At 65.0% G+C, this 48607-nt stretch carries 47 protein-coding genes, 1 tRNA gene and 1 pseudogene (1 of these 49 cut by a window edge); 24 read left to right on the top strand and 25 right to left on the bottom strand.

Annotation, left to right across the window (positions count from 1 at the left end; genetic code table 11):
- Window positions 1–277: 277 nt before the first annotated feature.
- From ACP7BL_RS09910 to ACP7BL_RS09900, 3 genes are all read right to left on the bottom strand, one after another.
- Window positions 278–3097, bottom strand: a complete 2820-nt coding sequence (locus ACP7BL_RS09910; RefSeq protein WP_341203525.1) for a TonB-dependent receptor — start codon at window positions 3095–3097, stop codon at window positions 278–280.
- A 220-nt stretch (window positions 3098–3317) separates the two neighbouring features.
- On the bottom strand, window positions 3318–4385 hold the full coding sequence (locus tag ACP7BL_RS09905) for an acyl-CoA dehydrogenase family protein (protein ID WP_426258234.1): 1068 nt from the start codon (window positions 4383–4385) through the stop codon (window positions 3318–3320).
- A 105-nt stretch (window positions 4386–4490) separates the two neighbouring features.
- Complete coding sequence (locus tag ACP7BL_RS09900; RefSeq protein ID WP_426258233.1) at window positions 4491–5708, bottom strand: acyl-CoA dehydrogenase family protein; 1218 nt, start codon at window positions 5706–5708, stop codon at window positions 4491–4493.
- A 229-nt stretch (window positions 5709–5937) separates the two neighbouring features.
- On the opposite strand from ACP7BL_RS09900, the gene ACP7BL_RS09895 reads away from it, so the two are divergent.
- The 6 genes from ACP7BL_RS09895 (at window position 5938) to ACP7BL_RS09870 (ending at window position 11911) form a co-directional block, all read left to right on the top strand.
- Entirely contained in the window at window positions 5938–6633 is a 696-nt protein-coding gene (locus tag ACP7BL_RS09895) for a glutathione binding-like protein (protein ID WP_426258232.1), read from the top strand.
- 223 nt (window positions 6634–6856) lie between these two features.
- Window positions 6857–8383 (top strand): class I adenylate-forming enzyme family protein, encoded by a 1527-nt coding sequence (locus ACP7BL_RS09890; RefSeq protein ID WP_426258248.1) that lies wholly within the window; start codon window positions 6857–6859, stop codon window positions 8381–8383.
- On the top strand, window positions 8380–9156 hold the full coding sequence (locus ACP7BL_RS09885) for a thioesterase family protein (RefSeq protein ID WP_033964264.1): 777 nt from the start codon (window positions 8380–8382) through the stop codon (window positions 9154–9156). The genes ACP7BL_RS09890 and ACP7BL_RS09885 overlap by 4 nt, the downstream gene beginning before the upstream one ends.
- A 137-nt stretch (window positions 9157–9293) precedes the next feature.
- Complete coding sequence (locus ACP7BL_RS09880) at window positions 9294–9743, top strand: EF-hand domain-containing protein (RefSeq protein ID WP_137902529.1); 450 nt, start codon at window positions 9294–9296, stop codon at window positions 9741–9743.
- An 88-nt stretch (window positions 9744–9831) separates the two neighbouring features.
- Window positions 9832–10551 (top strand): response regulator, encoded by a 720-nt coding sequence (locus ACP7BL_RS09875; protein WP_033964278.1) that lies wholly within the window; start codon window positions 9832–9834, stop codon window positions 10549–10551.
- 46 nt (window positions 10552–10597) lie between these two features.
- Window positions 10598–11911 (top strand): ATP-binding protein, encoded by a 1314-nt coding sequence (locus ACP7BL_RS09870; protein WP_426258247.1) that lies wholly within the window; start codon window positions 10598–10600, stop codon window positions 11909–11911.
- A 35-nt stretch (window positions 11912–11946) separates the two neighbouring features.
- Here ACP7BL_RS09870 and ACP7BL_RS09865 read toward each other — a convergent pair whose 3' ends face one another.
- Both ACP7BL_RS09865 and ACP7BL_RS09860 read right to left on the bottom strand, forming a co-directional pair.
- Entirely contained in the window at window positions 11947–12264 is a 318-nt protein-coding gene (locus ACP7BL_RS09865) for a hypothetical protein (protein ID WP_341203518.1), read from the bottom strand.
- A gap of 99 nt (window positions 12265–12363) precedes the next feature.
- Window positions 12364–12816, bottom strand: coding sequence for a GreA/GreB family elongation factor (locus ACP7BL_RS09860; RefSeq protein WP_426258231.1), 453 nt, complete (start codon window positions 12814–12816; stop codon window positions 12364–12366).
- A 78-nt stretch (window positions 12817–12894) separates the two neighbouring features.
- Between ACP7BL_RS09860 and ACP7BL_RS09855 the strand changes: the two genes are divergently transcribed.
- A complete protein-coding gene (locus tag ACP7BL_RS09855; protein ID WP_033964267.1) occupies window positions 12895–14754 on the top strand; it encodes an ABC-F family ATP-binding cassette domain-containing protein in 1860 nt (619 codons plus the stop codon).
- 6 nt (window positions 14755–14760) lie between these two features.
- Here ACP7BL_RS09855 and ACP7BL_RS09850 read toward each other — a convergent pair.
- Window positions 14761–14845: transfer RNA gene (locus ACP7BL_RS09850), tRNA-Leu, on the bottom strand.
- A 38-nt stretch (window positions 14846–14883) separates the two neighbouring features.
- Window positions 14884–15330, bottom strand: a complete 447-nt coding sequence (locus ACP7BL_RS09845; protein WP_052192253.1) for a helix-turn-helix domain-containing protein — start codon at window positions 15328–15330, stop codon at window positions 14884–14886.
- Window positions 15331–15520: 190 nt separating this feature from the next.
- On the opposite strand from ACP7BL_RS09845, the gene ACP7BL_RS09840 reads away from it, so the two are divergent.
- On the top strand, window positions 15521–16444 hold the full coding sequence (locus ACP7BL_RS09840; RefSeq protein WP_137902528.1) for a hypothetical protein: 924 nt from the start codon (window positions 15521–15523) through the stop codon (window positions 16442–16444).
- A 6-nt stretch (window positions 16445–16450) separates the two neighbouring features.
- Here ACP7BL_RS09840 and ACP7BL_RS09835 read toward each other — a convergent pair whose 3' ends face one another.
- A complete protein-coding gene (locus tag ACP7BL_RS09835) occupies window positions 16451–17956 on the bottom strand; it encodes a YifB family Mg chelatase-like AAA ATPase (protein ID WP_033964270.1) in 1506 nt (501 codons plus the stop codon).
- A 106-nt stretch (window positions 17957–18062) separates the two neighbouring features.
- Here ACP7BL_RS09835 and ACP7BL_RS09830 point away from each other — a divergent pair, with 106 nt between their 5' ends.
- From ACP7BL_RS09830 to ACP7BL_RS09800, 7 genes and pseudogenes are all read left to right on the top strand, one after another.
- Window positions 18063–18413: a hypothetical protein gene (locus tag ACP7BL_RS09830; protein WP_231564984.1), complete on the top strand. Its 351-nt coding sequence runs from the start codon at window positions 18063–18065 to the stop codon at window positions 18411–18413.
- 101 nt (window positions 18414–18514) lie between these two features.
- The gene (gene rpmH / locus ACP7BL_RS09825) at window positions 18515–18649 is read left to right on the top strand and encodes a 50S ribosomal protein L34 (protein WP_010162954.1); all 135 of its coding nucleotides are present in this window, start codon (window positions 18515–18517) and stop codon (window positions 18647–18649) included.
- 38 nt (window positions 18650–18687) lie between these two features.
- A pseudogene (rnpA, locus tag ACP7BL_RS09820) lies at window positions 18688–18999 on the top strand (ribonuclease P protein component); the annotation flags it as partial.
- A 121-nt stretch (window positions 19000–19120) separates the two neighbouring features.
- Window positions 19121–19333, top strand: a complete 213-nt coding sequence (gene yidD, locus ACP7BL_RS09815; RefSeq protein ID WP_081988645.1) for a membrane protein insertion efficiency factor YidD — start codon at window positions 19121–19123, stop codon at window positions 19331–19333.
- 19 nt (window positions 19334–19352) lie between these two features.
- Complete coding sequence (yidC, locus tag ACP7BL_RS09810; protein WP_426258230.1) at window positions 19353–21110, top strand: membrane protein insertase YidC; 1758 nt, start codon at window positions 19353–19355, stop codon at window positions 21108–21110.
- On the top strand, window positions 21107–21745 hold the full coding sequence (yihA, locus tag ACP7BL_RS09805) for a ribosome biogenesis GTP-binding protein YihA/YsxC (RefSeq protein ID WP_426258229.1): 639 nt from the start codon (window positions 21107–21109) through the stop codon (window positions 21743–21745). The genes yidC and yihA overlap by 4 nt, the downstream gene beginning before the upstream one ends.
- Before the next feature lie 66 nt (window positions 21746–21811).
- Entirely contained in the window at window positions 21812–22186 is a 375-nt protein-coding gene (locus ACP7BL_RS09800; RefSeq protein ID WP_426258228.1) for a hypothetical protein, read from the top strand.
- A 506-nt stretch (window positions 22187–22692) separates the two neighbouring features.
- Here the strand turns inward: ACP7BL_RS09800 and ACP7BL_RS09795 are convergent.
- The 5 genes from ACP7BL_RS09795 to ACP7BL_RS09775 all read right to left on the bottom strand — a co-directional run bounded on the left by ACP7BL_RS09795 (window position 22693) and on the right by ACP7BL_RS09775 (window position 28372).
- A complete protein-coding gene (locus ACP7BL_RS09795) occupies window positions 22693–23160 on the bottom strand; it encodes an OsmC family protein (RefSeq protein ID WP_426258227.1) in 468 nt (155 codons plus the stop codon).
- 1 nt (window position 23161) lies between these two features.
- Window positions 23162–24301 (bottom strand): glutathionylspermidine synthase family protein, encoded by a 1140-nt coding sequence (locus ACP7BL_RS09790; RefSeq protein ID WP_426258226.1) that lies wholly within the window; start codon window positions 24299–24301, stop codon window positions 23162–23164.
- Window positions 24301–24684, bottom strand: a complete 384-nt coding sequence (locus ACP7BL_RS09785; RefSeq protein WP_426258225.1) for a hypothetical protein — start codon at window positions 24682–24684, stop codon at window positions 24301–24303. The genes ACP7BL_RS09790 and ACP7BL_RS09785 overlap by 1 nt, the downstream gene beginning before the upstream one ends.
- 63 nt (window positions 24685–24747) lie before the next feature.
- Complete coding sequence (locus tag ACP7BL_RS09780) at window positions 24748–26094, bottom strand: chloride channel protein (RefSeq protein ID WP_426258224.1); 1347 nt, start codon at window positions 26092–26094, stop codon at window positions 24748–24750.
- A 94-nt stretch (window positions 26095–26188) separates the two neighbouring features.
- Complete coding sequence (locus ACP7BL_RS09775; protein WP_426258223.1) at window positions 26189–28372, bottom strand: methyl-accepting chemotaxis protein; 2184 nt, start codon at window positions 28370–28372, stop codon at window positions 26189–26191.
- A gap of 373 nt (window positions 28373–28745) precedes the next feature.
- On the opposite strand from ACP7BL_RS09775, the gene ACP7BL_RS09770 reads away from it, so the two are divergent.
- Window positions 28746–29414: a glutathione S-transferase family protein gene (locus tag ACP7BL_RS09770; RefSeq protein WP_426258222.1), complete on the top strand. Its 669-nt coding sequence runs from the start codon at window positions 28746–28748 to the stop codon at window positions 29412–29414.
- A gap of 16 nt (window positions 29415–29430) precedes the next feature.
- Here ACP7BL_RS09770 and ACP7BL_RS09765 read toward each other — a convergent pair whose 3' ends face one another.
- Window positions 29431–29895 carry a cupin domain-containing protein gene (locus tag ACP7BL_RS09765; protein WP_426258221.1) on the bottom strand — a complete coding sequence of 155 codons (465 nt, stop codon included), beginning with the start codon at window positions 29893–29895 and terminating at the stop codon, window positions 29431–29433.
- A gap of 11 nt (window positions 29896–29906) precedes the next feature.
- Between ACP7BL_RS09765 and dapE the strand changes: the two genes are divergently transcribed.
- Together dapE and ACP7BL_RS09755 are read left to right on the top strand one after the other, a co-directional pair.
- Window positions 29907–31040 (top strand): succinyl-diaminopimelate desuccinylase, encoded by a 1134-nt coding sequence (gene dapE, locus ACP7BL_RS09760; RefSeq protein WP_426258220.1) that lies wholly within the window; start codon window positions 29907–29909, stop codon window positions 31038–31040.
- A 110-nt stretch (window positions 31041–31150) separates the two neighbouring features.
- A complete protein-coding gene (locus tag ACP7BL_RS09755) occupies window positions 31151–32296 on the top strand; it encodes an SET domain-containing protein (RefSeq protein ID WP_341203502.1) in 1146 nt (381 codons plus the stop codon).
- On the opposite strand, the gene ACP7BL_RS09750 is transcribed toward ACP7BL_RS09755, so the two are convergent.
- On the bottom strand, window positions 32293–35199 hold the full coding sequence (locus ACP7BL_RS09750; protein WP_426258219.1) for a PAS domain-containing protein: 2907 nt from the start codon (window positions 35197–35199) through the stop codon (window positions 32293–32295). The two genes, ACP7BL_RS09755 and ACP7BL_RS09750, sit on opposite strands and share 4 nt — an antisense overlap.
- Window positions 35200–35419: 220 nt before the next feature.
- On the opposite strand from ACP7BL_RS09750, the gene ACP7BL_RS09745 reads away from it, so the two are divergent.
- Window positions 35420–36586, top strand: coding sequence for an indoleamine 2,3-dioxygenase (locus ACP7BL_RS09745; RefSeq protein ID WP_426258218.1), 1167 nt, complete (start codon window positions 35420–35422; stop codon window positions 36584–36586).
- A 20-nt stretch (window positions 36587–36606) separates the two neighbouring features.
- On the opposite strand, the gene ACP7BL_RS09740 is transcribed toward ACP7BL_RS09745, so the two are convergent.
- The 5 genes from ACP7BL_RS09740 to ACP7BL_RS09720 all read right to left on the bottom strand — a co-directional run bounded on the left by ACP7BL_RS09740 (window position 36607) and on the right by ACP7BL_RS09720 (window position 41237).
- A complete protein-coding gene (locus ACP7BL_RS09740) occupies window positions 36607–37839 on the bottom strand; it encodes a threonine synthase (RefSeq protein WP_426258217.1) in 1233 nt (410 codons plus the stop codon).
- Entirely contained in the window at window positions 37829–38479 is a 651-nt protein-coding gene (locus ACP7BL_RS09735; RefSeq protein ID WP_185867640.1) for a cobaltochelatase CobT-related protein, read from the bottom strand. The genes ACP7BL_RS09740 and ACP7BL_RS09735 overlap by 11 nt, the downstream gene beginning before the upstream one ends.
- Window positions 38480–38790: 311 nt before the next feature.
- Window positions 38791–39345, bottom strand: coding sequence for a nucleotide exchange factor GrpE (grpE, locus tag ACP7BL_RS09730; protein ID WP_033964290.1), 555 nt, complete (start codon window positions 39343–39345; stop codon window positions 38791–38793).
- Window positions 39346–39362: 17 nt separating this feature from the next.
- Window positions 39363–40406, bottom strand: coding sequence for a heat-inducible transcriptional repressor HrcA (hrcA, locus tag ACP7BL_RS09725; protein WP_033964289.1), 1044 nt, complete (start codon window positions 40404–40406; stop codon window positions 39363–39365).
- 81 nt (window positions 40407–40487) lie between these two features.
- The gene (locus ACP7BL_RS09720; RefSeq protein ID WP_033964288.1) at window positions 40488–41237 is read right to left on the bottom strand and encodes an energy transducer TonB; all 750 of its coding nucleotides are present in this window, start codon (window positions 41235–41237) and stop codon (window positions 40488–40490) included.
- Between the two features lie 96 nt (window positions 41238–41333).
- Here ACP7BL_RS09720 and rph point away from each other — a divergent pair, with 96 nt between their 5' ends.
- Both rph and rdgB read left to right on the top strand, forming a co-directional pair.
- On the top strand, window positions 41334–42050 hold the full coding sequence (gene rph / locus ACP7BL_RS09715) for a ribonuclease PH (protein WP_426258216.1): 717 nt from the start codon (window positions 41334–41336) through the stop codon (window positions 42048–42050).
- The gene (gene rdgB / locus ACP7BL_RS09710; protein WP_426258215.1) at window positions 42047–42679 is read left to right on the top strand and encodes an RdgB/HAM1 family non-canonical purine NTP pyrophosphatase; all 633 of its coding nucleotides are present in this window, start codon (window positions 42047–42049) and stop codon (window positions 42677–42679) included. Before rph ends, rdgB begins: the two co-directional genes overlap by 4 nt.
- 130 nt (window positions 42680–42809) lie before the next feature.
- Here rdgB and ACP7BL_RS09705 read toward each other — a convergent pair whose 3' ends face one another.
- On the bottom strand, window positions 42810–43379 hold the full coding sequence (locus tag ACP7BL_RS09705) for a CAP domain-containing protein (RefSeq protein ID WP_426258214.1): 570 nt from the start codon (window positions 43377–43379) through the stop codon (window positions 42810–42812).
- A 39-nt stretch (window positions 43380–43418) separates the two neighbouring features.
- Between ACP7BL_RS09705 and hemW the strand changes: the two genes are divergently transcribed.
- Window positions 43419–44585 (top strand): radical SAM family heme chaperone HemW, encoded by a 1167-nt coding sequence (hemW, locus tag ACP7BL_RS09700; RefSeq protein WP_426258213.1) that lies wholly within the window; start codon window positions 43419–43421, stop codon window positions 44583–44585.
- A gap of 117 nt (window positions 44586–44702) precedes the next feature.
- On the opposite strand, the gene ACP7BL_RS09695 is transcribed toward hemW, so the two are convergent.
- Window positions 44703–45872, bottom strand: coding sequence for a pyridoxal phosphate-dependent aminotransferase (locus tag ACP7BL_RS09695; protein ID WP_426258212.1), 1170 nt, complete (start codon window positions 45870–45872; stop codon window positions 44703–44705).
- A gap of 499 nt (window positions 45873–46371) precedes the next feature.
- On the opposite strand from ACP7BL_RS09695, the gene rplJ reads away from it, so the two are divergent.
- Together rplJ and rplL are read left to right on the top strand one after the other, a co-directional pair.
- Window positions 46372–46893 (top strand): 50S ribosomal protein L10, encoded by a 522-nt coding sequence (gene rplJ, locus ACP7BL_RS09690; protein ID WP_126847514.1) that lies wholly within the window; start codon window positions 46372–46374, stop codon window positions 46891–46893.
- A gap of 50 nt (window positions 46894–46943) precedes the next feature.
- Window positions 46944–47321, top strand: a complete 378-nt coding sequence (gene rplL / locus ACP7BL_RS09685) for a 50S ribosomal protein L7/L12 (RefSeq protein WP_010407636.1) — start codon at window positions 46944–46946, stop codon at window positions 47319–47321.
- 207 nt (window positions 47322–47528) lie between these two features.
- Here the strand turns inward: rplL and ACP7BL_RS09680 are convergent, their stop codons facing one another.
- The 3 genes in view from ACP7BL_RS09680 to ACP7BL_RS09670 are tightly spaced (each overlapping or abutting the next) and all read right to left on the bottom strand, a layout consistent with a single transcriptional unit that may run on beyond the window.
- Window positions 47529–48302: a hypothetical protein gene (locus tag ACP7BL_RS09680; RefSeq protein WP_426258211.1), complete on the bottom strand. Its 774-nt coding sequence runs from the start codon at window positions 48300–48302 to the stop codon at window positions 47529–47531.
- Complete coding sequence (locus ACP7BL_RS09675) at window positions 48299–48511, bottom strand: helix-turn-helix domain-containing protein (protein WP_426258210.1); 213 nt, start codon at window positions 48509–48511, stop codon at window positions 48299–48301. The genes ACP7BL_RS09680 and ACP7BL_RS09675 overlap by 4 nt, the downstream gene beginning before the upstream one ends.
- Window positions 48511–48607 carry the final stretch of a DUF2975 domain-containing protein gene (locus ACP7BL_RS09670; protein WP_426258209.1) on the bottom strand. The gene runs 428 nt beyond the window's last position, so the window shows 97 of its 525 coding nt (coding positions 429–525); the start codon falls outside the window, past its right edge; its stop codon occupies window positions 48511–48513. Before ACP7BL_RS09670 ends, ACP7BL_RS09675 begins: the two co-directional genes overlap by 1 nt.

Raw genomic sequence — 48607 nt, 5'->3', positions numbered from 1 at the left:
TCGACTTGTTGAGGTCGAGGGAACCGTAATTATCTGGAGTGAAATCATGGAAAACCGAAGGAAACCTGCGCCTCCTGCCGCCACGCTCGACATAAACTGCGACTGCAAAGAATATGTGTAATGTTGAGCTCAACATTAGATATACTCGCGGGTCGGCAGGCCGGGCGTGCGCTTTATCGGTTTGGGCATCGGTCTAGCGATACGCCACACGCGGCCAAACGGCAAAGGGCCCGCCACCCCGCAGGATGACGGGCCCTTGCCCCCCGACCGCTGTCGTTCAGAACTTGCCGCGCAGCGTCACGCCGTAGGTGCGCGGCTCGGCCAGAAATGCCGAAATTGTCTGGTTCGCCGTGCCGCCAAACGCCTGGACGTTGGCGACGCTGTTCGATCCCTGGAAGGGCGTGCTGAACGCGACCTGCTCATATTGCGTGTTGGTCAAATTCTGCGCCCACAGCTCGATCGCCCACTGCTCCTTGGGCCCACGGATGCCGACGCGGGCATTGACCGTGGTGAAGCCGTCCTGCTTCTTTTCCGGGAACAGGTCGGAGCCGGTATTGTAATCGCTGGTGGTACGCTGATCGACATAGATCAGGCCCGACAGGCCCGAATTGCCCAACCGCGGCGTCCAGGCAATGCTGCTGGTCACGACATTGCGTGGCGCGTTGGACAGCGCCTGTCCAGGCAACAGGAACAACGCTGGGTCCAAGGGTGCCCCGGTATTGCGCCCGACCAGATTGTTGCGGAACTTGGTATCGGCCAGCGTATAGCCGGCGGTGAACGCCACGTTGCGGGTCGGGTAGATCGCCGCCTCGACTTCCACACCGCGCGTCCGCACGCCGGGCCGGACATTGTTGGGATCGCACGCCCCGGTCGATGCCGACGCATCGCGGTCCGCGCCCGCCAGATCGGTCGAGCAGGAGTCGATATTCTGCACCAGGAACACCGAACCGTTGAAGGTGTTGAGCTGGAAGTCCTTAAAGTCCTGCTGGAACGCCGCGACGTTCAGGTTGAAACGGCGGCTGGTATATTTCACGCCGACTTCATAGGCGTTGACCTTCTCGGCATCGAACTGGAGGTTCGCCGTACCGAAGCCAGCGCCGCGCCCGCCGAACTGGCGCGGGTCGGTCGGCGAGAAGATCGGCTGGCCCAGCGCCGAACGGTCGAGGTTGAAGCCGCCCGCCTTATAGCCGCGCGAATAGCTGGCATAGGTCAGCACGCCCGTAGTCGGCTTCCACGACAGCACCGCCGTGCCCGTGAACTCGCCTTCCTTGCGCTTGTCGCTGAGCTTCAAGGCATTGAGCGCCGAGCTGGAATTGCCTTGGCACGTCAAATTGACAACGCCCGCTGCCAGCGATTGCAGCGAGGCCGGCAACGCTGCCGCACCTCCGGTCAGGAACGGGGCGAAGAACGCCTGCTGGGCCGGGCAGACGGTGTTGGTGTTGTTGAAATCGGCGCGGAACGTCTTCTCTTCATGCGTGTAGCGCAGGCCCAACGTCAGATCGAGCGTCGGGGTGATGTGCACGATATTGTGCGTAAAAAAGGCGAAGTTGCGGCTGCGCTGATAGTAATTGGCGTTGTTGTCGCCGACATTGTTGACCGTGCTGAGCGTGTTGAGCCCGTTGATGAAGATCGGTGCAGCCGCCCCGAACGCCCCGGTCAACGTGGCGATACCGGTCGGGCTGAGACACCCCGGTGCGCTGGGGTTACGCAGAACTGCAGCGGCGTTGATCGTCGCGACCAGACGGCACGCGGCAAACGCCCCATATTGCGAGCCGAATTTGAGGTTGTCGCGAACCGTTAGATCTTCATTGGAGAAATAGCCGCCAACGAGCCAGTCGAGCCGATCCTTGAACAGCGATCCCTGCAGTCGAAGCTCTTGCGAAAACGTCTTGAACTGGCGGAAGGAATTGCCGTCCGCAGCGCGATACAGCAAATCGATGTTGCTGTAATCGACGTCGCCGGGGGCCTCTGCCTTATACTCGCGATAGGCGGTGATCGACGTCAACGCGACATCACCGATCTTCCAGTTGATTTCGCCGGAGATGCCGCCATCGGTGGTCTTGCCACGGAAGCTGCGGCCCGGCGTATCGGAGGTCAGGCGGTTATAGGGCGTCATGTTCGCCGGATAAACGCCGCCCGGAAACACTGCGCCCATGCTGGTCATCACGTCGGTGATGCGGTTGGTCCGGCTGGCATAATCATGTTCGGGGTTGGTCCCCGCCGCACCCGGCGTCGGATCATAGGTTTCCACCGTCGAAACATAGACGGCGGCGCAGCAGGATTCGACGCGGTGCGTATAATCCCCGATCAAACGCACCGACAGGTCTGCGGTGGGTTGATACAGCAACTGCCCGCGTACGAAATAGCGATCGCGATTGTTGAGCCGCTGGCCCGTCACCGCATCGGTGTAGAAGCCGTCGCGCTTCGAATACACGCCATCGAGCCGCGCGGCGATCGTTTCGGTGATCGGGCCCGTAATGCTGCCCGAGGCGCGAACCGCATTGTAATTGCCATAGGTCAGCTCGCCATTGGCACCGAATGTGAAGCTCGGAGCCTTGGTGATGATGTTGAGCAAGCCCGCGCTGGCATTGCGCCCGAACAGCGTTCCCTGCGGACCGCGCAGCACTTCGATCCGGTCGATTTCACCGAGATCGTTGAGGCCAGCCCCGGTGCGGCTGCGATAGACGCCGTCGATGAAAGTCGCGACCGAGCTTTCCAGGCCGGGATTGTCGCCCACCGTGCCGATGCCGCGGATGCGCGCAGAACCGTTCGCTTCCGATCCGGTCGAAGACACGAGCAAGGATGGTGCGAGCTGGTTAAGCTGGCGGATGTCGTTCGCGCCTGAATTGGACAGCGACGCCGACGAAACCGCCGACACCGCCAGCGGCACGTCCGACAGCAGCGAATTGCGGCGCGTCGCCGTCACGATGATATCGCGGGTGGGTTCGTCCGCCGTATCGGCCGCCGCCGGAGCCTTGGCGGCTTCCGGCGACGACGACGGCACCCCGGTTGCAGGCGCGGTCTGCGCCGATGCTGGCATGGCAATCCCAAGCGCAAGCGCGGACATGGCACATGCAGACAACAAGGCGTTCGTCATATCTCTCTCCCCGAAGGACCAGAACACTAATCGGTTCCGTACCCTATCATCGAATTTACCCGAGAACGGGGCCGCGTCAAGCGCGGATACGTCGCAAATGACCGGCAACGTATAGGAGTTTTACGGACTTGCGACAAAAATGACACGACCGAAACGGCCAGAACGCAGCTTCGAAAATGGGTCGCTCATGGTGCAATTGCGAAAGGGGAGCGGATCCCGATCAGTATCCGTTCAACCGGGCAAAGCGCTCCCGGTGGAAAGCGGCATTGCCCCACATCGTCTCCAAGATACGCGCGCGCTTGATGTAGAAGCCTGCATCATGCTCATCGGTCATGCCGATGCCGCCGTGCAGTTGAATCATTTCCCGGCTGACGAGGTGGAGCGTATCGCCCGCCACCGCCTTGGCCAGGCTGACCGCCTGGTCGACATCCGACCGCCCCGCATCGATCGCCTCCAACGCCCCTTCGACTGCCGACCGCATCAATTCGAGCTCGGTAAACATCTTTGCCATGCGGTGCTGCAGCGCCTGGAAGGTCGAGAGCACCTGCCCGAATTGCACGCGCGTCTTCAAATAATCGTTGGTGGTGTTGAAGGCCTGCACCGCCAGGCCCAGCATTTCCGCGCACACCACCGCAGTCGCGCGATCGACCACGCGCGCGGTGAGCGCGGTATCGCCGAGCCGTTCGGCGGGCGCGTCGGTGAAGGTGATCTGCGCGTGGCTGCGCGAATCCGTCATATGGCGTGGGGAGCGGGTCACGCCGACATCGCCGGAGACCAGATACAGCCCATCATCGGCGGCAACGACAAAGACGCCCGCGCTATCGCCTTCGGCGACGAACGCCTTGGTCCCGCTCAGCCTTCCGTCGACCACCTTGGTCGCGACCTTGGCCGGATCATGCACCGGCCCCTCATCGACCGCGAGCGTGGCGACCACCGCGCCGCTGGCAATGCGCGGCAACCATTCGGCCTTCGCCGCCTCGGATTCGCCCAAGACGATTGCGCTCGCCGCCGCCGACGTCGCTGCCAGTGGCGACGCCGCCAGATTGCGACCAAGCTGTTCCAGCACGAGGCCAAGCGACAGATAGCCAAAGGCAGTCCCACCAAAAGCCTCGGGAATGACGATACCGGCCACTCCCATTTCGGACAGCGCTTGCCACGCCGCCGGATCATAACCCGCGCTCGGTGCGGCCGCGCGCATCTTGCGGAAGGCGGTCACGGGCGATTCATTGTCGGACCACTCGCGCACCATGTCGCGGAGCATCGTTTGTTCGTCGTTGAGTACGGCCATCTCGCGGTCCCCGTTTTGTGATGGGTGAAACGGGGGAGGATGGCTTCTGCCGTCCTTCACCCCGCCCCTCTCCGGCCCGCCGCAGTTGCGGCAGCCTATCTGGAATTACTGGTGATCGAGCATCCCGAGGATGCGCTTCGAAATCACGTTGTTCTGGATCTCGGTCGACCCGCCATAGATCGACACCGCCTTGCCCCACAGCCAGGTGCGCGTCTGGGTCAGTTCGTCCTCACTGAAGCCCTCGCCCTCCCAGCCCAGCCCGGCCATGCCCATGATCTCGATCGACAGCTCCGCGCGTTCCTGCGTGATGCGCGCGCCGACATTCTTCATGATCGAGGTCGCCGCCGACGGCCCCTGGTTCGACTTGGCTTCCAGCGCGGCACGGCGCAGCGTCAGCGCGAAGGCGCGGCTGTCCATCTCATGCCGCACGATGCGCATGCGCAAATCGCTGTCGGGCACGCGGCCCTGCTCATCCGCGCCGCGATATTCCTTGGCCAGCGCCCCCATCGCCTTGCCCGCGAACAGCCGCGAGGCACCGCCGCCGCCCGACAGGCTGTTACGCTCATGCTGGAGCAGCCGCGTGCCGATCTCCCAGCCCTGCCCCTCGCGCCCCACGAGATTTTCCTTGGGCACCTTCACATTGGTGAAGAAGGTTTCGCAAAACGGCGACTGGCCCGAAATCATGCGAATCGGCTTCACCTCGACGCCGGGCGAAGTCATGTCGAGCAGCAGGAAGCTGATGCCGCCGTGCTTTTGCGATTTGTCGGTGCGCACCAGCGCGAAGCATTTGTCGGCCCACTGCCCGCCGCTGGTCCAGGTCTTTTGCCCGTTGACGATATAATGGTCGCCCGCGTCCTCGGCGAAGGTCTGCACATTGGCGAGGTCCGACCCGGCATTGGGCTCGGAATAACCCTGGCACCAGCGCACCTCACCCTTGCCGATGGCCGGGATATGTTCGTGCTTCTGCGCGTCGCTGCCATATTCGAGCAGCGTCGGGCCGAACATCATCACGCCCATGCCGCCAATCGGGTTCCACGCGCCAATCCGCGCCATTTCCTCCTGCAGGACGCGGATTTCGGCCTTGTCGAGCCCACCGCCGCCATAAGCCTTGGGCCAGCCGGGAACACCCCAGCCCTTTTCGCCCATTGCGGCCTTCCAGGCGATTTCATCTGCGGACAGTTCGGTTGGGCCTTCGAGCGCGGACAGGGCATTGTCCTTGCCCTTGAGCGCAGGCGGGAAGTTGGCGGCAAGCCAGGCGCGGGCCGTCTGGCGGAACTCGTCAAGCGCGGTCGCTGGAGCGTCGAGTTCGGGCGCAGTCGCCATAAAACCTGTCCTTGCTGATAAAATCTGAAGATTGGGTATGGCGAAGCGATGCCACAGAATGGGCGTCGTGAAAAGCGTTATTGGGCGCGTTGCAGCGATCGCCCGTTCGGTAAGGGGGCACCGGGCCGCGACGCTTCAGGCCGCAATCGGCACCGGCATTGTTGCCCGGCGCAGTTGCGGACGCGTAGCGGCTCCCCATCTCCCGCGTGACGCAAGAGGAGCTTGGCGCATGATCGACCTGCATTACTGGCCCACGCCGAACGGCCACAAAATCACGCTATTTCTGGAGGAGGCCGGGGTCGAGTATCGCATCATTCCGGTCAACATCGGCGCAGGCGACCAATTCCAGCCGGATTTCCTGAAGATCGCGCCCAACAACCGTATGCCCGCAATCATCGATCACGACCCCGCCGATGGTGGCGAGCCGATCGCGATCTTCGAATCGGGGGCGATCCTGCTCTATCTGGCCGACAAATATGGCGCGTTCATCGGCGCGGACTTGCGCAGCCGCACCGAGACGATTCAGTGGCTGATGTGGCAGATGGGTGGATTGGGGCCGATGCTCGGGCAGAACCATCACTTCAGCGGCTATGCCCCTGAAAAAATCCCTTATGCGATCGATCGTTATGTCAAGGAAACCAATCGCTTATACGGCGTTCTCGATCGCCGCCTGGCCGACCGCGACTTCATTACCGGGGAATATTCGATCGCCGACATGGCCTGTTACCCCTGGATCGTCCCGCATGAGCGGCAGGGACAGAATCTCGATGACGTCCCGAACGTGAAGCGCTGGTTCGAGGCGATCGCCGCACGTCCGCACACGATCGCCGCTTATGCCAAGGGGGCCGCGATCAGCGACAACAAGCCGATGACCGAGGAGGCGAAGAAGATCCTGTTCGGGCAGACGGCAAAGGTACTGGGGTAACGACTCCTCCCCGCGTCGGGGAGAGGGGGACCATGAGCATTGAGCGAATGGTGGAGGGGGCGTGCCGCGGGCGGAACTCCCGTGCAGCCCCCTCCACCACCCGGCTGACGAAGCCGCCCCTTCCCCGTTCCGGGGAGGATCGATCGTTCGAACATCGCGTATGGTGTTTCCCTCTCTCTTGTTCTAGCGAATCGAAGATCGGGATTTGCTGAGAAGGGACATGATGACCGCTGCCGAAATGCTCGCGAGGGACTTCGCCACTCTCCCCGACCTGCTCCGCGCGCACGCTGCAGAACAGCCCGACAAGGTCGCCCTGGCCGAAGCCGACGGCGAGCTGGATTATGCCAGTCTCGACGCGCTGGTCGACCGCGTCGCCGCCGCGCTTCAGCGTGATGGCGTGCGGCAGGGCGACGCCGTCGCGATCGTCGCCGCCGCCAGCATCGATTATGTCGCGATCTTCCTCGGCGCGCTCCGGGCCGGGTGCGTGGCGACCCCGCTCGCGCCATCGGGGACGCCCGATAGCATCGTTGCGATGATCGCCGACTGTGCTGCCCCCATCACCTTCGTCGACGCCGAGGCGGCAAGCGCATTGGGCGGACACCATATTCCCGGCAAGCTCGTCCATCTGAAATCGCTGGGATCGTGGCTCGCCCCGGTCGGCGCGCGGCCGACACCGGTCACGATCGCGCCCGAGAATGGCTTCAACATCATCTACTCGTCGGGCACCACCGGCGTCCCCAAGGGGATCGTACAAAGCCACGCGATGCGCTGGGCGCATATCAACCGCAACGAGGCCGCCGGGTTCGCCGACGCGGTGACGATGATCGCGACGCCGCTATATTCCAACACCACTTTGGTCAGCGTGCTGCCCACGCTCGGCTGGGGCGGCACTGTGGTGTTGCTGAAGAAGTTCGATGCGCGCGGTTATCTGACGCTCGCCGAACGCCACCGCGCCACGCACACCATGCTGGTGCCGGTGCAATATCAGCGGATCATGGCGCTGCCCGATTTCGATCGCTTCGACTTGTCGAGCTTCCGCTTCAAGACCTGCACCTCCGCCCCGTTCCCGGCGGCGCTGAAGGCCGATGTCGTCGCGCGCTGGCCGGGGCTGCTGGTCGAATATTACGGCATGACCGAGGGCGGCGGCACCTGCCTGCTGATCGCCAACGCCTTTCCCGACAAGCTCCACACCGTCGGCCGCCCGGTCGAGGGCCACGACATCCGCCTGATCGACGATGACGGTCGCGAGGTGCCGCAGGGCGAAATGGGCGAAGTGGTCGGCCGCAGCCCGGCGATGATGACCGCCTATCACGGCCGCAAGGACGCCACCGCCGCCGCCGAATGGTTCGATGCCGTGGGCAACCGCTTCATCCGCCACGGCGATGTCGGGCGCTTCGATGCCGACGGGTTCCTGACGTTGCTCGACCGCAAGAAGGACCTGATCATCTCGGGCGGCTTCAACATCTATCCGACCGATCTCGAGGCCGTGCTGGCGCGTCATCCCGCCGTTGCGGACTGCAGCGTCATCGGCGTACCGAACGAGGCGTGGGGGGAAAGCCCGGTCGGCTTCTACGTGCCGCATACGGGGGTCGACGCCAACATCGCCGAGATCCTCGACTGGACCAATGCGCAGCTTGGCAAGACGCAGCGTCTGGCGGCACTCCACGCGATTGCCGAACTCCCGCGCAGCGCGATCGGCAAGGTGCTCAAACGCGAGTTGCGCGATCGCTTGGCGGAGCACGCGCTGTGACCCCGATCCACCAGATTCTCTCCACCGCGCAGCCGGTCGAGGGCGGCTTCCGCACCGAAATTCCCTCCGACTGGCTGCAAGGGCGCACCGCTTATGGCGGCTTGTCGAGCGCGCTGGCGCTGCACGCCGCGCAAGGTATCGAACCCGATCTGCCACCGCTGCGGTCGGCGCAAGTCTCCTTCATCGGGCCCCTGGCGGGCGCGGTCACGGTCATCGCGACCAAATTGCGCCGCGGCCGCACCGCCGCCTTCATCCAGGCCGATATCGTGTCCGAAGCGGGGCTCGGCTATCGCGCAATCTTCGTCTTCATGGCCGAACAGCCCTCGCGCATTGCGCTCAGCGGTGGATTGCAGCGTGCGGTCACCCCGCCTGCTCCAGACGCCACGCTCTACACGGGCCCCGACGGCTTTTTCACCGGCAATTTCAACTTCCTCGACCTGAAGGATCAGGCGCCGGGCGAAGCCGAATGGCTGCGCTGGGCGCGGTTGCGCGATGCGTCGGGCATCGATCCGATGGTCGAGGTGCTGGCGCTGGCCGACGCGCTACCGCCCGCCGCGTTCAAATTGCTCGGCAAGCAGCCCGCGCCGCTCAGTTCCCTGACGTGGATCGTCAACCTGCTGACGCCCGCCCCCGCCACCCGCGATGGCTGGTGGTTGCTCGCGGCCGAATCGGCCCACGCGGTCAATGGCGGATCGAGCCAAACGATGATGCTGTGGAATGCCGACGGCACCCCCATTGCCCAGGGGATGCAAAGCGTCGCCATCTTCGCGTGACCGGCGGGCGTGTTTGCCACGCCTTGCGACATTTTGCGACACTTTGCCCCCATCCCCGGGATAGTGGCGCGACAGATGCCACGGCATAACCGCGCAACCGACACGCCATCGCCAAGGCAGCATCAGGAGACCAGCCGATGAGGTTCACCCGCATTCTTACTGCAGCCGCAGTTGCCGCGCTTGCGACCGCTGCGGCCGTTGCACAGGGCGGTGGCATGACGCAGGCGGACACCAATGGCGATGGCATGATCTCCAAGGCCGAAGCCACGGCGCAAGCGAATGCGCGGTTCGACGCGATGGATACCAATAAGGACGGCTTCCTCTCGGCCGACGAGCAGACGGGTCCGGCGGCGCGATTGCTGGCGCGCGCCGATACCGATGGCGACGGCAAGATCTCGCGCGCCGAATATCTTGCGCAAGCCGACAAGCGTTTCGCGCGCATCGACGCCAATGGCGATGGCCAGATCACCAGGGACGAATTGGCCGCCTGGACCGACCGCGCGCGCAAGGCGGTGATGCAGCGCCGCAGCGACCCTGCGGATGCGATCGCGCCCGCGCCAACCCCTTCCCCCAATCCGGGCCAATAATCCCCAGGCCCGGCCGCCGGGCGAGCATGCCCCCCGCTCGCCCGGCACCTTTTTCCAAGTGGATCGCGTCATGCTAAACACCGACACCATGGGGGAAACGCCGCATCTGTTGCTGGTTGACGACGAACGCTCGATCCGCGAGCCGCTCGCGCAGTTCCTGACGCGGCAGGGCTTTCGCGTGACGCAAGCAGGCGACGCCGAGGGCGCGCGCGCGCGGATGACAGCCTACGCGATCGACCTCGTCATTCTCGATATCATGATGCCCGGTGAGGACGGTCTGTCGCTCACGCGCCATATTCGCGAGAGCGGCGAAATCCCCGTCATCCTCCTCACCGCCCGCACCGAGGAGACCGACCGCATCGTCGGGCTCGAAATGGGCGCGGACGATTATGTGGTGAAGCCGTTTTCGCCACGTGAACTGGCGGCGCGCGTCAAGGTTATCCTGCGCCGTGCCGCCGCGGGCGGCGTGCGCCAACACGCGCCCGAGACCGGATCCTTCGCCTTTGCCGGATGGGTGCTGAAATCGGGCGAGCGTACTCTGGTCGATCGCGACGGCGTGTCGGTGCCGTTGTCGACCGGCGAATATAATTTGCTCCACGCACTGGTCACGCGCCCGCGGCAGGTGCTGACGCGCGACCAGTTGCTCGATCTCACGCAAGGCCGCGAAGCCGCCGCGTTCGACCGCGCGATCGACAATCAGGTTAGTCGCCTGCGCCGCAAGATCGAGGCCGATCCCAAGGCTCCCGAACTGATCAAGACCGTATGGGGCGGTGGCTATACGCTGGCCGCCGAAGTGACCCGGCTGTGACGACGGCGCGCCCTTGAAGCTCCTCCCGCGCAATCTCTCCGGCCAGATGGCGCTGCTGATCGCGGTGGCGCTGTTCGTCGCGCAGGCGATCAATTTCGGCTTATTGCTGCAGGAACGGCGTCAGGCACGGCTCGATCAGGCAACCGGGCCCGCCGTCACCCGCATCGTCGATGCCGACGAACGCATTGCGGCGGGCAAGAAGATCGGCGGCGGCGGCTCGTGGAGCCGCACCCGCGTGCTGGCCACCTCCCCGATCCCGGCCGGAGCGGAGCGGCTGGGCGATATCGAACAGGCATTGCGTGCTGCGCTCACTGACGCTGGCGTCAAGGTAAACCGGATCGAGACGCAAGTGTTGCCGATCTCGCCGAACGATCCGCGTCTGCGCTATGTCAGCCAGTCCCGCATCGAACGCCTGCTCCGTGCGGGGGCGGAGCTCGTCGTCGCGGTCCAGCGGCCCGACGGGCAGTGGATTGCGCTCAACATCGGCTGGACGCGCAGCGATTCGACGATCCTGTGGCGGCTGTTCGCGCAGACGGCGATTCTCTACGGCGTAGTGCTGGTGCCGTTGCTTTGGGCGGGACGCCGCATATCGCGCCCGCTTCGCCGCCTGGCCACCGCCGCACGCGACTTCCACCCTAGTACCGCGACCGAACCGATCGTCGAGAGCGGTCCGCAGGACGTGCGCGACGTGATCGTGGCGTTCAACGCACTGCGGCTGCGCGTGACCGCCATGCTGGAGGAAAAAGATCGCATGCTCGGTGCGATCGGGCACGATCTGCGTACCCCGCTGGCGGCCCTGCGCGTGCGGATCGAATCGGTTGAGGACGACACCGATCGCGCGAAAATGGCCGATACCATCGCCGAAATGAACCGAACGCTCGACGACATTCTGTCGCTCGCTAGGCTGGGTCGCCCGAGCGAACCGCCGACCGAGGTCGATCTCGCGGCATTGGTCGATGCGGTCGTCGAGGATTTCCGCGATCTTGGCCACTCCGTCGGTTTCGAAGAAGCCGATCGCCTGAAGGTCCGGCTACGCCCCTCGCCGATGCGGCGCGCGCTGCGCAATCTGATCGAGAATGCGCTGAAATATGGCGGGTCGGCCGAAGTCACGCTCACCGCGACACCGCGCGAAGTGGTGATCGCCGTGTGCGATCGTGGCCCCGGCATCCCCGCCGATCGGCTGGGCGATGTGTTCGAGGCGTTCACCCGGCTGGAGACGTCGCGCAACAAGGAAACCGGCGGCATCGGGCTGGGGCTCGCGCTTGCCCGCGCGATCGTACGCGAGGCGGGCGGCGACATTACGCTGGAAAACCGCGACGGCGGCGGCCTGATCGCGCGGATTACATTGGCGCGACCCTAACGGCGGGTGCGCGAGCAAACCTCGCCAAGCCCGCGTTACCCCGCCAGCCGCTTCCGGTTGGCGCGCACCGTGCGAGAATAGTGCCGGATGATCTTCTTCGTCGCAGTTGCAGGCGTGGTACCCAGGCGACCCGTCAGCATCGCCATCTGCAACTGCAGCGCCGCAGTCATCTTCTCATCGATCATGCGATGCGCCTCGGCATCGCTGGCAGCGTTGCCATTGGGACCGGCCATCACGCGCTGCCACGTCCGCAACCCGATCACCGCCGACGCTTCGAGCCCGAGCGTCCACGCTTCGATACCGATTGTCGGCCATGGATTGGCGATCGCGCCGAGCTTGCTTTTGCGGGTCATGGTCGCGGTCCTTGATCGGGTTTGGCGGAGACAGTCTCCATCGCCAACGCTTGGGCCGAGGATTCGGTGCGCGTCAGGACGGTGCCGGGAAAGCCCGGTTCACGCCACCCCGATAATTTCGACCGCATCGACCTTACCCGCAAAATCCACGCGCTCGCCAACCTCCCCACCGATCAGCACGCGCGCCAGCGGTGCCTGGAAGCCGATACGGCCCTCCGCCGGATCGGCCTCGTCGCCGCCGACGATTTCGACCGTGCGGTCGGCACCAGCCAGGTGGTACGTCACGCGACTGCCAATACCGATCACGCCAGCAGGCGGCGCGGGTACGACTTCAGCGGTGGTCTGGCGCGTATGCCAATAGCGCAGCTCACGCAGCACCGCGTCGCGATCCACCGCCGCCGCGTCGGCCAATGCCGCTTCCAGTTCGATCACCTTGGCACCGATCAGCGCCAGCCCGCGCGGCGTGACCAGATTCGGCCCCGGCGCGATCGGCCGTTCGAACTTGGGTTCCAGATGTTCCTCGTCGCTTTCGCGACGGAAGGCGACGCTCATTCCGCTTCCTCTCGTGTTTGTTGTATAACGCGCTGCCGGACACTTGGGTGCAACGCAACAATCTGCTAGGCGCTGCCGATGCTGAATATCAATGGTATCACGGTGCGCCTCGGTGGGCGCGCGATCCTCGACGGCGCGAGCGCCGCACTGCCGCCCAAGAGCCGCGTCGGCCTGATCGGGCGCAACGGCGCGGGCAAGTCCACGCTGATGAAGGTGATGATCGGCCAGCTCGAACCCGATCTCGGCGAGATCGAGATGCCACGCGGCACCCGCATCGGCTATATCGCGCAGGAAGCGCCGAGCGGCACCACCACCCCGATCGAAGCCGTGCTCGCCGCCGATACCGAGCGCGCCGCGCTGCTGACCGAGGCCGAAACCTGCCAGGACCCGGATCGTCTCGGAGCCGTCTATGACCGGCTGACCGCGATCGACGCCTACACCGCCCCCGCGCGCGCCGCGCGCATTCTGGTCGGCCTTGGCTTTGACGAGGAAATGCAGGGCCGCCCGCTCGATTCCTATTCGGGCGGCTGGAAGATGCGCGTCGCGCTCGCTTCCCTGCTCTTTTCCGAACCCGATCTGCTGCTGCTCGACGAGCCCTCGAACCATCTCGATCTCGAAGCGACGCTGTGGCTCGAGAATTTCCTGAAAAGCTATCCGGCGATGATGGTCGTCATCAGCCACGAGCGCGATCTGCTCAACAATGTCGTCGACACGATCCTCCATCTCGAAGGCGGCAAGGTCCATCTTTACACCGGCGGCTATGACAGCTTCGAGCGCCAGCGTGCCGAGCGCGTCGCCCAGCTCGCCGCCGCCAAGGCCGCGCAGGATTCGCAGCGTGCCAAATTGAGCGAATATATCGCCAAGAACAGCGCCCGTGCCTCGACCGCCAAGCAGGCGCAGAGCCGCCAGAAGATGCTGGCGAAGATGCAGCCGATCGCGTCGATGGTCGAAGATCCGACGCTGTCGTTCGAATTCCCGAGCCCTGAAGAACTACGCCCGCCGCTGATCACGCTCGACATGGCAGCGGTCGGCTATGCCGACAAGCCGATCCTGCAGCGCCTCAATCTGCGGCTCGATCCCGATGATCGCGTCGCGCTGCTGGGCCGCAACGGCAACGGCAAGACTACGCTCGCCCGCCTGCTCGCCGCACAATTGCCGACGATGGACGGCGCGATGAACGCCAGCGGCAAGATGCGCGTCGGCTATTTCACCCAATATCAGGTCGAGGAACTCGACGGCGACGATACCCCGCTCGAACATATGACCCGCATGATGTCGGGCAAGACACCGGGTGCGGTGCGCGCGCAGCTCGGGCGCTTCGGCTTCTCGGGCGTCAAGGCGACGCAGAAGGTCGGCAAGCTTTCGGGCGGCGAACGCGCCCGCCTCGCGCTCGCACTGATCACGCGCGACGCGCCGCACATGCTGATCCTCGACGAGCCGACGAACCATTTGGACGTCGATGCGCGCGAAGCGCTGGTGCAGGCGCTCAATGCCTATGACGGCGCGGTCATCCTGGTCAGCCACGATCGCCACATGGTCGAACTCACCGCCGACCGGCTCGTGCTGGTCGATGGCGGCACCGCGAAGGAATATGCCGGCAGCATGGAGGATTATATCGCCTTCGTGCTGGCAGGCGATGGCGGTGGCGAAGGTGCCAAGGCCAAGGCCGCGAAGAAGGACGACAAGCCGCAACTGAGCGCCGCTGCGGTCGCCCTGCAAAAGCGCGCGCATGAGGCTGAGGCTTTGGTCGCCAAGCTCACCAAGCAGCTGGGTGCGATCGACCGCGCGATGCTCGATCCAAGCACCGCCGAGGCGTGGCTCGCGCGGCTAAGTCCGGCCGACTTGACCAAGCAGCACGCGCAGATTTCGAAAAAGCTGGAGGCCGCCGAGGCCGTGTGGTTCGAGATCAGCGAAACGCTGGAGCTGGCCGCAGCGTAACGTAGATGGTGCGGGTGGTCGGGGTCGAACCGACACTCCTTGCGGAACGGGATTTTGAGTCCCGCGCGTCTACCAATTTCACCACACCCGCAGCGTGGACGGTGCTGTTAGCCGCGACCGCGCCGGACATCAACCCCACATGCGCAGAAGCCAGCCCACCAAGATCAATACCGCGCAGATTGACAGCACCGCCGCCAGAATCGCCGGGACAGCGCTCTGTATTGCACGGCTCTCCAGACCGGGGGCCGCATCGCGTTCCGGCAATCGCTCAGCGAGATAGTGCGCGCGAACCGCCTCGGCGATCCAGGGCTCGGTCAAGCCGACGTGGCGTGCATAGGTGCGGGCAAAACCGACGGCGTAAAGGGCCGCGTGAAAAACGCGATAATCGGCGCGCTCGATCGCCTCGAGGTGGCGCTCGGGAATTCGCGTATGGCGGGACACATCGCGGAGCGACTCGCCCATCGCCTCGCGCGCGCTCTGCAACGCGGCACCTGGAAACGACTCGCGCCTGACAGGCGGCGCGACGTCGATTGAGACAAGGTCCGCTCCCCCGTACGCTTCGCCGTGTCCCGCCATACAATTCCCCCGCCCAATGGAATCGTTACGGCCCCATTTGAAATATTACACCCTATGGTTACCCAGTTTGATAAACATCACATGCGTCATTTGAGCAAATCGGGTAAGAGTCGTTCGCACAGGGCGGTGGGGAGCGATCGGATCGGTGCAACATTTGCAGTGGGAAGTTGCGGCGCGGCCGGGGAGCCGCATGATCGGTCGCATTGTCAGCCAGATGCAATTGGCGTCTGGACTGGATGTGGTCCGCGTTCTGGAAGAGCATCTCCAGCGAAAAATCCCGTTCGATCGAGCGATTTTCCTGCTAATGATCTTGCGCGGCAGTAGCGGCCTTCGCGCTTTCTGTAACGGTCTGGCGTCGACCGCGCCTTCGGTCGTGGACGGCATCAGTATCAATGCGGTCGCAATGTCGCTCAATCGACCGTTCGAGACGGTACGACGGCACGTCCACGCCTTGATCGACGACGGGATTTGCCAGCGCGTCGATCACGGCGTGAGCGTTCGGAGCGAGACGCTGGCCCTGCCCGCCTTTGCGACCTTGCTGCGTTCGCTGCACGACCACATGGTCAGTGTCATCGAAGATCTGTCACAGATGGGCGTTCCCCTGCCGCCAAATCATGTCGATCGTTTCTATGATCCGAACGCTACCATTGCAGCGGCGATCGACCTGGTGCTTGCGCCGTTCGATTACATTCGGGACGCGCATGCAAGCTGGCTCGAGCTTGTGGTCGTGCACACCGTGGCAACCGCCGGTGCGCGCAAGATCACGCGCGACCCGGAACTGAGCCGCCGCTATGGGGAAGCCGATACCGCTCCGCCCGAGGATTTGCGCGAGCCCATCGCCATCACCGTACTCGCCCGTACCTTACGCATGAGCTATTCGACGGTCCGGCGGGAGGTCGAAAGTGCGGTCGCATCGGGAAAGCTGACGCGTGCCGGACACGGCGTCCTGGCCACCGACGCATATCTGAGGTCGGCCGCGATCGTCCAGGCCGGAGCGCGTGCCACCGCGCACTGCGCACACGTCTTGCGGAGGCTGGGTCCAGGCGGATTTCGCTTCGATAATCCGACGCACTGCTATCTCGACGGCAAGCCGGCGTTCCTCACCTTCGACTGAGCCCGACTAATTGCGAGGTGCCTGACGGCGATAGCTTAGCGCCTCGGCAACATGAATGCGCCCGACCGTCTCGGCACCGGCCAAGTCGGCAATCGTCCGCGCAACCCGCAGGATGCGCGTATAGCCCCTTGCCGACAAACGCATCGCTTCCGACGCTTGCGCCAGCAGCGTGCATCCTGCCGCATCGGGAGTGGCGACGGCGTCGAGCAAAGCGCCGTCCGCATCGGCGTTGGTGCGCGCCGCATGGTCAGCATAGCGCGTTCGCTGCACCGCCCGCGCCGCCGCGACACGCCCCGCGACCTCGGCCGAGCCTTCGCTTGGCGGCGGCAACACCAGATCGGCGGCGCTCACGGCCTGCACCTCGATATGCAGATCGATGCGGTCGAGCAGCGGCCCCGAGACCTTCGCCTGATAGTCGGCTGCACAGCGCGGCGCGCGCGAACAGGCAAGCGCCGCGTCGCCCAGATGACCGCAACGACACGGGTTCATCGCCGCGATCAATTGCACCCGCGCCGGGAAAGTGACGTGGGCATTGGCACGTGCGACGCTGACGGTCCCGGCTTCCAGCGGCTGGCGCAGCGAATCGAGCACGGCGCGCTGAAATTCCGGTAGTTCGTCCAGAAACAGCACGCCCAGATGCGCGAGGCTGACCTCGCCCGGTTTGACCTTCAACCCGCCGCCGACCAGCGCCGCCATCGACGCGGAATGATGCGGCGCGCGGTACGGCCGCTGGCGAGTCAGCCGCCCACCGGTCAGCGTCCCCGCGACGCTCGCCACCATCGACACCTCGAGCGCCTCGCTCGCATCGAGCGGCGGCAGAATTCCCGGCAGGCACGATGCCATCAGCGATTTGCCCGCGCCCGGCGGCCCCACCATCAGCAGATTATGTCCGCCCGCCGCCGCGATTTCGAGCGCACGCTTGGCCGTCTCCTGCCCTTTAACCTGGCGCAGATCGGGCCCGTGGCCGACATCGTCCGCGTCGCCGGGCAACGGCTCGCTCAGCAGGCCATGCCCCTTGAAATGGTTGATCAGCGACAGGATGTCGGGTGCCGCCAGCACCCCCTGCCCCGCCCAGGCCGCTTCCGAGCCCTGCGCCGCCGGGCACACCAGCCCCATCCCGCGTTCCGACGCATGCAGCGCCGCCAGCAACACCCCCGGCGACGGCGCGATTCGCGCGTCGAGCCCGAGTTCGCCCACCACGACATAATCGCTCAGCGTCTCCGCATCGACCACGCCCATTGCGCCCAGCAGCGCCAGCGCGATCGGCAAATCGAAATGCGATCCTTCCTTGGGCAAATCCGCCGGGGACAGGTTGACCACGATCCGCTTGGGCGGCAGCGCCAGCCCCATCGCCGCAATCGCCCCGCGCACCCGCTCGCGGCTTTCCGCCACCGCTTTGTCGCCCAGTCCAACGACGTTGAAGGCGGGTAAGCCCGGGATCAACTGCACCTGCACCTCGACCGCGCGCGCCTCGAGGCCGAGATACGCCACCGTGGATACGCTTGCTGCCATCTGTGATCCCCCCGGACGCCGCTGGAGCATACCGGGTTTTCCGGCAGAGGGAACAGCGCCGGGCGGCGTCTTGCGCAAACAAGACACCGGCCCCACATGCCTGTCGATGATGACGTCCCGTAATCCGCTGGTCCGCACGGGCCTTGTTTCCGGTGGCGTGGTGCTGGTGATTCTCTCGCCGATCGTCGGCGCGATTCCGGGGCCAGGCGGCATCTTCGTGTTTGCCGCCGGCCTCGCGCTGGTGCTGCAAAACTCGCACCGCGCCAAAAAGCATTTCGTCACCGCCAAGCGCCGCTGGCCCAGGCTCGGCCATTATGCCGATATGGGATTGCGCCGCCAAAGCGCCGCACGCCGCCGCGCGCGCGACCGGGAAGCGCGGGAAGACGGCCCGCCCGCCAGCTTTCGCGCGCGGCTCGCCGAGATCCTCGCACCACCAACCAACGATCGCACACGTTGACTTTCCGGCACGTCCTCGGTAAGCGCGCACCTTCAAGGCCGTCCTCGTGGCGGCCATTTTCTATTTCGACGTGCCCCGTGCAGAATTTTAGGGAATGAACGATGAAGCGGACCTTTCAGCCGAGCAATCTGGTGCGCGCACGCCGCCACGGGTTCCGCTCGCGCATGGCGACCCCGGGCGGTCGCAACGTGATTCGCGCTCGCCGCAACCGCGGCCGCAAGAAGCTCTCGGCGTAACCGTACCCGTCGGCCCTGCCGACCTACGCACGCTCACCCGCCGCGCAGATTTTCTCGCGGCGAATGCGGGAAAGCGCGCACCCATGCCGGGATTCGTCCTGCAAGTGCGCCCCCGCGGTGATGGCGATCCCGCCATGCGGGTCGGCTACACCGTCACCAAGAAAATCGGCAACGCCGTGGTTCGCAATCGCATGAAACGGCGGTTGCGGGCCTTGGCGCGCGAGCTGCTGCCCGAAAAGGGCGTGCCCGGTGCCGACCATGTGCTGATCGGCCGCAACGGCGGAATCGAGCGCGATTTCGCCACATTGCGGGCCGAACTCACCAAAGCATTGGCGAAGGCGGCACGGTGAAGGATCACCCCACTCCGTTCGTGCTGAGCTTGTCGAAGCACAGCTCGCTACACGCATCGACGCTCGTGCGGCTGGGGCCCTTCGACAGGCTCAGGGCGAACGGTCATACCGACGCCTCGCCGTGCTGACTCGCCTCCTCATCCTGCTGGTACGCGGCTGGCAAATTGGCCCCTCGGCGGTATTGCCGCCATCGTGCCGCTACACCCCAAGCTGTTCCGCCTATGCAATCACCGCGCTTCGCCGCTATGGCGCGGTAAAAGGCGGGTGGTTGGCAACCAAGCGAATCGCGCGGTGCCATCCCTGGGGCGGGTACGGACCCGATCCAGTGCCCTGATCGAACGGAAGACACCCGCGTGAAAGAAGATACCCGGAATTTCATCCTGTTCGCGGTGCTGGCCGCGATCATTCTGCTGGGCGGCAATTTCCTGTCGGCTCGCTATTTCCCGCATGTCGCCAATCCGCCCGCGACCAAGCTGGTCGATGGCAAGAGCCAGGTTGTCCCTCCGCCCAGCGGAAGCCCGGCCGCGACGACCCCGGCGCAGGTTCGCGATCTGGAAATCGTTCGCCGCGAAACCCCGCGTGTGGCGATCCAGACCGCCGATCTGCAAGGCTCGATCAACCTGAAGGGCGCGCGGATCGATGATCTGACGCTGACCAAATACAAGCAGACGATCGACAAGAATTCCCCGCCGATCCGCCTGCTGTCGCCGCGCGGCACCAAGGATGCGTATTTCGCGGGCTTCGGCTGGAATGGTGACGGCGTCACCGTCCCCAATGGCGATACCGTCTTCACCGCCAATGGCACGACGCTGACCCCCAATACGCCGGTCACGCTCTATTGGGACAACAAGCAGGGCCAGCGCTTCGCGCTGACCTTCGCGGTCGATGCCAAATATATGTTCACGGTGCGCCAGACCGTCGCCAATGCCGGCCCCGCGCCGATTTCGCTGCGCCCCTATGCGCTCGTCTCGCGCGCCGGCGTCGGCACCGAGGCCGATACCTGGACCAACCATATCGGCCCGATCGGCGTGTTCGACAAAGGTGCCACCTATGACATCACCTTCGACAATCTGAAGGGCAAGGAAGCCAGCTTCCTCGGCAAGATCTGGGGCAATTCGGCCAAAGCCGGCGAGAATTTCTTCAATTCCACCGGCGGCTGGCTCGGCTTCGGCGACAAATACTTCCTCGCCGCCGTCATCCCCGATCACGGCGCGCCGGTGCGGGCGGGCTTCCACGCTGCAAACGGCGACGTGTTCCAGGGCGATTTCACGCTCGCCCCGCGCGTCGTCGCACCGGGCAAGGCGCTCGTATCGACCGCCAAATTCTTCGCCGGTGCCAAGGAAACCAACACGCTCGACCGTTATGAGGACCGCCTCGGCATCCAGCATTTCGGCAAGGCGATCGATTGGGGCTGGTTCGAGATCGTCGAAAAGCCGATCTTCAAATATCTCGACTGGTTGTTCCGCATGATCGGCAACTTCGGCGTCGCGATCATCCTGCTCACCGTCACCATCCGCACGCTGATCTTCCCCGTCGCGCAGCGTCAGTTCGCCTCGATGGCCGCGATGAAGGCGATCCAGCCGAAGATGAAGGCGATCCAGGAAAAGTATAAGGACGACAAGGCCCGCGCCCAGCAGGAAGTGATGGCGCTGTACAAGGCCGAAAAGGTCAACCCGCTCGCGGGCTGCCTGCCGACCCTGATCCAGATCCCGATCATGTATTCGCTGTACAAGGTGCTGCTGCTGACGATCGAAATGCGGCATCAGCCGTTCGTCGGCTGGATCCACGATCTGTCGGCACCCGACCCTGCGACGATCCTCAACCTGTTCGGCTATCTGCCCTATCACCTGCCGTCGTTCCTCGCGATCGGCGTGGTGCCGGTGCTGCTCGGCGTGTCGATGTTCTTCCAGTTCAAGCTGAACCCGGCACCGATGGACGAAGCGCAAAAGCAGGTCTTCGCGATCATGCCGTGGATGCTGATGTTCGTGATGGCCCCGTTCGCGGTCGGCCTGCAGGTCTACTGGATCACCTCCAACCTGTGGACCGTCGCGCAGCAGCGCCTGCTCTACGCCCGCCATCCCGGCCTCAAAGAACCGGCGGTGAAGAAGTGAGTTTCGAGCCGGAAGACATTGAAGCCGCGCGCAAGCTCTTCGCCGGGCCGATCGCGTTCCTCAAATCGGCGCCGACGATCGAGTTCCTGCCCGATGCGGTGGTGCCCGAAGTGGCGTTTGCCGGGCGCTCCAACGTCGGCAAATCGTCGCTGCTCAATGCGCTGACCGGGCGCAATGCGCTGGCACGCACGTCGAACACGCCGGGCCGCACGCAGGAATTGAACTTCTTCGACGTGGGCAATCCGCTGGCGTTCCGCTTGGTCGACATGCCCGGCTACGGCTTTGCCAAGGCACCCAAGGACATGGTCAAGAAGTGGCGCTTCATGGTCAATGATTTCCTGCGCGGGCGCGACGTGCTCAAGCGGGCGCTGGTGCTGATCGACGCGCGCCACGGCATCAAGGATGTCGACCGCGACATTCTGGAGATGCTCGACAAGGCGGCGGTGAGCTACCGCATGGTCATCACCAAGGCCGACAAGATCAAGGCGAGCGAACTGGTCGAGGTCACCCAGGCCACCGCCGACGAAGCGCGCAAGCGCCCGGCGGCGCACCCCGAGATTCTGGTGACGTCGAGCGAAACCGGCCTCGGCATCCCCGAACTGCGCGCGGCGGTGATCGAGGCGGTCACCAGCTAAGCGGGGTTTCGGCGCACGTTGGCGATCACCCACATCTGCGCTACAGTGACTCTTATGACTCGTCCGATGCGCCCCGCTCTGCTGCTCCTTTCCGCCGCTGCGGGTTTGCCGACGGCAGGCTTCGCCCAGCAGCAAGCGACCGCGCCGGCTACTCCTGCTGTGGCTGCAGCGGCGGCACCGTCTTCGGGCGACACGATCCGGCTGTCCGACAAGGAACGCGACGCCATCCTCAACAGCAACACCGTGGAAAGCGCCGCCGCCGCCCGCGGCGAGCGCCTCCCAGGCACCGGTCCCGGCATTCACGGCGAAATCGGCGCGATGATCGGATCGAACGGCACGCGCGGCATCTACGGCACCGCCGCGATCCCGCTCGGCAACAATGCCGGTGCGGTCGTGTCGTTCGAGAGCAGCCAATATAACTGGCCCCGCCGCTCGCGCTGATCGCCTGCGCAGGGGCGCAACGCCTTTCCATAAAGCCCTTCCCCGGCGAAAGCCGGGGTCCAGGCGAGGAACGGCACAGGGCGAGCGCTAAAGCGGGATGACGTTACTTCGATCCGGGGAAGCCCCTCCCCTTCAGGGGAGGGGTTGGGGTGGGGCCTCTCCCCGCGTGCGCCGGTCTCGGTGAGACGGATAGGCCCCACCCCCAACCCCTCCCCTGAAGGGGAGGGGAGTCCGTCAAACGTCATCACACTCTAGCGCTTGATAAGTTCCACCTTCGCAACTGGGCCCCGGCCTTCGCCGGGGAAGCACGTTTTGAGCGCGCGCTGATCGAACCTTACGAAAGCGTTGTCCTACACGCGGGAAGTATGAAAATCTCGCCCCGCATGCTCTTTCTCATCGTTGCCGCCATCGACCGTACTCGGTTCATCGACAGCAAGACGAGATTGGTCGCACTCCGCCTATAACGCGCCCTTACCTTCGTTACCTTCCGAGTCGGGCGCACCGGATCACCGCTCGATATAGGTCGCCGCATATTCGACCGGGAAATTCACCGACCGCGCGATGAAGCAATGCGCGTGGATGCGCGCGTGGATCGCATCCGCCACCGCCAGATCGCTCCCCGCGATCAGCTCGATCCGTGGCCGCAGCACCGCCTTCACGAACCGCCCCGTCCCATCGGGCGCGCTTTCGCCGATGCCGAGCGGATCGTCGGTATAGGCGGTCACCACCACCCCGGCGACGCTCGCCAGATGCAGATACCACAGCATGTGGCAGCCCGAGAGCGTCGCCAGCAGCAAGTCCTCGGGGTTGGGCAGGCCGGGATCGCCACCCAGCAACGGATCGTTCGAGCACTCGATCACCGGCTTGCCCGGCGTCACGATCTGCCACGTCCGGTCATAGCCGCGATACTGACGCGTCCCCTCGCCGCGATTGCCGGTCCAGGCGATCCGCGCGGTGTACTCATGCTCGGCCATCTTAGCCTTCGATGATATGCGGCACGAAGCGCGCGGTGTTGCCGGTGATCGGCCCGTCCTCGCGAATGCCCATCCCCACCGGCGCGCCATCGACGATCCATGCGCCCAGCACCGGGCGCTGCTCGCCGCTGCCGGGCAAATCGTACAGCGCCTGATAAACGAAGCCTTCCTCGCCATAATCGCCGCCGGTCTCGGCCAGCGTCGCGCCGCCCTTCACCAAAGTGACATTGGCCCCTTCGCGCGCCAGCAACGGCTTGCGTACGTAATCGCCGGCCAGCGGCACCCGCCGCGTCTCCAGCAAATTGGGGTGCCCCGGATACAGCTCCCACAGCACCGCGAGGATCGCCTTGTTGCTCCACAGCATCTTCCAGATCGGCTCGATCCACAAAGTGCTGCTCAGGCTCTCCACCAGATCGCGCCCGAACGGTTCGTTGACCAGCCATTCCCACGGATAGAGATGGAAGATCGCGTCGATCGGCATGTTGTCGAGATCGACGAAGCGCCGACCCGCACTATCCCAGCCCAGATCCTTCAGCTCGATCAGCCGCGTGTCGACCCCCGCCGCACGCGCGGTGTCGGCGAGATAGGCGGTGGTCACGCTGTCCTCCCCCGCCCCATCCGCGACATGCGCCAGATAGAGCGCGCTGCTCCCCGGCGGCGGCGCGATGTCGCGCCATTTGGCGATCAGCGCCTCGTGCAGGCTGTTATACTGGTCGTGGCTTGGGAAGACCGCTTCCTTCCAGTCCCACTGGATCACCGCCGCCTCGACCAGCGAGGTCGGCGTGTCGCAATTGAACTCGAACAATTTGGGCGGACCAGACCCGTCATACCCCAGGTCGAACCGCCCGAAATTGAGTGCCGGTGGCTCGGCATTCCAGGAATCGTAAATCGCATTGTGGCAGAAAGCGGGAATGCCGAAATCGCCGAGCAATTCGCGGTCGAGCACATGCTGCCCGGCAGCGAGAAACATCTCGTACAGCTCGGCACTGGCGCGCTCGATCGTCTCGATCTCGGCCAGCGTGAAGCGGTAGCAGGCGCTTTCGTCCCAATAAGGCTGGCCGCCGACGCTATGCCAGACGAGCCCAAGTTCCTCGACCCGTGCCTGCCAGTCGCGGCGCGGGCTACAATCGGTGCGGCGCATCACTCGCCCGCCCCGCCGCCACCGCCGCGTGCGCTCATCCCGAAGCCGCCGCGCGACACCGTCGCCGAGGACGCGCGCGCATAGCCGACGCCCGCGCGTGGCGTGGTGTAACCGCCCGCCAACGATTGGCCCATCGGCGGCACCATGCTGCCGCGCGACAGATAATACCAGGTCGCCGCCCCGACGATCGCCCCGCCACCGCCATGCCCGCCGCCACTGCGCACGCAATTAGCATCGTCGGTGCGCAGGCCCGCCGCATCGCGGCACACCGCGACATCCGACTTCGCGACATCGGCAGAGGGGCTGCACGCCCCCGCCAGCAACGCCGTCGCCACCGCGCTGGTGATCGGCAAAACCCTCGGATCGAATGTGCGCTTGGCCATAGCTCTCTCCCTCTCGGCGAGCGCTATAGAGCGGAAAACGCACCCGGAATAGCGAAACCCGGCTTACGCCGCCTTGCCCTCGACCAGCGCCAGGAACGGCTTGGCGAGGCCATGATACAGCCGCTCGCGGCAGACAAAGGCGCTTGCCCCGTCGGCGATCAGCGCGGTCGCGAACAGCGGCAGGATCAGCCCGCGTGCCGCCGTCGCCTCCATCACGATGATCACGGCGGTCAGCGGCGCACGCACCACGCCGACGAAATAGGCGGTCATGCCCAGCAGCACCACCGCCCCTGCGGGCTGGTTATGGAACACCCCGGCCAGCAAATTGCCGAACCCCGCCCCCACCGCCAGCGACGGCGCGAAGATGCCGCCCGGCGCGCCGCTCAGCGTCGTCGCCAGCGCGGCGAGGAACTTGGCCGGGCCGAACCAGTCCGACTGGCCATGCCCCTCGACCAGCAACCGCGTCGCGCCATAGCCCGTGCCCCAGGTCGCGCCGCCGGTCGCAATGCCAAGCACCGCCACCGTCAGCCCGCATCCGGCCGCGAACAGGATCGGATGCGCCCGCGCCGCCGCGATCGGCCGCCAACGCGCACCCGCAAAGCCCAGCACCAGCCGCGAGAACAACCCGCCCGCAGCGCCGCCCAGAACGCCCGCCACGGGCGTAATCATCAGCACCGCCGACACGCCCAGCGTCTCGCGCATCACGCCGAAATAGACATAGTCCCCAGCAATGCCGAGGCTGACCAGCCCGGCGATCATCACCGCGCCCATCACCAGCACCGCAACGCGCTGTTCATAAGCCGCCGCCAGTTCCTCGATCGCAAAGGCGACGCCGGCGAGCGGCGTGTTGAATGCCGCCGCCACGCCCGCCGCGCCGCCCGCGATCAGCACGCCCGACGTGATCGGCACGCGCAGATAGCGATGCACTTTGACCATGATCGCCGCGCTGATCTGCACCGTCGGCCCCTCGCGCCCGACCGAGGCCCCGCCGAGCAGCATCACCACCGTCAGCACGAATTTGACGCTCGCCGTCCACAGCGACACCAGCGCGTTGCTCGGCGGTGTATCGGGCGCGCGACTGGCGGCGATCACCTGCGGAATGCCCGATCCGCGTGCATAAGGCGCGCTCCGCCGCGTCACCCACACCACAGCGGCGAACAGCGCCGGGGTCAGCAGCAGCGGCGCATACGGCCAATGCGCGATCAGCGCCGCGAACGCCCCCTGCGCACGATCGCTGATCGCGGCGAAAGCGAGCGCCACCAGCCCCAGCAGCACCGCGCCCACACCCGTCGCCAGCCGCCGCCGCGCCCGCAGCAGTTCCGCCCCGGCGTGGCGCGCACCGCGCCGTCGCCACACGATCGAAACCAGCCGGACGAGATAGGAGGCATTGCGATTCATGCCCGCGTTCATGCGCGATCACTTTGCGTGATACCACCCCGTATCGGCGGCATCGCAGATCGTGCGACACCACCGATACGGGGCTCTTCCTGGTCTTCAAGCCGTCTTAGTGACGGACCCACGCGCCCTGTTGCAATGCGGCTTGCGTCGCCACCGGACGACGCTGACCGTTGGTGAGTGCGCGCGATCCCGCCCCCGGTTTTGCGGACGTGTCGACCTTGAACTGCGACGCTTGCGCACTCAGCGACACCACTTCGGTCGACAGGTTGCGCGCGGCGGCCGACGTTTCCTCAACCATCGCCGCATTCTGTTGAGTCGAACGGTCCATTTCGTTGATTGCCGCGCTGATCTCGGTGATCGCCGACGATTGCGCCTGGCTGTCCGATGCCATCGAGCCGAGCAGCTTATGCACCGCATCGACATCGCCAGCGATGTTCGCCAGCGCCACATCGACCCGCTCGACCGCCTTCACCGCCGTCACAATCTCGGTTTGCGTCACGGTCAGTTGGTCACGCGCGCGCTTCGCTTCCTCCTCGGCACGCATGGCGAGCGCGCTCACCAGATCGGCAACGACGGCGAAGCCCCGGCCCGCGTCGCCGGCACGCCCCGCCTCAACCGCTGCGTTCATCGCCAGCACCCGCGTCTGGAAAGCGATCTTGTCGAGGCCCTCAATGACGCTGTCGATTCCCTCCGCGCTATGGCTCACCCGGCCCATCGCCTGCACCGCCTCGTCTGCGGTTTCGCGGCCACCGCCGACCGTCGCAATCGCTTGATCGGCCCGCGCGACCGTCTGTCCGGAGGCGACCGCGGTCGCCTTAAGACGATTGTCCATCTGGGCAATCGCGGCAGAGGTTTCCTCAAGGCTTGCCGCATTGCTTTCGGTACGCCGCGCCAGGTCTTCCGATGCCTGAGCAATCTCGCCCGATCCGGTCAGGATGCCCGCCGTGCTTTCCCCCACCGCGCCGATCAACGTACGCAGATTCAACAGGGCCGAATTGAAGTTGTTCTTCAACTCGTCAAATTCCGGGGCGAACGTGGTGGTAATGTCGACCGTCAAATCGCCGCGCGACAAACCTCCAAGGTTGGTCAATAGCGTGTCGACGACCAGAAGCGATTTCGCTTGCTCCTCTGCGCGCCGCGTGATGCTGGTTTTGAGATCGCCCTGCATCTTCCGCAAGGATTCGGCCAGGGTGCCAACCTCATCGACCTGTTGGATGTGCAGCGTTTGATCGAGCTGTTCTCGCGCGATGCCATCGGCAAACTCGGCGCATTCGCGGATCGGGCGGGCAATACGGGCAGCGGCCAGGGAAATCGCGAAGATCGCAGCGACGGCTACGCCGAGGCCAAGCACAAGCTGCCAGACGACCCCTGAGATCGCACGTGAACCGAGCGTAGCGCTAAGCGTATCGGCCTGCGCCAGAACCAGAGCACGTGGCACCGAGATGACCACCGACCATGGGGTCGTACTGCGCCCGAGATGGATCGGCGAATAGACGTCGATATTGGTCTGCTTCGCGTCGTCAAGCACCTTGGCCTCACCCGATCGTACGATCCCTTCCAATTGCGACCAACGCGGGTCGACCGACGCGGCCGGCTTTCCGATCGAGGACGGGTCGGCGCTGTTTGCGGCGATCAATCCAGTATCGCTGACGATCAACACGACGCCCTTGCCCGAAAACAGCGAACCATTGGTCTTGGTCGCCAGCTTCTGCAGGAAATCGAGGTCGTAATCGGCACCTGCGACACCAACGAACTTGCCCCCCACCGAGATCGGTACCGACATCGTTGCAAGAAATACGCGCTTGCCCTGCACCGTGTAGGGCAAAGGTCCGAGGATGCTTTCATGATTATTGGTGCGTGGCCCGAGATACCAGCCGCCTTTGACCAGCCCGTTGGGATGGCGCTCGGCGCTGTTATATTCGACCAGCGGCTGGATCGCGACGCTGCCATTGGCCGCACGCGTCCAATAGGGCAGATAGCGGCCGGTATCGTCCGAACCCTTGGCGCGATTATTGACGAACGCTGCGTCCGCGCCGTCGATCGCATTCGGCTCCCATGCCGAATAGGTGCCGTTGAAGCCGGGGTTTTGTTCCAGAACCCTCCGCATGATCGCGTTGAACTGGTCGCGCCGCGCGCCGCTCGGCGTGCTGCCAACCAGTACCGCGAAGGACTGAGCAGTCGTTCGGGCCGCATCGAATGCAACGTTCAATGCGCCCTTCACGGTGTCCGCCTCGACCGCCGCTCGATTTTGCAGCGTATCCTTGGCCTGGCTGCTGACAATCCCGCCCACTTCGCTGCTGACATACAGATGCGAGGTGAGCGATGAAATCGCGCTGATCGCAACAAGAATTATGACAGTTATTCCCAAACACAGCCCGGAAATTGTCGCGATCTTTCGCTGTAAGGAACGAATCGAGTCGAGGCGTTTCATCAAATTCATTGCGTCTTCCAATTTGCGGCGAATTAACGCCAAGCGACAGGAGACGCGGCACGACAAAGCGAAACGTCAGTTCTATCATAGGAAACTCGACGACGGATCTTCGGTACGGCCGAACAATATTTGCCCCTCGTCTCCGGAGTCGGCCCGGGCGATCGGCATCACCATCGCCCGGGTTCCCGTCGCCATGTTGCACCCCGCGCGCGCCTCGCTTAGGCAGGGCCCCATGAAACTGATCATCGGCAACAAGGCCTATTCCTCCTGGTCGCTGCGCGGCTGGCTTGCGTGCAAGCAATCGGGCCTGCTGTTCGAGGAAGCGGTCGTGCCGCTGTACGATGCCGAATGGGACAAGCGCCGCGAGGGCGACGAATTCGCGCCCTCCTCGGGCAAGGTGCCGATCCTGTGGGATGGCGATGCGGTGGTGTGGGACAGCCTCGCCATCGTCGAATATCTCGCGGAAAAGACCAGCCGCGACCTGTTCTGGCCGGAGGACACCGCCGCGCGCGCGATGGCGCGGTCGATGGCGGCGGAAATGCACTCCAGCTTCACCGCGCTGCGCCGCAAGCACAGCATGAACGTCCGCCAGATCTTCCCGCCGCAACGCCCGGATGAGGACGTGCTCGCCGATCTGCAGCGGATCATGGAACTTTGGGCGCAGGCGCGCGCGCGCTTCGGCGGCGAAGGCGATTTCCTGTTCGGCGCGTTCGGGGCGGCGGACATCATGTATGCCCCCGTCGTGACCCGCATTGTCACCTACAGCTTACCCGTCGCGCGCTTCGCGACCTCCTATATGGATGCGGTGCTCCACCACCCCTTCATGCAGGACTGGATCGCCTCGGCGCAGGAAGAGGAATGGGTGATCGAGCAGTTCGAACAGCCCGCCGCCAAGACCTAAGTTCAGGGCCTGACGCTCAGGGCAGGCGCGCCGTCGCGTATGGCGTACCGTCCTTATGCTCATGGCCGTCGACGGTGAAACGCATGTCGATGTCGGGATACTCCCCGCCGAGCAGCCGCTCGCCCGCCCCGATCGCGACGAACACGCAATCGCTGTCGGTGCGGTTCTGCAAATGGTGCCCGTCGCGCACCCCCGCCGGGAAGGTCGCGATGTCGCCCGCGCGCATCAGCGTCTCGCCGCCATCCTCGACCAGCACCGCCTCGCCCGACAGCATCACCACCATCTCATCCTCGTCGGCATGCCAATGCCGCTGCGACGACCAGGCCCCAGGCTTGAGGGTAACGTGGCTTGCGGCGAAGTGTGTCAGCCCCGTCACCGGTGCCAGCCGACGATACCAGCGCCCCGCCACTGGCGCATCAAATGGGGCTGGATAGCCGGTCGCATTGGTTTGCGGGATTGTGTCGAGATCGAGCTTGGGCAATGTCCCCTCCCATGAATGACCGTCTTCTGCCCGATCCGCTCGACCTCGCCAAGGCGTTGCTCGCTTGCGAAAGCGTAACGCCCGCGCAAGGCGCGGTGTTCGATGTGCTGGAGGCGGCATTGCTGCCGCTCGGTTTCACGGTTGACCGTTTCATCGCGGGTTCCGCGCCCGACGGACCGGTCGAAAACCTGCTGGCGACGCGCGGCGGGCGTGGCACGCACCTGGCCTTTGCCGGGCATCTCGACGTCGTGCCGCCGGGCGAAGGGTGGACCAGCGGCGCGTTCGCTCCTGAGGTGCGCGGCGGGCTGCTGCACGGGCGCGGCGCGGTCGACATGAAGGGGGCGATCGCAGCCTTCGTCGCAGCAATCCCGGTCGAGCCCGGCATTCCGCTCAGTCTCATCATCACCGGCGATGAGGAAGGGCCCGCCATTTTCGGCACGCGCGCACTGATCGAACGAATGGCGGAAAACGGCGTGCGGCCCGATTTGTGCCTGGTCGGCGAGCCGACCTCCACCGCGCGGCTGGGCGATACCCTTAAGATCGGGCGACGCGGATCGGTCAACATCTGGATCGGGGTTCCGGGCAAGCAAGGCCATGTCGCCTATCCGCACCTGGCCGACAATCCGATCCCGCGCCTGGTCGCGATGCTCGCCGAAATCGACGCGATCGTGCTCGATGCCGGTAACGCGTGGTTTCAGCCTTCCAACATCGAGGTGACCGACATCACCGTCGGCAACCCCGCCACCAACGTCATCCCGGCGCGCGCCGAGGCGCGGCTCAGCATCCGCTTCAACGACGAACAGCGCGGCGTCGATCTCGCCGACCGGATCGAGGCGATCGTCAAGCGCCACGATCCCGCCGCCACGATGGTCGCACGCATTTCGGGCGAAGCGTTCCTCACCGCCCCCGGCCCCTTCTCAGACCTGATCGGCGATGCAATCGCGGCGCAGACCGGCATCCGCCCCGAACTCTCCACCACCGGCGGCACCTCCGACGCGCGCTTCCTGTCGGCACTGTGCCCGACGGTGGAATTCGGCCTGCTCAACGCGACGATGCACAAACTCGATGAAGCGGTAGCACTCGACGATCTACTCGCGCTGAGCCGAATCTACCGCGACATAATCGTGCGCGTCGCCGCGCTCTAAGCGATTCAAACGACTCAAAATTCCCCGCGACTCGTGGTGAGTCCTCGGTTTGTGTGGACGCGAGTCCGCAGAATGGGTAAGCTCGGGCTTAACCATAACGGCACGCGGGCATGGCGATCGACCCCTGGTTCCCAATTGCAATCGTCTGCAGCCTGGCAGGATACGGATCGTATCTCGCCGGGCTGCGACGGCAATTGGTACAACCCAATCGCGCCTCCTGGCTGATCTGGACGGCAGCGACGGCGGTCGAGGCCGCCACCTATGCGGCAGTCAACCCAGCGGCGCTGCAAGGCTGGGTGTTCGCGCTCTCCACGCTCGCGTGTCTGGTGGTGACGATCGGGATCTGGCGGCGTTCGGTGTGGAGCGCGCCGTCGCGCGGCGAAGTGGCCTGCACCGCCGCGTGCCTCGCCGCGCTGCTAGTGTGGATCGTGTCGCGCAATGCCTTTTGGGCGCACATGTTGGTGGTCGCCGCCGTCCCCGTCAGCTTCTGGCCGACCTGGCAAAGCGTGATGGAAGACCGCACGCGCGAACGCTCACCTGCATGGGGACTGTGGACGATCGGCGATCTGGCGACCTTGCTGGTGGCGACGCGCAATGGCGACCAACATGCCGGGGAATATGTCTATATCCTGGTCGAACTGCTCTGCCACGCCAGCGTGTGGTTTATGGTCGGGTTGGCGACGATCAACCCGCTGCGCTCGCTCGGTTTCCGCGACGGGCGCTTCTACGTGCTGGACGCTTATGCCCCCACCGCCAATCTGTTCGCGGTCGGCGAGACGCATCTGGGCAAGGCGGTCTATGCCGCGCAAGGCTTTGCCGAAGGCGACGAGATCATCCGCTTCACCGGTCGCCGCTTCCGCGCAGATCGCGTGCCGAGCCTGATGCGCGGATCGAGCGACCGCTTCGTCCAGGTAACCCCCGAACATTATATGGGTCCCTCTGGCCGTATCGACGATCTCATCAACCATAGCTGTTCTCCCAATGCCGGGCTGCGCTTTGGCGGCACCAGCGTCGTGCTGGTCGCGACCCGCGACATCGCGCCCGGCGAAGAAATCGCCTGGGATTATTCGACCACGCTCGCCGAATCGAACTGGCACATGATCTGTCAGTGCCGCAGCCCGGAGTGCCGCCGCGTGATCGGCAATTTTTCCACACTGTCGCCCGAGCGGCAGGAATGGTTCCGCGCGCGCAACCTCGTCGCGCCCTATTTGCGGCGCAAGGACGAGATCGCCCCGCTGCGCGACCGCGCCGCCTAAGCCCCCGCCAACATCGCGCGGATCCGCGCGGCCAGCGTGTCCATCGCGAACGGCTTGGCGATCAACGCCATGCCAGGTTCGAGCGGACCATCCCCGACCACCGCATTTTCTGCAAAGCCCGTGATGAACAGCACGGGCAGTTCGGGGCGGGACGCGCGCGCGGCATCAGCGACCTGCCGCCCGTTCATACCGCCGGGCAAGCCGACATCGGTGATAAGCAAATCGATTCGTCCCTGCGATTTCAGCACCTTAAGTGCCTGCTCGCCGGTTTCGGTCTCGATCGCCGAATAACCGAGTTCTCCGAGCAACTCCATGACGAGCATCCGCACGGTCGGCTCGTCATCGACCACCAGCACCGTTTCGCCCGCACCGACCGGGATCGCGGTCCCGGCCCCGGCGGCGATCAAGTCCGCCGCCTCGCCGATATGGCGCGGCAGCAGAAGCGTCATAGTCGTGCCCTGGTCGCGCACGGAATCGATCTGCACATGCCCGCCCGATTGTCGCACAAAGCCATAGATCATCGACAGGCCAAGTCCCGTTCCCTGCCCCATCGGCTTGGTCGTAAAGAACGGATCGAACGCCCGCGCGATCACTTCGGGGCTCATGCCCGTGCCGGTGTCGGCGACGCTGAGCGCGAGATAGGGGCCTGGCGGCACGTCACGCTCGCCCGCCGCTTTCTCGTCTAGCACGACATTGTGCGTGGCGATCGTCACCATGCCGCCATCGGGCATGGCATCGCGCGCGTTGATGCACAGGTTGAGCAAGGCGTTCTCAAGCTGGTTGGCGTCGGCCAGGATCGGCCAGCTATCGGCGGGCGTCACCACGTCGAGCACGATGCTGGGGCCCAGCGTCCCGCGCACCAGATCTTCCATCCCCGCAATCAGCTTCGCCACATCGGTCGGTCGGGGGTCGAGCGGTTGACGGCGCGAGAAGGCGAGCAACCGATGCGTCAGTGCAGCCGCGCGCGCGGCTCCCGATTGCGCCGCGCCGATATAGCGCGGCAGATCGTCGATCCGCCCCTGGTTCAGGCGAAGCTGCATCAGCTCCAGCGCGCCCGAGATGCCGGTCAGCAGATTGTTGAAATCGTGCGCGAGGCCGCCGGTCAATTGTCCGACCGCCTCCATCTTCTGGGATTGCCGCAGCCGCTCCTCCAATTCGCGCTGGCGGCTGACGTCGACGCCGACACCGACGACCTTGCCCGGCTTGCCGTCCGGGTCGCGCAGCACGTGGTTGCGCGCCATTATCCAGCGCACACTGCCGTCGGGCAGTTGCAGACGATATTCATTGGCACCGTCGCCGCCAGTCGCACGGACATGCGCGATTGTAGCCTGCATCTTGGGCAGGTCCTGCGGGTGGATGCGCGCCATCACGTCCGCCAGCGTAACGCCCCGCGCCACATGCTCCGGGCTGAAACCGTATAGCGCGGCAAACTCGCTATCGCTCTCGAAACGGTCGTTCGCCAGATCGTAGGTCCACACCCCCACCCCGTCCATCGCCTGCAGCACCATCCGCGTGCGCGTTTCGGCCGCCAGCAACTCCTGATGCTGTCGCCGCTCCTCGGTAATGTCGCGGGCGCTGGTGTAGAGTCGGTCCCCGAACAGCGTGGTTTGCCACGCAAAGGTGCGGTAGTCGCCCGCCCTGGTCCGCAAGCGCTTCTCCAGCCGGTGGGTCGTTTCGGCGGCGGCGATGCGTGCGATCTCGGCGGCACTGCCACCAGTGTCTTCGGGATGGCGCAACCATTGCGAATCGCGGCCCAGGATATGTTCGGCGGACCATCCCAGCGCGCGTTCCCAGGCAGGGTTGATCGACAGCCACCGACCATCGCGCGTGGCAATCCCCAGCAAATCCTCGCTCACCTCCCACAGCCGGTCGCGCTCGGCAGTCCGCGCTGCGACTTCGCCAGCCAGGTCCGCGTTCAACGCCCGCAGCCGCTCGACCGCCCGCACGCGCGCGACTGCGTCCCAACTCAATTCCGCAACTTCCTCAATCAGTGCGATTTCGTTGCCGGTCCAGTTTCGCGGCTCCGCATGGCTAAGATAGAAGCCGCCTTGCCATTCGCCGCCACGAAGCAAGGGTACCGTGACCCCGGCTCGGCTGCCGACCAGGCCCAGCGCCTCCGCAGGCGGTGCATCACGGTCATCCGGCATGCCGAACGCGATCGTCTCGCCTGTCCGCATGGCGGCGTCCCAGCGCGCCCCGAAAACAGCCGCAGGGATCGGCCGCGTAAGCGGCGACAATGCTCCACCAACCCAACTCGGCCCATATTCGACGACGTGATCCGGGGTCACATCGAAGAAGCCCGCCCGGTCAACGCCCAGATATTGGCCGACCGCTTCCGCCGTCAGGTGCATAACCTCGGCGGAATCGCGCTGAACCCGCTGCTGTTCGACAAGGTGCAAAACGAAATCCCGCTCGGATTTCGCCGCGATTAGCGCGCGTTCGTTCAGCACTTGCGCGGTGACCTCAAGCCCCTGGTTAAGGATGCCGTGGGCCACCCCGTCCTCGTCCAGAATAGGTGAACTGTTATAGCTCCAGAAGGTCTCGGTCAGCGCACCTCCGCGCACCATCATCAGACGTTGGGCGACATGCGAGATCCCCTCACCGGCCGCCAACGTCTCGCGGAACTGGGCACCAAGCACCGGCCAGATGTCGGGGCGCGCCTCCGCCGCCGGTCGGCCCAGCGCCCAGGGGTGGTTGTCCGCGAGCACGGTCCACGCATCGTTGTAGAGCAGCAGGAATTCGGAGCCCCAGTAGATCGCAGTCGGGAAGCTGGAACGCAAACAGAGCCCAACGCTAAGCTTCAAGGCGGCGGGCCAATCCTGCGGGGGCCCGAGCGGATGCGACGCCCAATCGAAATCGCGCAGCAGCGCCCCGACCGCGCCGCCGCCGTCGAGAAAACGCACGCCCTCTCTGCTTGTCGCTGGGTCGGCTTTCTGATCCTGGGGTGCCATAACTTTGGTCTCGAACGCTGGCTTAAGCCGGACGGTGCGACGACTGGCGCCAGCCCAACCGTGCGGACCAGCATCGACCCTGTCAACATACTACCGTTTTAGTGCAACTGGCGCGAGACGCGGGCTTACGATAAGAAGTTTCATTCGAAACCACATTGAGGCCAGACTCGCGATGCCGCTCCATGACCTTGCTCATTATGGCCTGTCTGCCGAACGCGGATTCCTGTCGCCCCATGAAATCGACGAGATCGCATTGCCCGGGGACTTTGGCCCGATCGAGGAGGCGGCCGCCAAGCTGTCCGGACTGGTGACCACCGGCCGGGTTCGCCACTGGCTCGATGCCTTGCCCACCCCCGATATCGCTGCCTTCCTCGCCACCGCCGCCGATGCGGAAATCGGGCGTGCGATGGTGCGCTATTCCTTTCTCGTTCAGGCTTATGTGTGGGGGGAGCCGACGCCGCTCGACCGGCTGCCCGCCAATCTCGCCGTGCCGTTTGTCGCGCTGGCGGACCGGATCGGCTTCCCGCCGGTGATGAACTATGCGGGTTATGTGCTCGACAATTGGTATCGGCTCGACAAGAGCGGCCCGATCGCCCTCGAAAATCTGGTAATGGATCAGCATTTCGCGGGTGGTCAGGACGAAAACTGGTTCGTGCTGGTCCATGTCGCGATCGAGGCCGAGGCAGGCCGCGCACTCGAACTGGCGGTGCAGCTGGTCCAGGCCAGCGATACCGGCGATGCCGCCGCGGTCGAGGCACTGCTGCTGGACATGCACGCGGTATGGGATGCGATCAACGCGATCTTCGATCGCATGGTCGAGAAGTGCGACCCCTATATCTACTTCAATCGGGTGCGTCCCTATATCAACGGCTGGAAGAACAATCCGGCGATGCCCGGCGGGCTGATCTATGACGGGGTCGCCCGTTTCGACGGCAAGCCGCAGGCACTACGCGGACAAACCGGATCGCAAAGCTCGATCGTGCCAACGATGGATGCGCTCTTTCAAGTCGTCCATTCCGGCGACGAGCTACGCGATTTTCTGCTCGAGCTGCATCAATACCGCCCGCGTACGCACCGCGCCTTTATCGAGGATATGCAGGCGGCAAGCGGCCTGCGCGCCTTCGCCGTGACACAGTCGCCGACGCTGAAAGCGGCGTTCAACGCTTGTGTCGAGCAAGTCGCGCGCTTCCGTAGCCGTCACCTCGAATATGCCGCCGCCTATATCAACAAGCAGGCGAGCAATGCTGCGGGCAACGATCCCGATGTCGGCACTGGCGGCACGCCCTTCATGAAATATTTGAAGAAGCACCGCGACGAGAATCGCGCGCAGGTGATCTGATCGGGCGGGCGCGCAATCGCCTAGAGCGCGCCCAGGTCGATCTCTCCGAAACGGTCGAGCGCAGCGTCTGCGGTGGGCATCGGATATTTCAGGCCCGTGGCGCAATTGAACAGCACGACGCGCTCATCCTCATCCACTTCGCCCGTGCGCAGCGCCTCGCGATAGGCGGCGAGCGTCGCGCCGCCTTCCGGGCACAGCAACAAACCATCCTTGCGCGCGCAATCATCGACCGCCTTCAGGATCGCGGGATCGCCGACGCCGAGCGCTTTGCCGCCGCTTTCGCGCACCGCGCGCAGGATCAGGAAATCGCCGACCGCCTTGGGCACGCGGATCCCTGCAGCGACGGTAGCGGCGTCCTCCCAGCGTTCGGCATGCTCCTCGCCCGCCTCGAACGCGCGGACGATCGGCGCGCAGCCGCTCGCCTGCACGGCATACATGCGCGGGCGTTCGGACCCGATCCAGCCGAGCTGTTCGAGTTCATCGAACGCCTTCCACATGCCGATCAAGCCCGTGCCGCCGCCGGTCGGGTAGAAGATCGCATCGGGCAATTTCCAGCCGAACTGCGCGGCCAGTTCCAGCCCCATCGTCTTCTTGCCCTCGATCCGGTAGGGCTCCTTCAGCGTCGAGAAATCGAACCAGCGGCCTTCCGCCGCGCCTTTGCCGACGATCGCCCCGCAATCGTCGATCAGGCCGTTGACGCGGTAGACGCGCGCGCCCTGCGCCGCGATTTCGCGCACGTTGATCTCGGGCGTATCGTCGGGACAGAGCACGATCGTCTCGATCCCGCAGCGCGTGGCATAGGCCGCCAGCGCCGCCCCGGCATTACCGTTGGTCGGCATCGCGATGCGGGTGACGCCCAGCTCCTTGGCCATCGCCACCGCCATCACCAGCCCGCGCGCCTTGAACGATCCGGTCGGCAGCCGCCCCTCGTCCTTCACCAGCACATTGGGGCTGCCCGACGAGCGCGGGATCGCAATCAGCGGGGTCTCGATCTCGCCCAGGCTGACGATGTCGCGCGTATGCCGCACCGGCAGCAATTCGCGCCAGCGCCACAAATCGGTCGGCCGCGCCGCAATCATCGCCTTGGGGATCGCCGCCTTCACCGCGGCCAGATCATAGCGCACCAGCAACGGCCGCCCAACGCGCGACAGGCCATGAAGCTGGTCCGCCTCATAACGCTCCCCGGTCATCGAACATTCGAGATGCGTGACGAACGTCGCGCGCTCGGCGGTGAGGTTGGGGTTAATGGGCATGGCTCTCGCCTTTCAATTTGGAAATCAGCGCGTTGAAAGCGACCGGCAAGTCCTCGAGACGTTTTGCCGTTTCGGATAGCGCATAATAGCGATCGACGGCGAATCCGACTCCGAGCGCTGCGATATGAATCTCGTGCCCCTGCTCGATAGCGCGGATGGTCGCGCGGAGATGACGCTCGAGATAAGATGGGCCATTATGCAGCAAGGTGATGTCATCGACCGGAGCCCCATCGGACACGACAATAAGTGCTTTGTGAGCCTCGTGACGTTGGCACAACATCCCGGCGGCCCAGACGATCGCTTCGCCGTCGATGTTTTCGCGCAAGAGGTCAGGATACAGCATGGCGGCCCAGTCGTCATCGTCAAACGGACGATCGAAATCCTTGTAGATCACATGCAACAGCGCACAGAGGCGACCGGGACGTTTGGGCTGCCCGTTCCAAAGCCAATCCTGTCGCGCTTTTCCGCCGTGCCAGCCGACCGTCGAAAAGCCAAAAACGGCGATGCGGGCCCCAGCCGCAGTCCACGCCTGGCTGACCCCTCTGACAGTCGCGGCTGTATGGGCAATCGGATCATCGCGCATGGACCCCGATTGATCGACCAAGAGGCAGATTGCCCAATCATCCAGCGGCGGCGGCATCGCAACCCGATCGGTCATCACTGCTTCGATGCCCCGCGCGACGGTTACCTTGCGCTGCCAGATCGTGCCATCGCACAAGGACCAACCCTTTGCCTTAAGAAACGCGTCATTGGCCAACGTGTCGGGCACGTCTCGTCCTCGCAGGACTAGATCATGTTGTGTGGTGTACACTGTGTAGGGTTGATCCCGCTTGTCGGGCACCTCGACCGGTTTTGGTTTGCGTCTGCGGGGAAACGCCCAGGCGACATATCCTATCAGCGCTGCTGCAAAGGCGCAGCTCAGGATGTCGCCTAGAGCGTTCTCCGTAAACGTCACCCCGCCTTCGCCACGCCCACCAACGCCGGCCGCAACAGGCGGTCCTTGATCATATAGCCCGACTGCATTTCCTGCACGACCGTGCCGACCGGCTGGTCGCTCGGCACTTCGAACATCGCCTGGTGGAAATTGGGGTCGAGCTTCTCGCCGATCGTGGTCATCTTCTTGATGCCGTGGCGCTGGAACACCGCTTCCAGTTCGCGACCGGTCGCATCCAGACCCGCGATCAGACCCTTCAGCTTCTCATCCTCGCGCAACTCGGCGGGGATCGCGTCCAGGCCGCGCGCGAGATTGTCGGCGACCGACAGCAAATCGCGCGCGAAAGCAGTCGCGGCATAAGCGCGCGCGTCGGCGGATTCCTTCTCGGCACGACGACGGACATTTTGCGCCTCGGCATGGGCATACAAGACCTGCGACTTGGCATCGGCAAGTTCGGCTTCCAGCTTGGCGACGCGCTCTTTCGCGTAATCGTGTTCGGCCACTTCCGGCGCGTCGGTCGCGGTTTCGGCGCGCAGTTCGCTGGTCAAGTTGATCTTTTCGTCTTCGATCATGTCGTCACACTATCCAATTAGCCCATGAGCCGCGCGAGTGTCGCGGCGGTATAATCCACCATGGGCACGACGCGCGCATAGTTCAACCGTGTCGGCCCAATCACACCAACAACGCCGATCACGCGACCATCAAGACCACGGAAGGGTTTGGTGATGACAGATGAACCGGAAAGCGAGAATAATTTGTTCTCCGCACCAATGAAGATGCGCGTCGCATCGCCCGCGCTGGCATTGTCGAGCAGACGCGCGATTTCCTGCTTGCCCTCCAGGTCGTCGAGCAATTCGCGGACACGTTCCAGATCGGCGGCGGCGGCATCGTCGATCAGCCGTGCCTGCCCGCGGACGATCAGCACCGGGCGGCGATCGGCATCCTCGCTCCAGATCGCGAGGCCGCGTTCGACCAGCGTCCGCGCCGCGCCGTCCAGCGCGGCGCGCTCGTCGGCCATCTCCCGCTCGATCCGCGCGCGGGCCTCGGACAAGGTCAGGCCGCCGAGCATAGCGCTCATATAATTGCCAGCCTCGACCAATGCCGATGGTGGCAGGCCGAGGGGGATATCGATCACGCGATTTTCGACCGAGCCGTCCTCGCCGACCAGCACGGCCAACGCCTTGTCGGCGGAGAGGGTGACGAAGGTCATTTGCCGCAACACCAGTTCGCGCTTGGTCACCATCACCATACCGGCGCAGGCTGACAGGCCCGACAGCGCCGCCGTCGTCGCCGCGATCGCCTGTTCGACCGGCCCGGCCTGTTCAATCTGGCGCTCGATCGCGGCACGTTCCTCGGGCGAGGGTTCGAGCGCCTGCATCATGCCATCAACGAACAACCGGAGGCCGTTATCGGTCGGCATCCGCCCGGCACTGGTATGCGGCGCGGCGAGCAGGCCAAGTTCTTCGAGATCCTGCATCACATTGCGGATCGAGGCGGGCGACAAGTTGAGCCCGGACATTTGCGCAATCGTGCGCGAACCGATCGGCGCGCCGGTCGCAAGGTAGCTGTCCACCACCACGCGAAACACGTCGCGGGCGCGGTCGTTGAGTTCGGTGATCGGTGCGGTGGTCATGGTCGGCAATATGGGGCTAACGCGCCGCCCACTCAACCAGCACCCTCAATCGTCTGTCCCTGGGGCTCTGGGGACAGACGCTCAATCGTCGCCGCGATCGCGCTCGACGGTCCACACCTGTTCGCCCGTCACCGTATCGGGAATTGCCCGGCCGGCCGCGTTGCGGGTCGGGCGATAGCGCAGTTTGTCGATGATCAACTGGCAGGTCGCCGCATCGAGCGCGGCATTCCCGCTCGACCGCGTGACCCGGCACGCCGTCACGCGCCCCTTAACACCGACGTCGAATTCGAGCCCGACCTTGCCCGCCACGCCCGCGTCGTACAGCGCGCGCGGCAAATCGCGGTATTTCAGTTCGCCGTGAATCAGTTGCAGCGGGATTTCCCCGCCCCCGCCGCCGTCGCCATCGCCGCCGTCTCCGCTGCCGGTGCCATTGCCCTGCCCGCCACTGCCGGTGCCGGGGCCGCGGACTGGGGCTGCGCCAGCCGAAGGGTCACTGCCGATTCCAGCGATCGGCGCAACGGCAATGGGGGGCGGCTGCGGCGGGCGGATCACCAGCGGCGGCGCAACGACTTCGTTCGCCTTGGCGGTAAGATTGGGGGGTGCGGCCGCGCCCGCCTTGCGCTTCTGCGCCTCATGCGGTGCAGGGACGACGTCGGGCTTGGGCGGCGGCGCGGGCGGCGTGACGACGAAGGCCTTCAAGTCCTCCACCACCTTCGTCCGGAAATCGACCGACAGCCCGCTGATTAGCCCATAGCCGATCGCCAGCACCAGCAGCGCCGCACCGCCTGCACCTTTCAGGCGATCCTGGGTCGAAGGGTGATAGTGCGTCATCGTGACGGCGTGGCTCCGTGAAGTGCCCCCTCAGATAGGGGTGACACTGCCTCAACGCACGGGTACGGCGAGCCGACCATTTTCAGGAGAATATCGATGCGCCCCAGCGGCCGTACCCCCGACCAGATGCGCGCGATCACCATCACGCCCAACTTCACGCGCCATGCCGAGGGATCGGTACTGATCGGCTTCGGCGACACCAAGGTGCTGGTCACCGCCTCGATCGAGGAAAAGGTGCCGCCGTTCCTGCGCGGCAAGGGCGAAGGCTGGGTCACCGCCGAGTACGGCATGCTCCCGCGTGCCACGCACACCCGGGGCAGCCGCGAAGCCGCCAAGGGCAAGCAATCCGGCCGCACCCAGGAAATCCAGCGCCTGATCGGCCGTAGCTTGCGCGCCGTCACCGATTTGAAGCTGCTCGGCGAGCGCCAGATCGTGCTCGATTGCGACGTGATCCAGGCCGATGGCGGCACCCGCACCGCGTCGATCTCGGGCGCATGGGTCGCACTGCGCCTCGCCATCGATGGCCTACTCGCCACCGGCAAGCTCACCGCCGACCCGCTGACGCAGAAGGTCGCGGCAATTTCGTGCGGCATCTTCAAGGGCACGCCCGTGCTCGACCTCGATTATGACGAGGATTCGAACGCCGACGCCGATGCCAATTTCGTCCTGCTCGAAAACGGCAACATCGCCGAAGTGCAGGCGACCGCCGAAGGCGCGACCTATGATGAGGAAGCGCTGCTGCGTTTGCTCCGCCTCGCGCGCATCGGCTGCACCGACATCTTCGCCGCGCAAACCAAGGCCGTCGCAAAATGAGCGAGGCCGTGCCGCCGCAAGCGATCCGCAAGCTCGCCCCCGGCAAGCTCGTCATCGCCAGCCACAATGCCGGCAAGGTGCGCGAGATCAACGCGCTCCTCGCCCCTTATGGCATCGAAGCGATCTCGGCGGCCGAACTCGATTTACCCGAGCCCGAGGAGACCGGCACGACCTTCGTCGCCAATGCCGAATTGAAGGCCTTGCAGGCAGCGGACCTGTCGGGCCTCCCCGCGCTTGCCGACGATAGCGGCCTGTGCGTCGACGCGCTGGGCGGCGATCCCGGCGTCTACACCGCCAATTGGGCGGAAACGCCCAATGGGCGCGACTGGACGCTGGCAATGACCAAGGTCGAGCAAGCGCTCACCGCCAAAGGCCCCGATGCCAGCCGCGACGCGCATTTCGTCTGCGTCCTCGCGCTCGCCTGGCCCGACGGTCATGTCCAATGGTTCGAAGGCCGCGCCGACGGCACGCTCACCTGGCCGCCGCGCGGTCAAGTCGGCTTCGGCTATGATCCGGTGTTCGTGCCGCTCGGCAGCGATGTCACCTATGCCGAAATGGACTCGGCCCAGAAACACGCGATCAGCCACCGTGCGGCGGCTTTTGCGCAGCTGATTGCGGCGGTGCTGTAAACCCCAACCCGTCACCCCGGCCTTGTGCCGGGGACCACCGTGCAGGACGCGCAACGCTAAAGTCGCAGGACATCCGCCCGGCTGAGTGGCCCCCGGCACAAGGCCGGGGTGACGGACGGCTAGGGACGCATCAATCTCCCGCGTGCTGCCCCACCACATTCCCAGGCAGAGTGTAGCGGCACACCAGATAATCGTCGCGCGCACTGCTCGCGAGCGCACAGCCCATCTGGCTGGTGCGCCGCCAGATGATCTGCGTGTAATGCGCGACATCCTGCCAGTGGCCGGTCGTACTGATGTCGGGCACTGCGCCGGCGCGATAGCTGCGCCCCTCATCGAGCCAGAGCTGCACCATCTCGTCGTATCGATAGGCCCCGCGCGATCCCATGAAGAGGTTCTCGCCCTCGGCGATTCGCCCGCGCGGCTCGGTCGAATGTTTGAACTCGCGCGTCGCGGCCAGCACTGCGGCATAGCGCGCAGCGTCCTCGGCCAGTTCGGCATTCCACGCCAGCGGCGGCGCGCCGACTGCGGCGCGCGCGCGGTTGTGCCCGTCGAGCATCGCGCGCTGCAGCAGCGATTCTCCCCGCGCGGCGGGCGCTTCGCTCAGCCGTGGCTCGGTTACGCGGGGCGGTTGGTCGGGGTCGGACGCGACGCATCCCATCAGCAATGCCAGCGGCAGCAAAGCCAGCCAGTGAACGCGCATCTTTCGTAATCTCCCCGACACGCCCATAGGCTCCCGTTGATGAATGCCCCCGAAACGCCCCTGCTAACGCCTCCCCTGGCGCTTTATGTCCATTGGCCATTCTGCGTCTCGAAATGTCCTTATTGCGACTTTAACAGCCATGTCCGCGAAAGCGTCGATCAGGCGGCGTGGCGCGACGCGCTGCTCGCCGACCTGGCCTATGAAGCGCAAGCGCTGCCGGGACGGCGGCTCGGTTCGATCTTCTTCGGCGGCGGCACCCCCTCGCTGATGCCGCCCGAGACGGTGGCCGCAGTAATCGACGCCGCCACCACCCACTGGCCCGCCGAGGCCGACATCGAAATCACGCTGGAGGCCAACCCCTCCTCGGTCGAAGCAGCACGCTTTGCCGACATTGCACGCGCCGGCGTCAACCGCGTGTCGCTCGGCCTGCAGGCGCTTGACGATGCCGCGCTCGCCTTTCTCGGCCGCGCGCATGATGTGGCCGAGGGCCTCGCCGCGCTCGACACCGCGCAAGCCGCCTTCGCGCGCGTCAGCTTCGACCTGATCTACGCCCGCCCCGGCCAGACGCTCGCCGCCTGGGAGGCCGAACTGGCGCGCGCGCTGGCGTTCGGCACCGAGCATCTCTCGCTTTATCAATTGACGATCGAGCCCGGCACGCGCTTCGCGACCGAAGCGGCGGCGGGGCGGATCGTCATTCCCGATGGCGATTCCGCCGCCGATCTGTTCGAAGCGACGCGCGCGATGACGGCGGCGGCGGGGCTGCCGGCTTACGAAATCTCCAACCATGCCCGGCTCGGCGCGGAGAGCCGCCACAACCTCGTTTACTGGCGCTATCGCGATTATGCCGGGGTCGGCCCCGGCGCGCATGGCAGGCGCGACGGCCTCGCCACGGCGCGCCACAAGAAGCCGGAGAACTGGATCAGCGCCGTCGCCCGCAACGGCCACGGCGCGCAGATCGAGGAACCACTCGCCCCAAACGCCCGCGCGACCGAGGCCTTGCTGATGGGCCTGCGCCTGCGCGAAGGCGTCGATCTCGCGCGGATCGCGCATTTGGGCGAGACAACGCCCACCGCCCTCATCGACCAGACTGCCGCTGAGCGCCTTGAGCAACAAGGCTTAATCGCCCGCAACGGCGATCATCTCGGCGTCACCGAAGCGGGGATGCTGCTGCTCGACGCCATCCTGCCGTTGATCGTGCGGGGATAGCCCCTCTTCCGTCATGCCGGGCTTGTCCCGGCATCCACCGTGCGTCCGGCTCCATCATCGAAAGGCGCGGACCACGGTGGACCCCGGCATAAAGCCGGGGCGACGTCAGAAAATGCCTCAAGCCACGATCTTGTCCAGCGCCATACAAAACGCCTTCATCTCCGCTGCCGACCCCACCGTCACGCGGCTGACCGTCGGCCAGATCGGCCAGGACCGCCCGATCTCGACGCTTTCCTTGCGGAACGCCGCCTGCATCTCGCTGGCTTTCTTGGTTTTCCAGTCGATCATGAACATGTTGGCGTTGGTCGGCTTGACCTCGATCCCCTTGGCCTTGAGGTGATCGAGCGTCAGCCCGCGCGCGGTCTGCATCTCGGCGCGGCGCGCGGCGATCAGCGGGGCCGCCGTCAGGCTCGCGGTCGCGCAGGCGATGCTGGTCACGGGGAGCGCGCCCGACTGCATGCCGCCATCATAACGCATCATCTTGGCGATGTTCTTGGGGTTGGTGATGATATAGCCGACGCGCAGGCCCGCCATGCCGAACAGCTTGGAGAAGGTCCGCATCACAATCACATCGTCATGCTTCACCGCCAGATACGACGCGACCGGCACGCCCGCGAAGTGCGTATAGGCCTCGTCGATCAGCACCATCGATCCGGCTGGCTTGTTGGCGATCAGCCATTCGATGTCGGCCAGCGGCGTGATCGTGCCGGTCGGGTTGTTGGGCGTACAGATATAATAGAGGCCCGCATCGGGGTTGGCCGCCAACATCGCCTTCACGTCATGCGTATAATCCGCCGTCAGCGGAACCGCCTTGACCGGCGCGCCAAGCCAGGCGGCAGTCCGCCCCGCAAGCTCGAAGGTCGGATCGGCCGTCACCAGCCCCTTGGTCGGCGAACAGAAGGTCACAACCGAGCGGCTGAGCGGGTCGCTCGACCCTGGCCAGGGCGCGACATGGTCATAGGGGACGTTCTCGACCGCCATCACCGCCTTGATGAAATCGCCGCGCTGGTCCTGCGGCGAATAGCGATTCCCCTGCGAGACCATGTTGGTCGCGGCCAAGGCACCCGGCGCGAGCGGCCCGGTCCAGCATTCGTTGGCACCGATCCGAACCTTCGCCGTGGGGGCCGGATCGGGCACCCCACCCGAGGCCCAGGCCGGGCGACCGATCGACGCCGCAACCGCCCCTACCCCGAACACTGCCGCGATTCGCGCAAGGTCGCGCCGCGCAAAACCGCGGCTCAGCAGATCATCCTGCGATTCTTCATTGAGATAGGTGCTGTGCGTCATCGGATCGGACCCCCTGTTTTGCGAAAATCTCCCATCTCTCCTGCGCAGGCTCCCCGGCCCTTGGGAGGGAGTGTTCCGCAAATTGGACACAAAAGCTACATCTTGAAGTAGAAAAACTACTTCATTGTTTCAAACCCGTGAGATTCCGCGACATTTACCCCCGGACTCGCGGTTTTCGCGCGCGTCTTCAAACGTGCGAACCCACCGCGCCCTTTGCGTTGACTTTTTCGAGCAGCCCGTTAAGGGCACGCACTCTCTCGTCGCGCGTCAGCACGGCGGGACCGTCCGAGACAGTAGGTGACCGGGATTTGCCGGTCTTAATTTCCTGCCGAGACGGGGACAGGATTTTGCCGGGGCGGTTTTCCGCGACCGGCCTGCCGCCTCCCACCAGGGGCGTCGCTCCCATTCCCCATCGCTGGACAACACCGGATGCGCATTTGCGTGCCCGGTTCGTAACCGGCCTTGCCGTTCGCGGTAAGGTCAAAACGTGGAGAATGGCATGGATCGTGCTCAAAAGACCGAGCTCGTCGCCGAGCTGAACCAGACGTTTGCCGAAGTCGGCGTGGTGGTTGTCACCCGCAACTTGGGCATGACGGTGGCTCAGTCGACCAAGCTGCGTAACGCAATGCGTGACGCAGGGGCGACCTACAAGGTCTCGAAGAACAAGCTTGCCAAGATCGCGCTGGACGGCACCGACTATACCTCGCTGGGCGCTCTGCTCACCGGGCCGGTTGGTCTCGCCAGCTCCATCGACCCTGTCGCGGCCGCCAAGGTGGTTGTCGATTTCGCCAAGACGACCGACAAGTTCGAGATCGTCGGCGGGGCGATGGGCGCGACCGTCCTCGACGTGGACGGCGTGAAGGCGCTCGCGACTCTGCCGTCGCTGGATGAACTGCGTGCCAAGATCGTTGGCCTTCTGGTTGCACCCGCAACCAAGGTCGCGACCATCACCCAGGCTCCTGCGGCACAGCTCGCCCGCGTTCTCATGGCCTATGCCGAGAAGGACACGGCGGACGCCTGATTTCAGGCCTTCGAGATTACACCCTGAACTGATTTTACTGGAGACTACACATGGCAGACCTCAACGCGCTGGTTGACCAGCTTTCCGCTCTGACCGTCCTCGAGGCGGCTGACCTTTCGAAGCTTCTCGAAGAGAAGTGGGGCGTTTCGGCCGCAGCAGCGGTTGCAGCAGCTCCGGCAGCTGGCGGCGGCGCCGCTGCTCCGGCTGCTGAAGAGCAGACCGAATTCGACGTCATCCTCACCGGCGACGGCGGCAAGAAGATCAACGTCATTAAGGAAGTCCGCGCGATCACCTCGCTCGGCCTGACCGAAGCCAAGACGCTGGTCGAATCCGCTCCGAAGGCGATCAAGGAAGGCGTGTCGAAGGACGAAGCCGCCAAGATCAAGGCCCAGCTGGAAGCAGCCGGCGCAACCGTCGAAGTCAAGTAAGCCGCAGCGGGACTGCGCTTCAGCCTCGGCTAAAGCGCCCTCCCGCAAGGCCGGCCGACAGCCCTCGGGCTGTTCGACGTCACGGGCTTTGCCCATGACGGTTCGCCAAACAAAAAGGGCGGCTCTTCGCGGAGCCGCCCTTTTTGCGTCAACACGCCCCAGATCTTCCTCCCCTCCCTTCCAGGGAGGGGAGGAAGACCAAGGCCGTTAACGCGTTGCGTCAACCGTGCTCGCCTGCGCGCCAGCAACGGGACAAACATCCCCAATCCCAAGATCAACCCCCTGCTTCGCGGCCGCGCGCATCGCGACGGTAAAGCCGCTCGCAACGATCACCGCGCTCAACCACCCGACCAGCAGCGAATCCAGCACCAGCACCGGCCACAAGAGCGGTTTCGGTCCGAGGATCGCAAGTGCACCCAAAACATAATGCGGGATCATCAGCGGCAGGATCGCCACCAGCATGAAGACGAAGCTCCACAGCGTCTGGCGCGCCATGATCGCAACCGATCGCTGCGGCCCGATTGCCGGGTTGCCCAGCGCCGCCGCGACAAACCACGGATGCAACAGCACCGCGAGGACCTGCAACACGATGAATTCCACCAGCAACGCCCATCCGTCGCGCGGCAGAACGAACAATTGGAGCGCGGCGGAGACCAGCTGCACGACCAGCACCACCGCAAACAATCGCACGGCGGGCATCTCCGGGCGGGCGGCGCGTGCTGGATCGCGCCACGCCAGGAAGCGCACGATCCAATAGGTCGGCACGGTCAGCGCCGCGACCTTGAGCAGCCCGAACCCCATGCGCCACGGATCGTGCTCCAGCGCTTTTGCCGCAGCGACACTCGCATACAGACCAATCTTCACCTCGACCACGTGCTGCAGGATTTCGAACACCACCGGGACCATCGTCAGTAACGGGCACGCGATCATGAAGGCGATGCTGCCGCGATAGGTCTCTTTGAACGCTGTCCAAAACGTCATGCTTCGCCCCCCTCAAACCGCAAAATGTCGCCCGGCTGGCAGTCCAGCACGGCGCAAATCGCCTCCAATGTCGAAAAACGGATCGCGCGGGCCTTGCCCGTCTTCAGGATCGACAGATTGACCAGGCTGATGTCGACCGCCGCCGCCAATTCGGTCAGCGTCATGCGGCGTGCGTGGAGCACGTCGTCGAGCTTCACCACCACCGGCATCAGACGGTGCCCGCCAGTTCGTCGCGCATCTCGGCACCGCGCGCGAACACCTGTGCCAGCACGAACAGCAGCAACACCGCCACCCAGCCGCCAAAA

Origin of the sequence: Sphingomonas sp. DC1600-2 (assembly GCF_049897605.1) — a bacterium.
GTDB lineage: Bacteria > Pseudomonadota > Alphaproteobacteria > Sphingomonadales > Sphingomonadaceae > Sphingomonas.
This window is presented reverse-complemented; position numbering and strand designations above follow the sequence as displayed.

Excerpts from the sequence above, each read along its gene's own strand:
- dapE (WP_426258220.1), top strand. The coding sequence starts at position 29,907 with ATGAATGACCGTCTTCTGCCCGATCCGCTCGACCTCGCCAAGGCGTTG.
- ACP7BL_RS09695 (WP_426258212.1), bottom strand. The coding sequence starts at position 45,872 with ATGACGCACAGCACCTATCTCAATGAAGAATCGCAGGATGATCTGCTG.
- rplJ (WP_126847514.1), top strand. The coding sequence starts at position 46,372 with ATGGATCGTGCTCAAAAGACCGAGCTCGTCGCCGAGCTGAACCAGACG.
- rdgB (WP_426258215.1), top strand. The coding sequence starts at position 42,047 with ATGAGCGAGGCCGTGCCGCCGCAAGCGATCCGCAAGCTCGCCCCCGGC.
- ACP7BL_RS09855 (WP_033964267.1), top strand. The coding sequence starts at position 12,895 with ATGCTGAATATCAATGGTATCACGGTGCGCCTCGGTGGGCGCGCGATC.
- ACP7BL_RS09905 (WP_426258234.1), bottom strand. The coding sequence starts at position 4,385 with ATGGCCGTACTCAACGACGAACAAACGATGCTCCGCGACATGGTGCGC.
- hemW (WP_426258213.1), top strand. The coding sequence starts at position 43,419 with ATGAATGCCCCCGAAACGCCCCTGCTAACGCCTCCCCTGGCGCTTTAT.
- ACP7BL_RS09770 (WP_426258222.1), top strand. The coding sequence starts at position 28,746 with ATGAAACTGATCATCGGCAACAAGGCCTATTCCTCCTGGTCGCTGCGC.
- ACP7BL_RS09910 (WP_341203525.1), bottom strand. The coding sequence starts at position 3,097 with ATGACGAACGCCTTGTTGTCTGCATGTGCCATGTCCGCGCTTGCGCTT.
- rpmH (WP_010162954.1), top strand. The coding sequence starts at position 18,515 with ATGAAGCGGACCTTTCAGCCGAGCAATCTGGTGCGCGCACGCCGCCAC.
- ACP7BL_RS09890 (WP_426258248.1), top strand. The coding sequence starts at position 6,857 with ATGACCGCTGCCGAAATGCTCGCGAGGGACTTCGCCACTCTCCCCGAC.
- ACP7BL_RS09860 (WP_426258231.1), bottom strand. The coding sequence starts at position 12,816 with ATGAGCGTCGCCTTCCGTCGCGAAAGCGACGAGGAACATCTGGAACCC.
- ACP7BL_RS09830 (WP_231564984.1), top strand. The coding sequence starts at position 18,063 with ATGATGACGTCCCGTAATCCGCTGGTCCGCACGGGCCTTGTTTCCGGT.
- rplL (WP_010407636.1), top strand. The coding sequence starts at position 46,944 with ATGGCAGACCTCAACGCGCTGGTTGACCAGCTTTCCGCTCTGACCGTC.
- ACP7BL_RS09780 (WP_426258224.1), bottom strand. The coding sequence starts at position 26,094 with ATGAACGCGGGCATGAATCGCAATGCCTCCTATCTCGTCCGGCTGGTT.
- ACP7BL_RS09745 (WP_426258218.1), top strand. The coding sequence starts at position 35,420 with ATGCCGCTCCATGACCTTGCTCATTATGGCCTGTCTGCCGAACGCGGA.
- ACP7BL_RS09785 (WP_426258225.1), bottom strand. The coding sequence starts at position 24,684 with ATGGCCAAGCGCACATTCGATCCGAGGGTTTTGCCGATCACCAGCGCG.
- ACP7BL_RS09755 (WP_341203502.1), top strand. The coding sequence starts at position 31,151 with ATGGCGATCGACCCCTGGTTCCCAATTGCAATCGTCTGCAGCCTGGCA.
- ACP7BL_RS09740 (WP_426258217.1), bottom strand. The coding sequence starts at position 37,839 with ATGCCCATTAACCCCAACCTCACCGCCGAGCGCGCGACGTTCGTCACG.
- ACP7BL_RS09880 (WP_137902529.1), top strand. The coding sequence starts at position 9,294 with ATGAGGTTCACCCGCATTCTTACTGCAGCCGCAGTTGCCGCGCTTGCG.
- ACP7BL_RS09865 (WP_341203518.1), bottom strand. The coding sequence starts at position 12,264 with ATGACCCGCAAAAGCAAGCTCGGCGCGATCGCCAATCCATGGCCGACA.
- ACP7BL_RS09720 (WP_033964288.1), bottom strand. The coding sequence starts at position 41,237 with ATGACGCACTATCACCCTTCGACCCAGGATCGCCTGAAAGGTGCAGGC.
- ACP7BL_RS09845 (WP_052192253.1), bottom strand. The coding sequence starts at position 15,330 with ATGGCGGGACACGGCGAAGCGTACGGGGGAGCGGACCTTGTCTCAATC.
- ACP7BL_RS09900 (WP_426258233.1), bottom strand. The coding sequence starts at position 5,708 with ATGGCGACTGCGCCCGAACTCGACGCTCCAGCGACCGCGCTTGACGAG.
- ACP7BL_RS09800 (WP_426258228.1), top strand. The coding sequence starts at position 21,812 with ATGCGCCCCGCTCTGCTGCTCCTTTCCGCCGCTGCGGGTTTGCCGACG.
- hrcA (WP_033964289.1), bottom strand. The coding sequence starts at position 40,406 with ATGACCACCGCACCGATCACCGAACTCAACGACCGCGCCCGCGACGTG.
- rph (WP_426258216.1), top strand. The coding sequence starts at position 41,334 with ATGCGCCCCAGCGGCCGTACCCCCGACCAGATGCGCGCGATCACCATC.
- ACP7BL_RS09870 (WP_426258247.1), top strand. The coding sequence starts at position 10,598 with ATGGCGCTGCTGATCGCGGTGGCGCTGTTCGTCGCGCAGGCGATCAAT.
- ACP7BL_RS09840 (WP_137902528.1), top strand. The coding sequence starts at position 15,521 with ATGATCGGTCGCATTGTCAGCCAGATGCAATTGGCGTCTGGACTGGAT.
- ACP7BL_RS09875 (WP_033964278.1), top strand. The coding sequence starts at position 9,832 with ATGGGGGAAACGCCGCATCTGTTGCTGGTTGACGACGAACGCTCGATC.
- grpE (WP_033964290.1), bottom strand. The coding sequence starts at position 39,345 with ATGATCGAAGACGAAAAGATCAACTTGACCAGCGAACTGCGCGCCGAA.
- ACP7BL_RS09735 (WP_185867640.1), bottom strand. The coding sequence starts at position 38,479 with ATGCCGCCGCCGCTGGATGATTGGGCAATCTGCCTCTTGGTCGATCAA.
- ACP7BL_RS09895 (WP_426258232.1), top strand. The coding sequence starts at position 5,938 with ATGATCGACCTGCATTACTGGCCCACGCCGAACGGCCACAAAATCACG.
- ACP7BL_RS09795 (WP_426258227.1), bottom strand. The coding sequence starts at position 23,160 with ATGGCCGAGCATGAGTACACCGCGCGGATCGCCTGGACCGGCAATCGC.
- ACP7BL_RS09835 (WP_033964270.1), bottom strand. The coding sequence starts at position 17,956 with ATGGCAGCAAGCGTATCCACGGTGGCGTATCTCGGCCTCGAGGCGCGC.
- ACP7BL_RS09705 (WP_426258214.1), bottom strand. The coding sequence starts at position 43,379 with ATGCGCGTTCACTGGCTGGCTTTGCTGCCGCTGGCATTGCTGATGGGA.
- ACP7BL_RS09675 (WP_426258210.1), bottom strand. The coding sequence starts at position 48,511 with ATGCCGGTGGTGGTGAAGCTCGACGACGTGCTCCACGCACGCCGCATG.
- ACP7BL_RS09790 (WP_426258226.1), bottom strand. The coding sequence starts at position 24,301 with ATGCGCCGCACCGATTGTAGCCCGCGCCGCGACTGGCAGGCACGGGTC.
- ACP7BL_RS09680 (WP_426258211.1), bottom strand. The coding sequence starts at position 48,302 with ATGACGTTTTGGACAGCGTTCAAAGAGACCTATCGCGGCAGCATCGCC.